The 55,683-nt window shown below is 66.7% G+C and carries 54 protein-coding genes, 1 tRNA gene and 2 riboswitches (2 of these 57 cut by a window edge); of the genes, 23 read left to right on the top strand and 32 right to left on the bottom strand.

Annotated elements, in window-relative coordinates:
- The 9 genes from KHP16_RS23055 to KHP16_RS23015 form a co-directional block, all read right to left on the bottom strand.
- Positions 1-387: the 5' portion of a glycine zipper domain-containing protein gene (locus tag KHP16_RS23055; protein ID WP_109585333.1), read on the bottom strand. 105 nt of this gene lie to the left of the window's left edge; only the first 387 of its 492 coding nucleotides appear in the window; the start codon lies at positions 385-387; the stop codon falls past the left edge of the window.
- Positions 388-525: 138 nt separating this feature from the next.
- Positions 526-990: an OsmC family protein gene (locus KHP16_RS23050; RefSeq protein ID WP_115955604.1), complete on the bottom strand. Its 465-nt coding sequence runs from the start codon at positions 988-990 to the stop codon at positions 526-528.
- A 24-nt stretch (positions 991-1,014) separates the two neighbouring features.
- On the bottom strand, positions 1,015-1,764 hold the full coding sequence (locus KHP16_RS23045; RefSeq protein ID WP_179592603.1) for an MBL fold metallo-hydrolase: 750 nt from the start codon (positions 1,762-1,764) through the stop codon (positions 1,015-1,017).
- A gap of 54 nt (positions 1,765-1,818) precedes the next feature.
- Complete coding sequence (locus KHP16_RS23040) at positions 1,819-3,195, bottom strand: L-serine ammonia-lyase (RefSeq protein WP_109585330.1); 1,377 nt, start codon at positions 3,193-3,195, stop codon at positions 1,819-1,821.
- A 28-nt stretch (positions 3,196-3,223) separates the two neighbouring features.
- Positions 3,224-3,745: a DUF421 domain-containing protein gene (locus KHP16_RS23035; RefSeq protein WP_109585329.1), complete on the bottom strand. Its 522-nt coding sequence runs from the start codon at positions 3,743-3,745 to the stop codon at positions 3,224-3,226.
- 80 nt (positions 3,746-3,825) lie between these two features.
- Positions 3,826-6,747, bottom strand: coding sequence for an aminomethyl-transferring glycine dehydrogenase (gene gcvP, locus KHP16_RS23030; protein WP_211961219.1), 2,922 nt, complete (start codon positions 6,745-6,747; stop codon positions 3,826-3,828).
- Positions 6,748-6,848: 101 nt separating this feature from the next.
- Complete coding sequence (gcvH, locus tag KHP16_RS23025) at positions 6,849-7,229, bottom strand: glycine cleavage system protein GcvH (protein ID WP_109585327.1); 381 nt, start codon at positions 7,227-7,229, stop codon at positions 6,849-6,851.
- Between the two features lie 98 nt (positions 7,230-7,327).
- Positions 7,328-8,452, bottom strand: coding sequence for a glycine cleavage system aminomethyltransferase GcvT (gene gcvT / locus KHP16_RS23020; protein WP_211961218.1), 1,125 nt, complete (start codon positions 8,450-8,452; stop codon positions 7,328-7,330).
- 83 nt (positions 8,453-8,535) lie between these two features.
- Positions 8,536-8,659, bottom strand: a riboswitch (glycine riboswitch).
- Positions 8,660-8,692: 33 nt separating this feature from the next.
- Positions 8,693-8,779, bottom strand: a riboswitch (glycine riboswitch).
- Between the two features lie 99 nt (positions 8,780-8,878).
- Positions 8,879-9,103 (bottom strand): glycine zipper 2TM domain-containing protein, encoded by a 225-nt coding sequence (locus tag KHP16_RS23015; protein ID WP_109585325.1) that lies wholly within the window; start codon positions 9,101-9,103, stop codon positions 8,879-8,881.
- A gap of 299 nt (positions 9,104-9,402) precedes the next feature.
- Between KHP16_RS23015 and KHP16_RS23010 the strand changes: the two genes are divergently transcribed.
- The 3 genes from KHP16_RS23010 to KHP16_RS23000 all read left to right on the top strand — a co-directional run bounded on the left by KHP16_RS23010 (position 9,403) and on the right by KHP16_RS23000 (position 13,900).
- A complete protein-coding gene (locus tag KHP16_RS23010) occupies positions 9,403-11,499 on the top strand; it encodes a UvrD-helicase domain-containing protein (protein ID WP_109585324.1) in 2,097 nt (698 codons plus the stop codon).
- Positions 11,500-11,834: 335 nt separating this feature from the next.
- Positions 11,835-12,563: a response regulator gene (locus KHP16_RS23005; RefSeq protein ID WP_109585323.1), complete on the top strand. Its 729-nt coding sequence runs from the start codon at positions 11,835-11,837 to the stop codon at positions 12,561-12,563.
- Between the two features lie 5 nt (positions 12,564-12,568).
- Positions 12,569-13,900 carry an ATP-binding protein gene (locus KHP16_RS23000; protein ID WP_244835967.1) on the top strand — a complete coding sequence of 444 codons (1,332 nt, stop codon included), beginning with the start codon at positions 12,569-12,571 and terminating at the stop codon, positions 13,898-13,900.
- A gap of 44 nt (positions 13,901-13,944) precedes the next feature.
- Here KHP16_RS23000 and KHP16_RS22995 read toward each other — a convergent pair whose 3' ends face one another.
- Positions 13,945-15,129 (bottom strand): ABC transporter substrate-binding protein, encoded by a 1,185-nt coding sequence (locus tag KHP16_RS22995; protein WP_211961217.1) that lies wholly within the window; start codon positions 15,127-15,129, stop codon positions 13,945-13,947.
- Positions 15,130-15,364: 235 nt separating this feature from the next.
- Here KHP16_RS22995 and hemN point away from each other — a divergent pair, with 235 nt between their 5' ends.
- Positions 15,365-16,777 carry an oxygen-independent coproporphyrinogen III oxidase gene (gene hemN / locus KHP16_RS22990; RefSeq protein WP_211961216.1) on the top strand — a complete coding sequence of 471 codons (1,413 nt, stop codon included), beginning with the start codon at positions 15,365-15,367 and terminating at the stop codon, positions 16,775-16,777.
- 126 nt (positions 16,778-16,903) lie between these two features.
- Here hemN and KHP16_RS22985 read toward each other — a convergent pair whose 3' ends face one another.
- Together KHP16_RS22985 and KHP16_RS22980 are read right to left on the bottom strand one after the other, a co-directional pair.
- A complete protein-coding gene (locus tag KHP16_RS22985) occupies positions 16,904-17,407 on the bottom strand; it encodes a hypothetical protein (protein WP_211961215.1) in 504 nt (167 codons plus the stop codon).
- A 159-nt stretch (positions 17,408-17,566) separates the two neighbouring features.
- On the bottom strand, positions 17,567-18,475 hold the full coding sequence (locus tag KHP16_RS22980; protein WP_109585321.1) for a c-type cytochrome: 909 nt from the start codon (positions 18,473-18,475) through the stop codon (positions 17,567-17,569).
- Between the two features lie 332 nt (positions 18,476-18,807).
- Here KHP16_RS22980 and KHP16_RS22975 point away from each other — a divergent pair.
- The 3 genes from KHP16_RS22975 (at position 18,808) to KHP16_RS22965 (ending at position 19,835) form a co-directional block, all read left to right on the top strand.
- A tRNA-Arg gene (locus KHP16_RS22975) sits at positions 18,808-18,883 on the top strand.
- Between the two features lie 348 nt (positions 18,884-19,231).
- Positions 19,232-19,498 (top strand): BrnT family toxin, encoded by a 267-nt coding sequence (locus KHP16_RS22970; RefSeq protein WP_109585320.1) that lies wholly within the window; start codon positions 19,232-19,234, stop codon positions 19,496-19,498.
- Positions 19,485-19,835, top strand: coding sequence for a BrnA antitoxin family protein (locus KHP16_RS22965; protein ID WP_109585319.1), 351 nt, complete (start codon positions 19,485-19,487; stop codon positions 19,833-19,835). The genes KHP16_RS22970 and KHP16_RS22965 overlap by 14 nt, the downstream gene beginning before the upstream one ends.
- A gap of 30 nt (positions 19,836-19,865) precedes the next feature.
- Here the strand turns inward: KHP16_RS22965 and KHP16_RS22960 are convergent, their stop codons facing one another.
- Entirely contained in the window at positions 19,866-20,777 is a 912-nt protein-coding gene (locus KHP16_RS22960; RefSeq protein WP_121492977.1) for a LysR family transcriptional regulator, read from the bottom strand.
- Between the two features lie 140 nt (positions 20,778-20,917).
- On the opposite strand from KHP16_RS22960, the gene KHP16_RS22955 reads away from it, so the two are divergent.
- Positions 20,918-21,304 (top strand): RidA family protein, encoded by a 387-nt coding sequence (locus tag KHP16_RS22955; RefSeq protein WP_115955618.1) that lies wholly within the window; start codon positions 20,918-20,920, stop codon positions 21,302-21,304.
- A gap of 6 nt (positions 21,305-21,310) precedes the next feature.
- Here KHP16_RS22955 and KHP16_RS22950 read toward each other — a convergent pair whose 3' ends face one another.
- The 3 genes from KHP16_RS22950 to KHP16_RS28595 form a co-directional block, all read right to left on the bottom strand.
- Entirely contained in the window at positions 21,311-22,921 is a 1,611-nt protein-coding gene (locus tag KHP16_RS22950) for an ABC-F family ATP-binding cassette domain-containing protein (RefSeq protein ID WP_211961214.1), read from the bottom strand.
- A gap of 155 nt (positions 22,922-23,076) precedes the next feature.
- On the bottom strand, positions 23,077-23,631 hold the full coding sequence (locus KHP16_RS28600) for a serine O-acetyltransferase (protein ID WP_279636835.1): 555 nt from the start codon (positions 23,629-23,631) through the stop codon (positions 23,077-23,079).
- Between the two features lie 111 nt (positions 23,632-23,742).
- Positions 23,743-23,877 carry a hypothetical protein gene (locus KHP16_RS28595; protein ID WP_258308127.1) on the bottom strand — a complete coding sequence of 45 codons (135 nt, stop codon included), beginning with the start codon at positions 23,875-23,877 and terminating at the stop codon, positions 23,743-23,745.
- A 302-nt stretch (positions 23,878-24,179) separates the two neighbouring features.
- Here KHP16_RS28595 and KHP16_RS22940 point away from each other — a divergent pair, with 302 nt between their 5' ends.
- Positions 24,180-25,565, top strand: coding sequence for an FAD-binding oxidoreductase (locus KHP16_RS22940; protein ID WP_109585315.1), 1,386 nt, complete (start codon positions 24,180-24,182; stop codon positions 25,563-25,565).
- Between the two features lie 42 nt (positions 25,566-25,607).
- Positions 25,608-26,015, top strand: a complete 408-nt coding sequence (arfB, locus tag KHP16_RS22935; protein WP_244835965.1) for an alternative ribosome rescue aminoacyl-tRNA hydrolase ArfB — start codon at positions 25,608-25,610, stop codon at positions 26,013-26,015.
- Positions 26,016-26,021: 6 nt separating this feature from the next.
- On the opposite strand, the gene KHP16_RS22930 is transcribed toward arfB, so the two are convergent.
- Entirely contained in the window at positions 26,022-27,044 is a 1,023-nt protein-coding gene (locus KHP16_RS22930; RefSeq protein ID WP_211961213.1) for an alpha/beta hydrolase, read from the bottom strand.
- 51 nt (positions 27,045-27,095) lie between these two features.
- The gene (locus KHP16_RS22925; RefSeq protein WP_211961212.1) at positions 27,096-27,764 is read right to left on the bottom strand and encodes a TetR family transcriptional regulator; all 669 of its coding nucleotides are present in this window, start codon (positions 27,762-27,764) and stop codon (positions 27,096-27,098) included.
- Positions 27,765-27,868: 104 nt separating this feature from the next.
- Here KHP16_RS22925 and KHP16_RS22920 point away from each other — a divergent pair, with 104 nt between their 5' ends.
- Positions 27,869-31,150, top strand: a complete 3,282-nt coding sequence (locus KHP16_RS22920) for a bifunctional cytochrome P450/NADPH--P450 reductase (RefSeq protein WP_211961211.1) — start codon at positions 27,869-27,871, stop codon at positions 31,148-31,150.
- A 109-nt stretch (positions 31,151-31,259) separates the two neighbouring features.
- Here KHP16_RS22920 and htpX read toward each other — a convergent pair whose 3' ends face one another.
- The gene (gene htpX, locus KHP16_RS22915; RefSeq protein ID WP_109585310.1) at positions 31,260-32,138 is read right to left on the bottom strand and encodes a protease HtpX; all 879 of its coding nucleotides are present in this window, start codon (positions 32,136-32,138) and stop codon (positions 31,260-31,262) included.
- Positions 32,139-32,273: 135 nt separating this feature from the next.
- Positions 32,274-32,681, bottom strand: a complete 408-nt coding sequence (locus tag KHP16_RS22910) for a hypothetical protein (RefSeq protein WP_211961210.1) — start codon at positions 32,679-32,681, stop codon at positions 32,274-32,276.
- Between the two features lie 153 nt (positions 32,682-32,834).
- On the opposite strand from KHP16_RS22910, the gene KHP16_RS22905 reads away from it, so the two are divergent.
- On the top strand, positions 32,835-33,278 hold the full coding sequence (locus KHP16_RS22905; protein WP_115955633.1) for a Cd(II)/Pb(II)-responsive transcriptional regulator: 444 nt from the start codon (positions 32,835-32,837) through the stop codon (positions 33,276-33,278).
- Positions 33,279-33,485: 207 nt separating this feature from the next.
- The gene (locus KHP16_RS22900; RefSeq protein WP_179592591.1) at positions 33,486-33,794 is read left to right on the top strand and encodes a hypothetical protein; all 309 of its coding nucleotides are present in this window, start codon (positions 33,486-33,488) and stop codon (positions 33,792-33,794) included.
- Positions 33,795-33,921: 127 nt separating this feature from the next.
- Here the strand turns inward: KHP16_RS22900 and ypfJ are convergent, their stop codons facing one another.
- From ypfJ to gcl, 6 genes are all read right to left on the bottom strand, one after another.
- Positions 33,922-34,815 carry a KPN_02809 family neutral zinc metallopeptidase gene (gene ypfJ / locus KHP16_RS22895; RefSeq protein ID WP_109585306.1) on the bottom strand — a complete coding sequence of 298 codons (894 nt, stop codon included), beginning with the start codon at positions 34,813-34,815 and terminating at the stop codon, positions 33,922-33,924.
- A 93-nt stretch (positions 34,816-34,908) separates the two neighbouring features.
- Entirely contained in the window at positions 34,909-36,393 is a 1,485-nt protein-coding gene (gene pyk / locus KHP16_RS22890) for a pyruvate kinase (RefSeq protein WP_244835963.1), read from the bottom strand.
- 28 nt (positions 36,394-36,421) lie between these two features.
- On the bottom strand, positions 36,422-37,759 hold the full coding sequence (locus KHP16_RS22885; protein WP_109585305.1) for a glycerate kinase type-2 family protein: 1,338 nt from the start codon (positions 37,757-37,759) through the stop codon (positions 36,422-36,424).
- 98 nt (positions 37,760-37,857) lie between these two features.
- Complete coding sequence (glxR, locus tag KHP16_RS22880; protein ID WP_109585304.1) at positions 37,858-38,784, bottom strand: 2-hydroxy-3-oxopropionate reductase; 927 nt, start codon at positions 38,782-38,784, stop codon at positions 37,858-37,860.
- Between the two features lie 47 nt (positions 38,785-38,831).
- Positions 38,832-39,614, bottom strand: coding sequence for a 2-oxo-tetronate isomerase (gene otnI / locus KHP16_RS22875; RefSeq protein WP_121492984.1), 783 nt, complete (start codon positions 39,612-39,614; stop codon positions 38,832-38,834).
- A gap of 35 nt (positions 39,615-39,649) precedes the next feature.
- Positions 39,650-41,464 (bottom strand): glyoxylate carboligase, encoded by a 1,815-nt coding sequence (gene gcl, locus KHP16_RS22870; protein WP_244214878.1) that lies wholly within the window; start codon positions 41,462-41,464, stop codon positions 39,650-39,652.
- A gap of 321 nt (positions 41,465-41,785) precedes the next feature.
- On the opposite strand from gcl, the gene KHP16_RS22865 reads away from it, so the two are divergent.
- Positions 41,786-42,478 carry a hypothetical protein gene (locus KHP16_RS22865; protein ID WP_109585302.1) on the top strand — a complete coding sequence of 231 codons (693 nt, stop codon included), beginning with the start codon at positions 41,786-41,788 and terminating at the stop codon, positions 42,476-42,478.
- A gap of 94 nt (positions 42,479-42,572) precedes the next feature.
- Positions 42,573-43,484 carry a LysR family transcriptional regulator gene (locus tag KHP16_RS22860; protein ID WP_109585301.1) on the top strand — a complete coding sequence of 304 codons (912 nt, stop codon included), beginning with the start codon at positions 42,573-42,575 and terminating at the stop codon, positions 43,482-43,484.
- Between the two features lie 207 nt (positions 43,485-43,691).
- Here the strand turns inward: KHP16_RS22860 and KHP16_RS22855 are convergent, their stop codons facing one another.
- Both KHP16_RS22855 and KHP16_RS22850 read right to left on the bottom strand, forming a co-directional pair.
- Positions 43,692-44,384, bottom strand: coding sequence for a GntR family transcriptional regulator (locus tag KHP16_RS22855; protein ID WP_109585300.1), 693 nt, complete (start codon positions 44,382-44,384; stop codon positions 43,692-43,694).
- 50 nt (positions 44,385-44,434) lie between these two features.
- Positions 44,435-45,835 (bottom strand): C4-dicarboxylate transporter DctA, encoded by a 1,401-nt coding sequence (locus tag KHP16_RS22850; protein WP_109585299.1) that lies wholly within the window; start codon positions 45,833-45,835, stop codon positions 44,435-44,437.
- 283 nt (positions 45,836-46,118) lie between these two features.
- Here KHP16_RS22850 and KHP16_RS22845 point away from each other — a divergent pair, with 283 nt between their 5' ends.
- The 3 genes from KHP16_RS22845 (at position 46,119) to arsC (ending at position 49,205) form a co-directional block, all read left to right on the top strand.
- Entirely contained in the window at positions 46,119-47,387 is a 1,269-nt protein-coding gene (locus KHP16_RS22845) for an allantoate amidohydrolase (RefSeq protein WP_179592589.1), read from the top strand.
- Positions 47,388-47,435: 48 nt separating this feature from the next.
- Positions 47,436-48,686, top strand: coding sequence for a M20/M25/M40 family metallo-hydrolase (locus KHP16_RS22840; RefSeq protein WP_415831306.1), 1,251 nt, complete (start codon positions 47,436-47,438; stop codon positions 48,684-48,686).
- A gap of 159 nt (positions 48,687-48,845) precedes the next feature.
- Positions 48,846-49,205 (top strand): arsenate reductase (glutaredoxin), encoded by a 360-nt coding sequence (gene arsC / locus KHP16_RS22835; RefSeq protein ID WP_109585296.1) that lies wholly within the window; start codon positions 48,846-48,848, stop codon positions 49,203-49,205.
- Positions 49,206-49,290: 85 nt separating this feature from the next.
- Here the strand turns inward: arsC and KHP16_RS22830 are convergent, their stop codons facing one another.
- From KHP16_RS22830 to KHP16_RS22820, 3 genes are all read right to left on the bottom strand, one after another.
- Positions 49,291-49,527 (bottom strand): hypothetical protein, encoded by a 237-nt coding sequence (locus tag KHP16_RS22830; protein ID WP_109585362.1) that lies wholly within the window; start codon positions 49,525-49,527, stop codon positions 49,291-49,293.
- 109 nt (positions 49,528-49,636) lie between these two features.
- Positions 49,637-50,302 (bottom strand): 3'-5' exonuclease family protein, encoded by a 666-nt coding sequence (locus KHP16_RS22825; RefSeq protein ID WP_109585295.1) that lies wholly within the window; start codon positions 50,300-50,302, stop codon positions 49,637-49,639.
- A 3-nt stretch (positions 50,303-50,305) separates the two neighbouring features.
- On the bottom strand, positions 50,306-50,965 hold the full coding sequence (locus KHP16_RS22820; protein WP_109585294.1) for an MBL fold metallo-hydrolase: 660 nt from the start codon (positions 50,963-50,965) through the stop codon (positions 50,306-50,308).
- 290 nt (positions 50,966-51,255) lie between these two features.
- On the opposite strand from KHP16_RS22820, the gene KHP16_RS22815 reads away from it, so the two are divergent.
- Positions 51,256-52,092, top strand: a complete 837-nt coding sequence (locus tag KHP16_RS22815; RefSeq protein WP_211961208.1) for a septal ring lytic transglycosylase RlpA family protein — start codon at positions 51,256-51,258, stop codon at positions 52,090-52,092.
- Positions 52,093-52,193: 101 nt separating this feature from the next.
- On the opposite strand, the gene rsmI is transcribed toward KHP16_RS22815, so the two are convergent.
- Positions 52,194-53,123, bottom strand: coding sequence for a 16S rRNA (cytidine(1402)-2'-O)-methyltransferase (gene rsmI, locus KHP16_RS22810; RefSeq protein WP_109585293.1), 930 nt, complete (start codon positions 53,121-53,123; stop codon positions 52,194-52,196).
- Between the two features lie 15 nt (positions 53,124-53,138).
- On the opposite strand from rsmI, the gene KHP16_RS22805 reads away from it, so the two are divergent.
- The 4 genes from KHP16_RS22805 to KHP16_RS28650 all read left to right on the top strand — a co-directional run.
- The gene (locus tag KHP16_RS22805; protein ID WP_109585292.1) at positions 53,139-53,516 is read left to right on the top strand and encodes a YraN family protein; all 378 of its coding nucleotides are present in this window, start codon (positions 53,139-53,141) and stop codon (positions 53,514-53,516) included.
- A gap of 58 nt (positions 53,517-53,574) precedes the next feature.
- Positions 53,575-54,162, top strand: coding sequence for a phosphoheptose isomerase (locus KHP16_RS22800; RefSeq protein ID WP_115955647.1), 588 nt, complete (start codon positions 53,575-53,577; stop codon positions 54,160-54,162).
- Positions 54,163-54,364: 202 nt separating this feature from the next.
- The gene (locus KHP16_RS22795; RefSeq protein WP_109585290.1) at positions 54,365-55,258 is read left to right on the top strand and encodes a BON domain-containing protein; all 894 of its coding nucleotides are present in this window, start codon (positions 54,365-54,367) and stop codon (positions 55,256-55,258) included.
- 3 nt (positions 55,259-55,261) lie between these two features.
- Positions 55,262-55,683, top strand: partial view of a c-type cytochrome gene (locus KHP16_RS28650; RefSeq protein ID WP_211961207.1) — the 5' portion only. 208 nt of this gene lie beyond the right edge of the window; the window shows 422 of its 630 coding nt (coding positions 1-422); its start codon is at positions 55,262-55,264; its stop codon lies off the right edge, out of view.

The following is a 55,683-nucleotide window of genomic DNA, read 5'->3' as shown; positions in this document are numbered from 1 at the left end:
GGTCTGGCGGCGCTGCTGGCGATGTTCCATGCCGCCGGCCATCGTTCCCACGGCCGCGCCCGCCGCCGCGCCCTTGCCCGCATCGCCGCCGATCGCTCCCGCGACCGCACCCATCGCTGCGCCGCCCGCCGCCCCGGCGACGCGCTGGCCTGCCGGTGCCTGCTTCGGCGGCGGCGCGGCCGCGACCTGCGCCGGATCGACACCGGTCTGTTGCTTCGACCAGCCCATGCACGCGCCATCGTCGCTGGCCTGTTGCTGGGACGATTGCCCCTTGGCGGGATACGCGACAGGCTGGGTCTGTGCCTGCGCGGCACCGGCAATGCCGACGGTCAGGGCGAGCGACGCCGCGCGGGCCATGCCGGTAGAAAGGAATCCGACGTGTTTCATGACAGCTCCCCGGCGCGGTGTTCATTCGCGCGTCGCCGCCAGTATTTGCAGCGCCCCGGGGGCACGTCAATTGAATAAATTCGCGCGCCTGTCGTCAGATCTAAGCGCGATTTTCTGCGTTGGCATTCTCTTACCGTTTCAATACACGGGCTCGCAGCGCACGTCCGTCTTGACCGAGTTGGCGATGTAGCAGGCATCGTGCGCGGCATGATGCAGATGATCGAGCTGCTCGCGCGTGGGAATGCGGTCCCCGGAGAACGTCACGTTCGGCCGCAGCGTGACCACGGTCACCGCGATGCGGCCTTCCGCATTCTTTTCCATCACGCCAATGGCGTTGTCCACATAGCGATCAACGCGGAAACGTTCCTTCGCGGCAAGCCCGAGAAACCACAGCATGTGGCAGGTCGACAGCGACGCTACGAACGCCTCTTCGGGGTCCACCGCGGCGGCATCGGACATGGGGACGGGCACCACGTGCGGCGACGACGAGCCGGGTACTTCGATGCCGCCGTCGAAGCGGATCACGTGGCGGCGGCTGTAACGCTTGTCCAGAAAGTCCTGGTCGCCGCGTTCCCATACGACTTCGGTCGTGTATTCGGACATGTCGGTTCCTTCGTTCGATGGAAATCAGGCGCCGTGCGGCACGCGCTCGCCGTCGCGCTCGTGCCCCTGGAGGCCGAGCTGCTGGTTCGCCGGCACCGCGATATCGATCAGCTTCGGACGCGGCAGATTGAGCGCCTTCATCATCGCGATGAACTCGTCGCGCGAGCGGCCGGCCACACGGCCGTTATGCGCGCGCTCGTGCGCGATCGAGGACGAGGTGCGTCCCTTGTAGTCGTGCGCGGGAAAGACCTGCGTGTCGTCGGGCAGGCGGAACAGCTTCTGCGTGAGGCTGTCGTAGAGCGTACCCGCATCGCCGGACTGGAAATCGGTGCGGCCGCAGCCGTCGATCAGCAGTGCATCGCCGGTGAAGACCCGGCGCACAACACCATCGGCCGTCGCTTCGTCCCAGAGGTAGCTCATGCTGCCGGCCGTGTGGCCCGGCGTGTGCATCGCGCGCAGGACCTGCCTGCCGAACGTCAGCGTGTCGCCATCGATCAGCTGTTTCTGCGCGGGCTTGATGTCGCAGCCGGAGGGGGCGGCGGTGCGGGCGCCGGTCTGCTGCGCGATATGGCCCGCGGAGGTGATGTGGTCAGCGTGCGCGTGCGTTTCGACGACCCACGCGAGCCGCGCGCCTTGCGCGGCGAGCACGCCCATGTCGCGCTCGAGCAGGCGGTCGACGGGATCGATCAGCAGTGCCTCCCGCGTATCGCGGTCGATGAGCAGGTAGGTGAAGGTGGACGAGACATCGTCGAACAGCTGGTGGAAGGTCTGCATGGCCGTGGCGTTCTTGTTTGGGGGGCACGCACACGGATCATACGCGGTCCGGCGTCAGCATTCGACGATATTCACGGCCAGCCCGCCGCGGGCGGTTTCCTTGTACTTGGTCTTCATGTCCGCGCCCGTCTCGCGCATGGTCTTGATGACCGAATCGAGCGACACATAGTGAGTGCCGTCGCCGCGCAATGCCATGCGGGCGGCATTGACGGCCTTCACCGACGCCATCGCGTTGCGCTCGATGCACGGAATCTGCACGAGGCCGCCCACGGGATCGCAGGTCAGGCCGAGGTTGTGCTCCATACCGATCTCGGCGGCGTTCTCGACCTGCTCCGGCGTGCCCCCGAGTACCGCCGCGAGCGCGCCGGCCGCCATCGAGCACGCGACGCCGACTTCGCCCTGACAACCTACCTCGGCGCCCGAGATCGAGGCGTTGAGCTTGTACAGCAGGCCGATTGCGCCGGCGGTCAGCAGGAAGTCGACCACGCCCGCGCGGTTGGCGCCGGGTACGAAGCGATCGTAATAATGCAGCACCGCGGGGATGATGCCGGCCGCGCCGTTGGTCGGCGCGGTCACGACGCGTCCACCCGCGGCATTTTCCTCGTTGACGGCCATCGCGTACAGGTTCACCCAGTCCATCACCGAGAGCGGATCGGACAGCGTGCGTTCGGCGCGTTCGGTCAGGTTGCGGTGGAGTTCTCGGGCACGCCGGCGCACCTTGAACGGGCCCGGCAGTTCACCTTCCGTGCGGCAGCCGCGCGCGACGCAGGCCTGCATCACGTCCCAGATATGGAGCAGGCCGTCGATGACCTCGGGCTCCGTGCGCCACGTCAGCTCGTTCTCGAGCATCAGCCGCGCGATCGACTTGCCGCTGTCGCGGGCCATGTCGAGCATCGCGCGTCCGGTGGTGAACGGATGCGGCAGTTGCCGCGCGGCCGCGAGCACCTGCGTGTTGGGCGCGCCCGCCGTCACGACGAAGCCGCCGCCGACGGAGAGGTATCGCGCTTCGCGCAGCGGCGTGCCCGCCGCATCGAAGGCGTGGAACTTCATGCCATTGGGATGCTCGGCCATCGCCTCCCGCCGGTAGAACGCAATGTGCTCGCGTTCGACGAACGGGATGGCGTGCGCACCGAGCAGCGCCATGGTCCGCGACTGGCGCACCGCGCCGAGTTTCGCGTCGATGGTATCGGGGTCGATCGTGTCTGGCGCCTCGCCCATGAGGCCGAGCATGACCCCCTTGTCGGTACCGTGCCCTTTGCCGGTTGCGCCGAGCGAACCATAGAGTTCCACGCGCACGCTGCCCACCTGAGGCATCAGGCCATCGCGCTCGAGGCCCTGCGCGAACATCAGCGCGGCGCGCATCGGGCCCACGGTGTGCGAGCTCGATGGGCCGATGCCCACCTTGAAGAGATCGAAAACGCTGACGGCCACGGTAAGCCTCCCTTGCTGCTGCCTATGACTACGGTTCGCCGGGATCGCGCCACAGCGCGCCCAGCTGTTGCTCTTCCGACGGCGGGGCTTCGCGCTTCATCACGCTGACCGTGCCATCGGTTTCCAGGATCGCGAAGCGCACCTGCTCCAGCCGTTCGCAGCCCTGGCGGCGCAGGATCTTCTGCAGCTCGTGCGAGCTGATGCGCTCCCGCCGCATGACCGCCTCGTTGACGTGGCCGTCGTGGATCAGTATCTGCGGCGTGCCGTCCACGATCGACTCGATCCGCCGGCTGCGCCAGGTGAAGTAGCCCAGCGTGGCATCGGCGCCGAACAGCGTCAAGGCCAGTATCAGTCCCGCGGCCACCGAGTTGTCGCCGGCGTTCATGGCGTTCTGCACGGCGTTGGAAATGATCAGCAGCAGGACGAGATCGAATGGCGTGAGCTGGCCGGTCTGGCGCTTGCCACATAACCGCATCAGGAGCAGCAGCGAGCCGTAGACGATCAGGCCACGCAGTACGAATTCCCACCACGGCGCTTCGAGATGCCACATGAGAGAGCTCTCCTCAGGAACGCGCCGCCTGCACATCAGCGGCGCGCTCCGAGCATAACGCGTCCCTCAAACGCCGTCTGTCAGTCCTGCGCGTACTCGCTCATCGGCACGCACGAGCAGAACAGGTTGCGGTCGCCATACACGTTGTCCGCGCGGCCGACCGGCGGCCAGTATTTCTGCGTGCGCAGCGACGCCACCGGGTAGGCGGCTTCCTCGCGCGTGTAGGCGTGCGTCCATTCGTTCGCGGTGATCACGGCGGCGGTGTGCGGCGCGTGACGGAGCGGGTTGTCCTCGCGGTCGAAGGAGCCATCGGCCACGCGGGCGATTTCCGCGCGGATGGCGATCATCGCGTCGATGAAGCGATCCAGCTCGTGCAGGGCCTCGCTTTCGGTCGGCTCGATCATCAGCGTGCCCGGCACCGGGAAGCTCATCGTCGGCGCGTGGAAGCCGTAGTCCATCAGACGCTTGGCAACGTCCTCGTTGGTGATGCCCGTTTCCTTCTGGAGCGGACGCAGGTCCAGGATGCACTCGTGCGCGACCAGGCCGTGCTGGCCGGTGTACAGCACCGGGAAATGCGGCGCGAGGCGGCGCGCAACGTAGTTGGCCGTGAGGATCGCGTTCTCGGTCGCGGCGGTCAGGCCGGCCGAACCCATCATCGCGATGTACATCCACGAGATCGGCAGGATGCTGGCCGAGCCAAACGGCGCGGCGGAAACACCGCCGATGCCGTTGTCGTCGCGGCGATAGCCGACGCTGTCCTGGTTTGGCAGGAAGTCCGCGAGGTGCGCGCCCACGGCAACCGGACCCACGCCCGGGCCGCCACCGCCGTGCGGGATGCAGAAGGTCTTGTGCAGGTTCAGGTGCGAGACGTCGCCGCCGAAATGACCGGGCGCGGCGGTGCCGACCATCGCATTCATGTTGGCGCCGTCCACGTAGACCTGGCCACCGTGGCGATGCACGATGTCGCAGATTTCCTGCACGCCAGCCTCGAACACGCCGTGCGTCGACGGGTACGTGATCATGATCGCGGCGAGGTTCGCGCTGTGCTGCGCGGCCTTTTTCGCGAGATCGGCGAGGTCGACGTTGCCGTTGTCGTCGCAGGCCACGACCACCACCTGCATGCCGGCCATCTGCGCGGAGGCGGGGTTGGTACCGTGCGCCGAAGACGGGATCAGGCAGATGTTGCGGTGGCCTTCGCCACGGCTGGCGTGGTACTTCTGGATGATGAGCAGGCCCGCGTACTCGCCCTGCGAGCCGGCGTTCGGCTGCAGGCTGACTGCGGCGTAGCCCGTGGCCGCGCACAGCATCGCTTCCAGCTGATCGATCATCTCGCGGTAGCCGACCGTCTGGTCGAGCGGCGCGAACGGATGGATGCGGCTGAACTCGGGCCACGTCACCGGAATCATCTCGCTGGTGGCATTCAGCTTCATCGTGCACGAGCCGAGCGGGATCATCGTGCGGTCGAGCGCGAGGTCCTTGTCGGCGAGCATGCGCAGGTAGCGCAGCATCTCGTGCTCGGCATGGTGCGTGTTGAACACCGGATGCGTCAGGTACGCGCTCTGGCGGGCGAGGGCTTCAGGGAAGCCGTCGGACACCGTGGCCTCGATGGCGTCGAAGTCGGGCAGCGGCTTGCCGTGCGCGAAGATCTCCCACAGCGTGACCACGTCAGCGCGTGTGGCGGTCTCGTCGAGCGAAACGCCGATGCGCGTGGCGCCGGCATGCCGGAGGTTGATGCCATGCGAGGTCGCCGCGGCGTGAATCGCTTCCGTGTTGAAGCCGGTCTCGAACGTCAGCGTGTCGAAGAAGGTCTCGTTCAGCGGCGTGTGGCCGAGGGCCTTGAGGCCCGCCGCCAGCGTCGCGGTCAGGCGATGCACGCGTTGCGCGATGCGCTGGAGACCTTGCGGGCCGTGATACACGGCATACATCGACGCCATCACGGCCAGCAGCACCTGCGCGGTACAGATGTTCGAGGTCGCTTTCTCGCGGCGGATATGTTGTTCGCGCGTTTGCAGCGCGAGGCGGTACGCCTTGTTGCCCTGCGCGTCCACGGTCACGCCGACGAGGCGGCCCGGCATCGAGCGCTTGAACGCATCCTTCACCGCCATGTAGCCCGCGTGCGGGCCGCCGAAGCCAAGCGGCACACCGAAGCGCTGCGAGTTGCCGACCGCCACATCCGCGCCCCATTCGCCGGGTGCGGCGATTAGCGTCAGCGCAAGCAGGTCGGCCGCGGCCACCACCAGACCTCCGGCAGCGTGCACGGCATCGGCGATCGCGCGGTAGTCGGCCACGTCGCCGTTCACGCCCGGGTATTGCAGCAGCACGCCGAAAGCATCGGCGCCGGCGGCGGCGGCCGCGGGGCCGACCTTGATGTCGATACCGAGGGGCAGCGCGCGCGTGCGTACCACTTCCAGCGTTTGCGGCAGCACGTCGTCCGCCACGTAGAACGTGTTCGAGGCATGCTTGTTCACGCGCTGCAGCAGCGTCATGGCCTCGGCGGCGGCCGTGCCTTCATCGAGCATCGACGCGTTGGCGATGTCGAGGCCGGTCAGGTCCGTGATCATCTGCTGGAAGTTCAGCATCGCTTCCAGGCGGCCCTGCGAAATCTCGGGCTGGTACGGCGTGTACGCGGTGTACCAGGCGGGATTCTCGAAGATATTGCGCAGCACCACGCCCGGGGTGAGCGTGTTGTAGTAGCCCTGGCCGATGAAGCTCTTGAACACCTTGTTCTTGCCTGCCAGTCCGCGGAGCCTGGCCAGCGCGGCCTCTTCGGTCAGCGGGGCGGTGAATTCACCGAGCGGCATGCCGTCGCGGCGACGGATGGCGGCCGGGATCACGGCGTCGATCAGCGCGGCGCGCGTCTCGTAGCCGAGCACCTTCAGCATGTGGCGCTGTTCGGCGGAGTCGGGACCGATATGGCGGGCGGAGAACGCGTCGCGCGCCTCCAGTTCGGCCAGCGTGGGGCGGGATTGCGCGGCAGCGTTCGTGGGCAGCGGGGCGTTCATGGCAAGGGTCTCGTTGTGGCGGCACCGGTGGTCGGCCGGTGCGTGCCGGGTACTTCGTTCTGGTGCCTCCCGCCGGCTCTGCGGGAGGCGGCCGCGGGCGCTCAGGCGCCGACGCTGGCCTTGTAGGCGTCCACGTTCATCAGGCCGTTCACGTCGTCGCCGTTGGCGGGCTTGATCTTGAACAGCCATGCGTCAAACGCGTTGGCGTTGACGCTTTCCGGCGCGGCCGTGGCGGCATCGTTGATCGCGATGACTTCACCGGCCACCGGCGCGTAGATGTCGGAGGCGGCCTTCACCGATTCCACGACGGCCAGTGCGTCGCCGGCACCGACCGTGCGGCCGACCTCGGGCAGTTCCAGAAAGACGATGTCGCCCAGCGCGTCCTGCGCATGGTCGGTGATGCCGATGGTCAGGGTGCCGTCGGCTTCGACGCGTACCCACTCGTGCGACTCGGTGTACTTGAGGTCGGCGGGGAAGTTCATGAGGTTTCTCCGGATACAGATGTTGGGGTGTGGAGCCGGCGAGGCAGCCATGCCTGCCGGCGATCCATCGTGTTGTTGGGCGACCGTGGTTGCGAGCTTCAGCTCACGAGTGCCTTGCCATTGCGCACAAACGGCAGTTTAACCACAGTTGCGGCGAGTTTGCGGTCGCGGATCTCCACCTGCACCTCGTCACCGGGCGCGATGTCCTTCGGCAACCGTGCGAATGCGACAGACAGCGACAGCGAAGGGCTGAACGTGCCGCTCGTGATCTCGCCTTCGCCGCTAGCGGTGATGACCTTCTGGTGCGCACGCAGCACACCCTTGTCGCGCAGGATCAGGCCGAGGAAGCTCTTCCGCTGGCCGTTGGCGACGAGTGCCGCCTTGCCGGTGAAGTCGCGCTCGCTCTGCAGATCCACCGTCCAGGCCAGGCCCGCGTCGAGCGGCGAGGTTTCGATATCCATGTCCTGGCCGTACAGGTTCATGCCGGCCTCCAGGCGCAGCGTGTCGCGCGCGCCCAGACCGGCCGGGCGCACGCCCGCGGCCTGCAGCTTTTCCCAGATGCCTGCGACGTTTTCAGCCGGCACCACGAGTTCGAAACCATCCTCGCCGGTGTAACCGGTACGCGCGACCATCAGTTCGCCGACGGCGGGGTCCTGCACGACGACGGCGTTGAAGGGCTTGAGCGTATCGGCGGGCTGTGTCGAAGGGAAGGCCGCATACACGCGGCCCCGGGCGTTCGGTCCCTGCACGGCGATGATCGCCAGGGCATCGGTGCCTTCGGGGGCCACATCGGCGCGGCGGGGCGTGATGGCGACACCGCTGCCGGTGGCCTCGTTGCGCGCGCGGATCCATTCGATGTCGCCGAGCGCCGTGCTGGCGTTGACCACGAGGCGGAAGCGGTCCTCGGCAAAGAAGTAGACGATCAAGTCGTCGATGACGCCGCCCTTTTCGTCGAGCATGCAGGAATACAGTGCCTTGCCCGGCGTCTGGAGCTTGTCGACGTTATTGGCGAGCAGGCCGCGCAGGAAGGTACGCGTGTTGGCGCCGACCAGATCGACCACGCACATATGGGAGACGTCGAACATGCCGGCGTCGGTCCGAACGGCATTGTGCTCCTCGATCTGTGAGCCGTAGCTGACCGGCATGTCCCAGCCGCCGAAGTCGACCATGCGGGCGCCGAGGGCGCGGTGGATGGCGTTGAGGGGCGTGGCCTGGAGCGTCATGGGGGCTTTCCTTTGGTCGCGAAAACAAAAAAAGGGTCATCCGTCGCGAGGCGCAATGGCTGTGCCATAGTGCCGTCGCGACGGATGACCCCTCTGTCCTCGATACCTGAGAGATTACGAAACCTTACCGGCCTCGCGCGCCCCTTCGGTGGACACGCTCATCATGCATGCAAGCGATGACGGGTGCCGCTCTCCAGAGTTCGGTAGTCATGCTGTGCATAATGCAGCGACGCATCACCACCGATCCGACCGGTCCTTGGTGCCTGAGAGTTTTCGGGTGATACCCCTTCGGCGGCGCAGTGACGCGCGCTCTCCCGGACGGATGCGCGTGAATGTACGGGAGGGCCGGGAACGTGTCAACGTCTCCCCGGCCCGGTCCCTTGCATGGGTCTCCGTCCTGTCGGCGTAATTCAGGCGGATATGTAATTACTTCCGGTCGTTGGTAATGACGTTACCCACCACACCGCCGACCGCCGCGCCGCCGAGCGTACCCAGCGCGCTGCCGTTTGTCAGCACCGCGCCGCCGGCCGCGCCGACGCCCGCGCCGATCGCGGTATTCCGCTGTTTGGGGGACCAGTCCGCGCAGCCCGCGAACAGGCTCACGGTCAAGCCGATCAGTGCGACGCGGGACAGTTTGTTCAAGGTAGTCATGATGGCTCTCCATTTTGGTGTTGAGTTATCGGTGGCGCCGCCCTCGTACCGCCCTGACTGCCCGACGGCCTCGCGTGCCATGACACTAAGAGGCAACATTCGTGCCGCGAGTTGCGCCGGCTTACGGACCCTTACCAAGTGTTACCGCGATGAAACACCTCGGGCCCGGGTGCGTCGCTCCGGGCAAGCGGTGAAGGTGCGGTGAAGGTGCGCGTGCTACCATCGACCGCTTTCTCGTCGCCGTCCGTCGCGTGTCTTGAACGCCACGTGCAACGCGCCTCGCCTGACTCCCATCCCCCATGACCCACGGACTCAACGCCGCGCAATCCGAAGCCGTCCGCTATCTGGACGGGCCCTGCCTTGTACTGGCGGGGGCGGGCTCCGGCAAGACGCGCGTGATCACGCAGAAGATCGCCCACCTGATCGAGGACAAGGGCTTCGAGCCCCGCCACATCGCGGCCGTGACCTTCACGAACAAGGCGGCCAAGGAGATGCAGGAGCGCATCGCCAAGCTGATGGAGGGCAAGACCACGCGCGAGGGCAAGCGGATTCCGCTCAAGCAGTTGACCGTGTGTACGTTTCACTCGCTCGGCGTGCAGATCCTGCGTATGGAGGCGGAGCATCTGGGGCTCAAGCCGCAGTTTTCGATCATGGATGCCGACGACTGTTTCGGCCTCGTGCAGGAACAGCTCGCCACCACCGACAAGAAGCTGATCCGCAGCGTGCAGGGCACGATCTCGCTGTGGAAGAACGGCATGATCGATCCGGAGACGGCTATCGCCCAGGCGTCCAATGCGGACGAACATCAGGCCGCGCTGGTCTACCGCAACTACGTGGCCACGCTGCATGCCTATCAGGCCGTCGACTTCGACGACCTGATCCGGCTGCCGGCGGAGCTGTTCGCGCGCGACGAGGCGGTCCGCCTCAAATGGCAGAACCGCCTGCGCTACTTCCTCGTGGACGAGTACCAGGACACCAACGCGTGCCAGTACCAGCTGCTCAAGCAGCTGGCGGGCGGCTCTCACCTGCGCGCGCCGGCATTCACGGCCGTGGGCGACGACGATCAGGCGATCTATGGCTGGCGCGGCGCCACGCTCGACAACCTGCGCCTGCTGCAGACCGACTATCCGGACCTGAAGGTCATCAAGCTCGAACAGAACTACCGCTCGACGGTACGCATTCTCGAGGCCGCCAACGCCGTCATCGCGAACAATCCCAAGCTGTTCGACAAGAAGCTCTGGAGCGAGCATGGGATGGGCGACCCGATCGCCGTGCATGGCATGAACGACGAAGAGCATGAGGCCGAGTCTGTGGTGTTCCGGCTCTCCGCGCACAAGTTCGAACGGCGCGCGCAGTTCCGCGACTACGCGATTCTCTATCGCGGCAACCATCAGGCGCGGCTGTTCGAGCAGATCTTGCGACGCGAGCGCATTCCATACGTGCTGTCGGGCGGCCAGAGCTTTTTCGACAAGGCCGAGATCAAGGACATCTGCGCGTACCTGCGGCTGATCGCGAACCCGGACGACGATCCCGCGTTCATCCGCGCGATTACCACGCCGCGCCGGGGCATCGGCACGACCACGCTGGAGGTGCTTGGCACGTTCGCGGGGCAGGCCAAGGTGTCGCTGTTCGAGGCCGCGATGATGGGCGGGATCGAAGGCAAGCTGCAGCCTCGCCAGCTGGAGCCGCTGCGCGTCTTCTGCGAGTCGATGGTCCGGCTGGCCGACCGCGCCGGCAAGGACCCCGCGACGGTCGTGCTCGACGACCTGATGGAGGGCATCCACTACGAGGCCTACCTGTACGACACGTTCGACGAGCGGCAGGCGCAGTCGCGCTGGACCAATACGCTCGAGTTCCTCGACTGGCTCAAGCGCAAGGGCACGCGTCCCGAGCCCGCGGACGGCGCGGAAGCGACCGGCTTCGACAATGCCGACGGCTTCGGCGACGAGGGCAAGAATCTGCTCGAGCTCACGCAGACCGTCGCGCTGATGAGCATGCTCGAAGGCCGGGAAGAGGATCCGGACGCCGTGCGGCTGTCCACGCTGCATGCGTCGAAGGGCCTCGAGTACCCGCACGTGTTCCTCGTCGGCGTGGAGGAGGGCATCCTGCCCCATGCGCGCGAGGACGAAGACATGAGCGACGAGAAGATCGAGGAAGAGCGGCGCCTCATGTACGTGGGCATCACGCGGGCACAGCGCAGCCTCCAGATCAGCTGGTGCAAGAAGCGCAAGCGCGCGCGCGAGACTTACTCGTGCGAGCCGTCGCGCTTCATCGCCGAAATGAAGCTCGAGGAAGCGCCTGCGCCGAAGGACGAGACGCCGGCGATGAGCCCCAAGGACCGACTCGCGGGCCTCAAGGCGCTGCTCGGCAATGCGGGCAAGACGGTCGCCGGCTGATGTCTGCGCCCCTGCAATACATCTGATACAAGCCGGACAAGACCGTCCGCGCGGCCGCCCCTAGCATGGCGGAACGCGAGACGTCTCGGCGTCATGCGTCGCACCGCGCTCGCCCTTCGGTTGCGGTGTGGCCAGGCATGCGCCTGGCTTCTTCCCTGTTGAACGCTCCCGGCGCGGCAGCACCGGGGGCGTTTTTTTCCCGGCTGCCGCCCTGCCTTCCGCAATGCATGGCGCCCGCGTCACGTACCAAAGTGGATACAAATCGTTCTCGGCACGCCAACGGCAAGCTGGTACAGTGATTTTCGCGTGTCAGCGCGCCGTTCTATCGAGTTGCCATGAATCTTTCGCCCTCGCTCCCCATCCGCTTGCTGATCGTCGATGACGATCCCCAGATTCGTTCCATGCTCGCTGAGTACCTCGCGACATTCGGCATGGAGGCGGACGGCGCCGAAGGCGGCGCGGCCATGCGGTCCGCGATGAGTCAGAACAGCTACGACCTCGTCATCCTCGACCTTTCGCTGCATGGAGAGAACGGCCTGACGCTGTGCCGCGAACTTCGCGATCAGGGCAATACGCCCGTGATCATGCTGACGGCGCGCGCCGAACTCGCCGACCGCGTGGTGGGCCTCGAGGTGGGTGCCGACGACTACGTGACCAAGCCGTTCGAAATGCGGGAGCTTGTTGCGCGCATCCATACGGTGCTGCGGCGCAGCCGCGCCGACAACAAGCGCTCCGCCGTGGCCGCCGGTCACGAACTGCGCTTTGCCAACTGGCGGCTCAATACGACGCTGCGGCAGCTCGTGGACGAGGAGGACACGATCGTGCCGCTCTCGAACGCCGAATTTCGCCTGCTGCTGACCTTCATCGAACATCCGAACCGCGTGCTCGACCGGGAGGTGTTGATCAATCAGGCACGTGGGCGCGACCTCGATGTTTTCGACCGCAGTATCGATCTGCTGGTCTCGCGCCTGCGTCAGAAGCTGCGTGACGATCCGCGCGACTCCGCGCTGATCCGCACGGTGCGCGGCGAAGGGTACGTGTTCACCGGCAGCGTGGAACACTGACGCGCATGGCCGAGTCGATGCAGCCGCGCGGGGAATCGAGTACCGAAAGTGTCTGGCGCGAACGGCGCCACGATTCGATGTTCGTGCGGTTGTTCTTCGTCATGGCCGCGATCATGCTGGCCGTCCACGTGCTCGGCGTGACCGTCATCGAAGGGCTGTTTCCGCGGCCCGGCTCGGACCGGCACGCGCAGCAGATGCGGCGCGCCGCGTCGGAGGCGATGGCCGGTGGCGCCACGGGCGGTACGGGTCCGGCGTCCGCGCCCGGTGCCTTGCTGCAACGCGCCGACACGGACGGCGATGGCGACATCGACGACGACGATTACTACGGACCGCCGCTGCGCAGCCTGCACGACGACCGCTTCCGTCCGGGCTTCAGGCCTGATGCCCCGGGCATGCATGGCGGCCCACCGGGAGGGCCCTTCAACGGTCGCTTCGATGGACCGCATCGTGAGCCGCCCGATGGCGGCTTCTTTCTGCTGCACGGCCTGTGGCCGCCGCACCTCGGCATGGTCTTCCAGCTGGCCGCAATCCTCATCGCCTCCTGGGTGGGCGCGCGCCTGCTCGCGCGTCCCGTGCAGCAGCTTGCGCGCGGCGCGGGGCGGCTCGCGCAGGACGTCCATGCGCCGCCGCTCGACGAACATACCGGTCCCGCCGAAGCACGCGCCGCGACGCATGCGCTGAACCTGATGCAGCAGCGCATTCGCACGCAGCTCGCGCAACAGTCGCGTTTTCTGGCCGCCGTGTCGCACGATCTGCGCACGCCGCTCACGCGCATGAGCCTGCGTATCGAACGCATCGAAAGCAACGACGTGCGCTATCGGCTGCGGCAGGATCTCGCCGAGATGAACGGGCTGATCGACGCCACCCTGTATTACCTGCGCGAGCGCGACGGTGCGACGGGGCCGCGCCAGCGTGTCGATGTGCAGGCGCTGCTGCAGGCGATCGTCGACGATGCGCAGGAGATCGGGCAGGATGTCGTGCTGGTCGGCAGCGCGCAGCCGATGCATGCGTATCCCGCCGAATTGCGGCGCGCGGTGGTGAACCTCGTCGAGAACGCGCATCGCTATGGCGGTGCCGCGCAGATCGTGCTGTCGGATAGCGCCGAGCGCGTGTTAATCGATGTGTGCGACAGCGGTCCCGGCATTCCGCCGGCGGAATTGCAACGCGTGCTCGAGCCGTTCTATCGCGTGGAGTCGTCGCGCAGCCGGGCGACGGGCGGTGTGGGCATGGGCCTCGCGATTGCCGCGGACATCGTCGCGCGGCATGGCGGGGAGCTCGAGTTGTCGAACCGACTGGAAGGCGGCCTACGCGTGCGCATCGTGCTGCCGAGAGACTGAGCCCCGCGCGTTTTGCGCGCGAGGCTTGCCCGACGGCGGGGTGCCTAGGCCCGCTGCGGCGCGCCGTCCTTGCCGATTACCGCGAGCTGCACGTATTGCGACCCACGCGCCCCGCGCGTGAAGTCCAGCAGGAAATCCCCGACGTCGACGCGCGACTGCATCGCCCGCCGCAGTTCGACCGCGCCCGCCGCGCGCGTACCCGCCGCTGCGCGCACGAGCCATGCCGCGCCGATATAGCCCGCCATCGTCGCGGGTGAGGGCGGTTCGTCGAGATATTGCTTCATGCGCGCGACGTGCTCCTTCACGACGCGCAATGTCGATTCCTGCGGACCCGGTGCCACCTGCGTCAGCACGATGCCGCCGGCGTAACGGGCGCCGAGAATCTCGCGCGCGGAGGCCGGGCTGACCGAGGACAGCCCCACCAGAAAGCCGAACCATCCCTGCGCCGCGAGCGCGCGGCCGAGGTTGCCGTACGCGAGCGTATCGCCCGCGATCACCACCGCCCCGGGCTTGCGCGCGGCGATCAGGCGCGCGCTCTCCGTGACGTCACCGGTCAACTCGAACGCGCGCGTGGCCATGTCCTGTTCCATGCGCGCCAGCCATGGGGTGCCCTTGCGCAGCGTGCCGTCCGCGAAGTCCGGCGCGACGGCGAGCGCGATACCCGACAAGCCATACTTGCGCAACTGCTTCACCGCGGCGTCGAGCTCCGATTGATAGTCCGACCGCGTGTACCAGACGTTCTCGGCGGGCAGCGACAGCCCTGACAACGGTGCGACGATCTGCACGCCCCGGCGCATGATCTCGGACGATTGCACGAGGGCGGGCAGCAGGCCGTCACCGGGACCGAACAGCACGTCCGCGCGTTCGTTGTCGACGAGGGCGATGGCTTGCCGCAGCGCGTGACGCGGATCCGGATCGGCATCGCGCGCGATGTGCGAGATATGGAGGCCGCCATTCGGGGCATTGGCGGCATTCGAGGCATTGGCGGCGTCGAACATCACCTTGGCGCCAGCGAGATAATCGCGCGCGAGGTCCGCCTGAGCGCCCGCACGGCTCACGAGGTGCACGACCACGAGCTGCCGGCGGCCGCCAGGCGCCGCACTCGCGGTCTGTGCGCGCGAAGGCATCGCCATGCCGGCGCCCGTCGCGGCCAGCACCGCGAGCGCGCGTCGGCGGGCGGCGGACCCGGGAGGGGCATGCTGGGTGGACGGCGTGGGCAGTGGACGCATGGTTCGACGAGGGTGGGCTCACGAAAGGGCGGAGCGTAGCCAGCATTCGTGTCTGGGATGTGACGCGCAGCCTGTGGATAACTTCGTTGCCGTCGACTTGATACCGATCAACGCGCGGCGAAATTCGGCGGAATACGATCTCGACCATCGCCCCACCTCCGTATGCGCCATGTCAGGCCCCGACTTCCCGTTTCTCTTTCCTTTTCAATCGTCGCCTGCCGCCGCGCTTGCCGACATGACGCGCATCGATCGCGATGCGCTCGCCGGCTTCCGGGCGCTGGCCGGACGCATGGATGGCAACGGTCCGCGCTACACGTCGTACCCCACCGCCGACCGTTTTCACGCGGATTTCCCCGAAGCCGCTTACCTCGCCGCGCTGGATGATTGCGCGGCCGCGGCGCCGGCCCCACTGTCGCTGTACCTCCATATCCCGTTCTGCGACAACATCTGCTACTACTGCGGATGCAACAAGATCATCACGCGCGACCATGGCCGCAGCAGCCAGTACGTCGACTATCTTGTTCGGGAAATGGCTTTGGTGGCGCGGCGGCTTGGCACATCCGGCGCCGGGACAAAGCGCGCCGTCATGCAATCTCACTGGGGTGGCGGCACACCGACCTTCCTCGATCCCTCGGAAATGCAACGCGTGATGGCTGCGCTCGACAAGCACTTCAAGCTGCTGCCGGAGGGCGAACACGCGATCGAAATCGACCCGCGCACGGTGGACGATGCGCGCATGGTGTTGCTCCGCAACCTTGGCTTCAACCGCATCAGCCTCGGGGTGCAGGACTTCCATCCCGAGGTCCAGCAGGCCATCCATCGCGTGCAACCGTTTGCCCAGACGCGCGACGCCATCTTCGCGGCGCGGCGACTCGGTTTTCGCTCGGTGAGCATGGACCTGATCTACGGCCTGCCACACCAGACCACGCACCGCTTCCAGGAAACACTCGACCGCGTGTTGATGCTGATGCCCAACCGCATCTCGGTCTACAGCTATGCCCATCTCCCGCATATCTTCAAGCCGCAACGGCGTATCGACACGGCGGCGTTACCGGCCCCCGCCGAGAAGCTCGACATCCTCGTCTCGACGATCGAGCGGCTGACGGCGGAAGGGTACGTCTACATCGGCATGGACCACTTCGCGCTACCCGACGACGACCTGGCGCTCGCCCAGCGCGATGGCCGGCTGCAACGGAACTTCCAGGGCTATGCCACGCATGCGGGCTACGACCAATTGGGCTTTGGCGTCTCGTCGATCGGTTCGGTGGCCGGCCGCTACGTCCAGAACGCCCGCACGCTCGACGATTACTACGCCGCGCTGGACGCCAACCGCCTGCCGGTCTCGCGTGGCTTCGAGATGTCCGCCGACGACCACCTACGCAAGACCGTGATCGGTGAATTGATGTGCAACGGCACACTGAACATCCCGCAGATCGAGGCACGCTTCGACATCGACTTCGCTGACACCTTCCGCACCGAACTCAACGACCTCGACACCCTCGCCACCGACGGCCTCCTCCACCGCCATCCCACCCACATCACCATCACGCCGCTCGGCCGCCTGCTGGTCCGCCGCATCGCCATGGTGTTCGACCGCTACCTGCGGGAGGCAGAGCCCGTACCGCTACGGTACTCGCGCGTGGTGTGACGGAGCCTGTGACCCAAGAATTCGGAGAACGGCGAGTTTGCAAATCGCCTACCCCTCGCATATCATCAAGCCGTTGGATCCGCTGGGGCGCCGGAGAGTATTTCGTTACCCGGGCGAGCGTATCCATCAGATTCCAAGGCCGCTTTCGAGCGGCCTTTCCTTTTGCTGAAGGACTCCCGTGTCCTTCGCCCGCCTTGCGGGGCTGACGTCGCCCTTGGGGATGACCGAATACAGTTCCGCCCTAGGCTTACGCGAGGTCAGCTCCGGGATCGCCATGTCCTGCACGGTGTTGCCGTAGCCGTCCTCGCGTGGAACGACGCTCCGAACGGTCGTCATCTTGCTCGAGGCTTGTACGACCGCGGATGTGTCCAGCGCCGTCCTCATCTGCACGATGACATCCTCGATCGTGTAGCCGTCTCGCACGACGCGGCTTTGATGCATATGTCGGCCAAGCAGGACGATCTCGGGGAGCGCGACACCGGGTAGGCCCTGAGCCACTCTGGCGATGTTGATCGCTTCATGCTGCGCGGCTGTTAGCCGGCCAACAAGTATGGGCTCGACGCGTGCACCTTCCGCAATGCGTCTGAGATGGGCACGGATCTCACCCTCGATATCCTCGAATAGCGGCATGTGCTTGTTCGCCTCGCCAATGAAAAAGGCCCGCTGTTGCGGGCCTTGTTTTGGAAGTCAGCGCTCGACTTAATACAAGCGTCACTGTCTCCCCTGGCGGGAGGACCAACAATGGCGATGATCCGAAATCATCCCCTTGTTTGATACCAAGCAAATCACCTACTTCGCGGCGTTGACCATGTAGTTCGACGCCGCGATCACGTCCGCGTCCGGGCCGCCGTAGCCGCCCTTCGGGGGCATCACGCCCTTGCCCTTCAGCGCGTAGTTATGGATCGCATCCATGCCTTCCGCGATGCGCGGGGCCCAGGCGGCCTTGTCGCCGAACTTCGGCGCGCCGGCGACGCCGGCGGCGTGGCAGGCGGCGCAGACCTGGTCGTAGACCTTCTTGCCAACCTCGGCCGAAGCCGCGGCCGGCGCGGCGGCGGCAGCGGGCGCTGCGGCGGCGGGTGCCGGAGCCGGGGCTGCGGCAGCAGGGGCGGCAGGGGCGGGCGCGGCAGCCGCAGCGGGCGCTGCCGGAGCGGAAGCTTCAGCCTGCGCGGGCGCCGCAGCCGCCGGTGCCGGCGCGGGCGGCTCGGGGAACTTGGCACCGCCGGCGTCGGCCATGTAGACCACGGCACGGCCGAGTTCGTAGTCGGTATAGTCGTCCGGCGTGGTGCCCGCGCGCGGCGGCATCGCGCCCTTGCCGTGCAGCACCGCGTTCAGCAGGCCATTGAACCCCTGTCCGATCCGCGCGGTCCAGTCACCGGCGTTACCGTACTTGGGCGCACCCGCCGCACCGGTCGCATGGCACGCGGCGCAAACTTCCTTGTAGACCTGCTCGCCCGTCTTGAAGACGCGCGGCGCGTTGGGATCCTTGATTTCGAGAGAGGCGACCGGCTTGATCCGGTCGTTGACCGCTTCAACCGTCTGTGTTGACCCGGCCCCTTCCAGGGAACCGTGACCCACAAAGTTGACCAGCAGGATGATGACAATGATCGGGATCAGGAAAGCAGCAATCACGACTGCGATCAACTGCTTGGGCGTCTTGATGGGAGACTCGTGATGGTCGTTATGAACGTCGTCACTCATACAGAACTCTCGATTTTGCAGGAAACCTGGTGCAGCTCGCGCGAGCGGCTTGCTTTATATGGCCCTTTGTCGGGGGTGGATTCTGTCGCCATCTGCGCCATCGGACTGTCCCGGGTCACGCTCGGGGCAAGCGCTCCCTGAAAAGGCAACGCAAGAGCCACGAATCGACGCAAATAGCGAAGGATTATAAGCCCAACCCCGGTGCGTGGGGCCAAAAGCGGCGGCTGCGAGACCTCCGGACTTCCCTCTCCGGCGTCCCCCGCATGGACGCGGGATCGCAAACGCTGTATCCTATGCGACTTTCCGGCGGCGGCATTCGCCTCCGCCTCGATGCGCCCGTAGCTCAATGGATAGAGTACTGCCCTCCGAAGGCAGGGGTTGCTGGTTCGATCCCAGCCGGGCGCGCCAAGTGTTTTTCTCCTCGTCATCGCTCTGGCAGGTACGTTGAAGCGGCTGCAGGCTTCTGCCGTTCGACGGGACCATGTGCCTGAGCTTGCAGACACGTAATCAAAGAATCGTTGATTCCGCCGGGCCGATCCGCACCGCATAGTCGAGGCGTCGCGCCCATGGCATAAGGCCGTTGCACTTCATGCCAAAACGATCGCCCATGGGCTTCATTCGCGTCCACGCCTCGCTGCGTAAGGCTTCCGCTCGTCCGCGCTGACCAGCATGGCACGAGCATGGCAGTGGCCGCCGTCATTTTTTGTGTTGGCAAAGATTGCTTGCCAGCTTAAATTTACGCCCATACAATAAATCGTGCTGATCGACTACGACCCTGCCAAGGACCTCGTCAATCAGGCCAAGCATGGCATTTCGCTGGCCGCGGCTGGACTGCTCGACTGGGAGACCGTGTTGATCTCCGTGGATAAACGCAACGACTATGGTGAGGATCGTTTCCGGGCATTCGGCCTGCTCGATGACCGCCTCTACCTGGTCGTCTTTACCATTCGCGGCCAGGGGCTTCGAGCCATCAGCATGCGGAAGGCGAACCAGCGAGAGGTGCGACGATATGAACAAGCGTAAGACGCCGAAACCCGTGGCCGATGCAGAGGATGCGGCCATTCGCCGTGCGGCGGCTGCGGACCCCGATGCCCGAGAGTTGACCGAGGATGAACTGGCGCGCTTGCGGCCTGCCAGTGAGGTGCTCCCGCAGCTGGTGGGGAAAGGGAACACCGAGGCATTGATGAAACGGCGGGGTCGTCCCGCGTTGCCAGCCGACGCACGCAAGGTCGCGCTCAATATGCGCGTGGATCGCGACGTCGTCGATGCGTTCAAGGCAACCGGCGATGGTTGGCAAACGCGCATCAACGAGATCCTGCGGGCCTATGCGAAGACTCACAAGATGCTGCCGCAATCTTAGCCATATCCCGTGGCCATGGCTGTGGTGCGTTCAATGGTCCAGCGCCTCCATCAGCCCCACCACCCAATCCACAAACACCCTCAGCTTCGCGCTCACATGCCGGTTCGGGCGGTACGCCGCGTACATCGGCATCGTTGGCATCCGCCAGTCCTCGAGCAACGGCACCAACGCCTTGCGGGCCACGGGCTCGGTGGCCATGTAGCGCGGTAGCCAGAGGACGCCCATGCCGGCGATACCCGCCGCGAGGAAGGCGTTGCCGTCGTCGACCGTGAGGGCGTAGCGGCCCTGGATCCGGATCTCGTCCGTGTCCTCGCCCTGTTGCATGGATATCGGAAAGGGCTTGCCGGAGCGGGCCCAGCGGTAGCCGATGAGACTGTACTTTGGGTCGCCGAGGTCTGAGGGGTGGAGGGGGATGCCGGTGCGCGCCAGGTACGAGGGCGCCGCGTACACGCCGAGTTGGAGGTCGCCGATGGGTCGGGCCACCAGCGACTGGTCCCGTAATTCGCCGCCTCGCACCACGCAGTCCACGTTCTCGTCGATCAGATCGATCATGCGATCGCTCACGCCGAGGTCCAGCTGGATATCGGGATAGCGGGCGTAGAAGTCCGGCAGTGCGGGCGCGAGGATGATGCTCGCAAACGGCGCGGGCACATCCACGCGCAGGCGTCCCCGCGGTGCGATCGATGCCTGCGAAAGGCTCGTCTCCGCATCGTCCATATCCGCCAGCAAGCGGACCACGCGTTCGTAGTACGCCGCACCGTCCGCCGTCACGTTCACCTTGCGCGTGGTGCGGTTCAGCAGCTTCACCCGCAGCCGCGCCTCCAGCTGCTGCACGAGCTGCGTGACCGTGGTCTTGCTCATGTGCAGCGTGTCCGCGGCCTTCGTAAAGCTCCCCGTCTCCACGACGCGCGCGAACGCCTGCATGGCGTCGAATCGATCCATTCCCGCTCCCGCTGAACACGTTGAACGCGTTGATTGTTTGGATTCTACAAACAGTGCAGGACAGGCGTGCCCGTTTATCGCCGCGCCGACGCTGCGTACAGTGGTTTTCATCGAACAACCTTCCGATGGAGCCAAACACCATGACCCGCGACGTCGTCTTCCCACCCCACCGCCACGCGCTGTATGAAAAGAACCGCTACTCCCCAGCGGTCAGATCGAACGGCTTCCTGTTCGTCTCCGGCCAGGTCGGCAGCCGCGATGACGGCAGCCCAGAGCCCGACCTCAAGGCGCAGGTGCGCCTCGCCTTCGACAACCTGAACGCCATTCTCGCGGCGGCCGGCGGCTCGTTCGAAGACGTCGTCGACGTGACCGTCTTCATGGTCGACCCGCAAAAGACGTTCGAGACCATCTGGGAAGTCGTGCCCGACTACTGGGGCGAGGCGCCGTACCCCACGATCACGGCGGTCGGCGTCACGTGGCTCTACGGCTTTCAGTTCGAGATCAAGGTGATCGCAAAAGCGCGCTAAAGCGCGCTAAAGCGCGCCATCGACCAGCGTGACCGAGCGCGTGAGGCCAATGGCCTCCAGGAAAGCGTCGTCATGACTCACGACTACCAGCGCGCCCTCGTACGCGCGCAGGGCCGCTTCCAATTGCGCGATCGATTCGAGATCGAGGTTGTTGGTGGGTTCGTCTAGCAGCAGCAACGCCGGCGCGGGGTCGGCGTGGAGGATGCAGGCGAGGATCGCGCGTAAACGCTCCCCGCCCGACAACGCATGCACCGGCAGCGCCATGCGCGCCCCACGGAAAAGATAACGCGCGAGCAGGTTCGCGCGCTCCGCCCGTGGCAAGCCCGGCGTGAACTTCGCAAAATTTTCCGCGATCGTACCTGTTGCATCGAGCAGATCGAGCCGCTGCGACAGATAGGCGACGCGTCCCGGTCCGCGATAGACCGTGCCACTGCTGACGTCGATATCGCCGGAAAGGATGCGCAGCAACGTTGTTTTCCCCGCGCCGTTCCTTCCCCGGATCGCAACGCGCTCGGGACCCTGGAGGTTCAGCGTGATACCGCCTGCGGCAAACACCGCGCGGCCGTCTCGAAGTACCTGCATGGCTTCCCCTGCGAACACTTGCCGGCCCGCAGGCACGCGCGTCGCGGGCAATGACAGGTCGAAGCTCACGGTTTCCCGCAAGGCGTTGACGGCCGCCCCCAGCCGCGTGCTGGCCTCATCCACCCGCGCGCCGTGCGTGTCGTCGGATTTGCCGGCCGAAACCTGCGCCGAGCGCTTGCGTCCCCCCGCCACGATCTTGGGCAGTCCGGCATTGGGCACGTTGCGCGCCGCGTTCCCCGCGCGCCGCTCGCTGCGTTCGCGCGCCTGCTGCATATCGCGCCGTTCGCGACGCACCGCCTGGCGCAGACCGCGCACCGCCTGCTCCGCCGCCTGCTGTTCGCGTTCCATCAACTCGCGATACACGCTGTAGCTCCCGCCATACAGGCGCACCGACTGCCGGCCAAGTTCGGCGATGTGGTCCATGCGTTCGAGCAGCGCCCGGTCATGACTGGCGACGATCATGCAGCCTGTCCAGTCATCGACCACGCTATAAAGCCGCTGCCGCGCATCGCGATCGAGGTTGTTGGTCGGTTCGTCGAGCAGCAGCACGTCCGGCTGCGCAAGCAGTCGCGATGCGAGGCCGAGCGACATGATCTCGCCACCGCTCATGGTCCGCAAAGGACGCGCAACATCGATATCGGGCAGGCCCACGCGCACGAGCGCCACGCGCGTCCGTTCTTCGATATCCCACCCGTCGCCAACGACGTCGAACAACGACGGATCCGAACGGCCCGCGGCGATTGCCGCCATGGCAGCAAGCTGCGGCGCGATGCCGAGCGCCTGGGCAACGGACACGTCATCATCGAGTGGCAGATGCTGCGGCAGCCAGGCCAGACTGCCGATGACCTCGACGTGACCGCCCTGCGGCGCGATGTCCCCCGCGATCAACCGCAACAGGGTCGATTTACCGCAACCGTTGGGCGCGATCAGGCCGGTACGTACAGCGCCGAACGTCGCGGACAGATCTTCGAAGACGGGCGTGCCGTCAGGCCAGGAGAAGGAGAGATGAGAAATGCGGACGCGCGCGTCAGACATAGGAAGACCGAAACCATCGTGTGAACGGGAATCCCAGCGGCACCAGAACGCGCGCGACGGCGCGAGTACGGTAGCGATGGGGCAGGAGAGGGCGGTGCCTCAGTTCACATGACGGGAAACGGTCTCCAGAGGGGATGGGCGCATTCTACGCCCGGTCAGCCGCGCGCGTCCCAGCGATTGACGATGTAACGCCCGGCGCGATCTCGGGCGAGGTCGTCGGCCAGCACGCGCGCCGGGTTGCCCGCGACCGTGACATTGGCCGGCACGTCCCGCGTGACGACGCTGCCCGCGCCCACCGTTACGTTGTCGCCGATGGTCACGTCCTCGACGATGCAGACGTTGGGGCCGATGTACACGTTGTCGCCAATGGTCGCCGCCTGCCCATGGTTCGCGCCGATCGACACGCCCTGCGAGATATTGCAGTTGGCGCCGATGACCACCGACTCGTTGAGCACGATGCCGCCGAAATGGCCAATGTAAAACCCCGGCCCGATCCGCGTGCCTCGCGGAATCACGATGCCGAACCGCCGCTGCTTGCGGCGAAGCATCAGCTTCAGGAACGCGCCGCGCACCCCGGTCGTGCAGGCCGATGCGAGCCGAAACCACACGAGGTACTGGAAGCCTTCGGTGACAAGGTAATGCCTCAGGAACGCCTTGAACGTGGTCTCGCCCGCGACGCGATGGAGGTCGCTGCGGATCAGGGTCGTCACCGTGCTGTGGATAACCTTGCGATCAGCACGCGGGGACGAGGCGGCAACAGGAGAGGAACGCGTCTGCGACGCGGGCGACATCATGATGCGGGAATCCGGCGCGGGGAGGGATCAGGGACGCAGCAGATCGAAGCCGCCGAAGGCGACCACGCCGCTCAGCACCACATAGGCAGGCGAATCGCCTCCCAGCAGAAGGATGGCGGCGGCGAGCCAGGTCGTCAGCGTAAAGGCGATGGTGCGTTTCATGATGCGGCGGCAGAGGCGTCCGGCGCATACGAAATGGGGGGGCGAGCCGGGCGGGAGTTCGGTAAGTATAAACCCGCATCGCCGATCTTTGTTGCAGTGCATCAAACGCCGCACGGCGCGCCGGGGGAGATTGCGAATGTCTCGCCGCAGGCGCCTCATCCCTGTAACCATTCGGCCAGATTCAGACCCGCCCGAGTCCGTACTCAACCCTGCGTCCCAAGCCTGGATTAGGCTCGCCGCCGATGGCGCGTGCCTTGCATCGATGCTCCGCTCGGTACAGCAAAATCAAACAGGAGGGTGCCATGGCAACGATAGCTTCGGGTCATCTGGACGCGCTGCGACAGGCCGTGCACGGCCGCGTCCTGCTCCCCGGCGATGACGGCTACGATACGGCCCGTACGGTCTGGAACGCGACGGTCGACCGGCGGCCCGCGCTCATCGTGCAGTGTTCGGGCACGACCGACGTCCAGCACGCGGTCAATTTCGCGCGCGACCGCGGCCTCGCGCTCGCCGTGCGCGGCGGCGGCCACAATATCGCCGGCAGCGCGATCTGCAACGATGGCCTCGTCATCGACATGTCGATGCTCCGGGTGGCAAGCATCGAAGCGCGAGAACGCGTCGCATGGGTGTGTCCCGGCGCGACGCTCGCCGACTTCGACCATGAAGCGCAGGGCTGCGGCATGGCCACGCCGCTCGGCATCAACTCGACGACGGGCGTGGCGGGCCTCACCCTCGGCGGCGGCTTCGGCTGGCTGACGCGCAAGTACGGCATGACGGTGGACAACCTGCTCGGCGCGATGGTCGTCACGGCTGACGGGCAACGGCGCTGGGCGAGCGCGACCGAGGAGTCCGATCTGTTCTGGGCAATCCGCGGGGGCGGCGGCAACTTCGGCGTGGTGACGCTCTTCCAGTTCAAGCTGCACGAAGTGGGACCGCAGGTGCATGCCGGCCTGATCGTGTTTCCCGCGGCGCAGGCGCGCGAAGTGTTGCAGCAGTACAGCAGATTCACGGAGACCATGCCCGAAGACCTCAACGTCTGGGCGGTCCTGCGCAAGGCGCCGCCCCTGCCGTTCCTTCCCGAGTCCGCGCATGGCACCGACGTCGTGGTCCTTGCGGCATTCCACCTGGGCACGCCGGAGCAGGTGCAGGCCGACATCGCGCCGATGCGCGCCTTCGGACAGGCCATCGGCGAGCATATCGGGCCCGTGCCGTACACCGCCTGGCAACAGGCATTCGACCCATTGCTGGGGCCGGGTGCACGGAACTACTGGAAGTCCCACAATTTCTCGCGGCTCGACAACGCGGCCATCGACGCGATGATCGACTATGCGGCGCGCCTGCCGTCGCCGCTTGCGGACATCTTCCTGGGCCACGTTGGCGGCGTGGCCAACCGCGTGGCGCCCGACGCCACGGCGTATCACCACCGGGACGCGCGCTTCGTGATGAACGTCCATTCCCGCTGGGAGCGTCCGGACGAGGATGCCAACTGCATCGCATGGGCGCGCGACTTCTTCCGCGCGACGCAGCCGTACGCAAGCGGTGGCGTCTACGTGAACTTCCTGACCGAGGACGAAGCGGGACGGACCAGCGATGCCTATGGCTCCAACTATCCACGCCTTGCGGCGTTGAAGAAGCGCTACGATCCGCAGAACCTGTTCTGCACCAACCAGAACATCACGCCCGCCTGACATCGCCCCCACGCCGGCCCGTGCGTTGATATGATCACGCGCATGGCCGGCGAATTCCACATCCCTCACCACGAGTACGAGATCACCGCGATCCGCGCGCAAGGCGCGGGTGGGCAGAATGTCAACAAGGTGTCCAACGCGGTGCACCTGCGCTATGACGTGCGCGCGTCGTCGCTGGCGGACGACCATAAGGAACGCCTGCTAGCGCTCAGCGATCATCGCATTACGCGCGATGGCGTCATCGTGATCAAGGCGCAGCAGCATCGCAGCCTCGAACTCAATCGTGAAGATGCGATCCGCCGGCTGCACGAGCTCGTGCAAAGCGTGGCCGTGGCGCCGCGCACGCGGCGCGCCACGCGCCCGACCTTCGCCTCGCGCGTGCGGCGGCTCGAAGGCAAGACGCAGCGCAGTCAGGTCAAGGCGCTACGCGGCAAGGTGACGGATCACTGAGTGGGATCACTGAGTGACCGCCGCCGAGAAGCGGCTGCGTACGAATCGCGCGGCTTCATCGAGCGCGCGCCGTGCCTCGGGCAGAAACGGATGGTAGATCTGCCAGACATGCGGCACGCGCCTCCAGATGCGTAGTTCCGCCTCCCCGCCGGCCGCGCGCACCCGATCGACAAGGCGACGCGAATCGTCGAGCAAGACTTCCCGATCGCTCGCCTGCACGAACAGCGGTGGCAGCGCGGCCATCTCGCCCTCGCTCGCATACAGCGGTGACACCAGCGGATTGGTGGCCGGGATGTCGCCCAGGTAGAACCGCGCGGCTCGCGCCACCGACTCGCCGTGGAACATCACGTCGCTGCGATCGTTCGTGCGTAACGTTTCACCGGTCGCGGCGAGGTCGGTCCATGGCGAGAACAGCAGGGCGCCGGCGGGCATCGGCGATCCCTCGCGCTGCAGCGCGATGAGCGTGGCCAGCGCGAGGCCTCCACCGGCCGAGTCGCCCGCAATGACGATGTTCGCGGCCGACGTGCCGCGCGCGAGCAGCGCGCGATAGGCGGTAAGCGCATCGTCGAGCGCGGCGGGGTGTGGATGCTCGGGAGCGAGCCGATAGTCGAGCGAGAACAGCTGCACGCCGGATTTCTCCGCCAGCGCGAGGGTCAGCGGCCGGTGGGTTTGCGGGGAGCAGAAGTAGTAGCCGCCGCCGTGCAGATAGAAGATCGTCGGCATATCGATGTGCACCGCGACGTCGTGCGCCGCGATGTCGTCGTCACCTGTTGCGATGCATCTGGCCGCGCTGGTGCCGTCGATGGCGACACTGTCATTCCCATGCACGTCGAGCAGAGGCCGCGTCCACTCGCCGGGCAGGTCGGGCGCGGTAGACGCGCCGATGCGCCAGCCACTGGGCACGCGCGCCTGATGCCCGAACTGGCTCATCGCGCGCCGCGTCGCGGGGATGTCGATATGCTCGGGCGGCGGCCCGCGCTTCAGCTTCTTCCGTAATCCATACGATAGCAGCAGGTTCTGCAGACTCATCGGCAATCGCTCCGGAAAGGTACGCACGAAGATACGCACGAAGGTGCGTGGCTAGGAAAGCTTCGCGGCGGGCGCGGTGGCCAAAGCGCCGAGGTGCGACGCGCTTGCGTGGGCGCCAGCAGTGCCCCCGGCATTCGCGCCAACCAGCAGCCAGCGGATCAACTGCGTCGCCTGCTGCGCCAGCCGCTTGCGTTCCGAGGCGCCAGCCTCGAGATAGTCGGCCGACGCATGGAACAGATGCGACACCACATAGCGGCTGAAGTCGTCGAGCGCCACGCGCGGCAGCGCGGGACAAAGTTCAAGCCGCTCGATGTCCTCCGCCATCTCCGCCGCGATGGCATCGAGCAAGGCGCGAATCGCGTCGCGCAACGCCGGCTGCGGTCCCGTGATGCCACACAGGCCGACGATGAACGCATCGGCATGCGCGCGCGCATAGGCAAAGAACGCCTCGCATGCGCGCGTGGCGACTTCCTGCGGATTGTCGCGCGCCGCGGCCCAACGCACGGCCCGCAGCATCGGCCGCAGTTCATCGCTGACTTCGGCGAGCGCGGTCACCGCGAGGTCTTCCATGTCGCGGAAATGTCGGTAGAACGTATTCGGGTTGAGTCCCGCCTCGCGCGCGAGTTCCCGCAGGCCCAGCGCCGCAAAGCTGCGGCGTTCCGCGGCCAGCCGCAACGCCGCGTCGATGAGCCGGCGCTTGCCGTCGGCAATATCTTCCATGGTCGTGTTGTTCCGATTCGAACGATCACTCGAGTGACATGCATTGACTTTGCCTGCGAAGTAGACGATTGTCTACGGAAGATTTCTTCAAACGCGTCCCCGCCATGGCCTCCCAATCGTCCGGCACCGCCGGTCCGTCGTTCGCATCGCCGTCGCTGCAACCCATTCCGCGCGACCCGGGCCTGCCGATTCTCGGCAACCTGCTGCAGATCACGCCTGGCGCCGTGGGACAGCACCTGCTCGCACGCAGCCGTCATTTCGACGGCATCTTCGAGCTCAACTTCGCGGGGCGGCGGGTGCCGTTCATCAGTTCCGTCGAGCTCGCTACCGAAGTCTGCGATGTGTCGCGTTTCCGCAAGGTCATCGGGCCGCCGCTGTCTTATCTGCGCGACGTGGCCGGCGATGGCCTGTTCACCGCGCATAGCGACGAGGCCAACTGGGGCTGCGCGCATCGCATCCTGATGCCCGCGTTCAGTCAGCGCGCGATGAAAGGCTACTTCGACGTGATGCTGCGCGTCGCGAACCGCCTCGTGGGCAAATGGGACCGGCAGGGGCCCGATGCCGATATCGCGGTCGCGGACGACATGACGCGGCTCACACTGGATACGATCGCGCTGTCCGGCTTCGGCTATGACTTCGACTCGTTCTCGCGCGCGCAGCTCGATCCGTTCATCGTCGCGATGGCCGGCGCGCTCGGCGAGGCGATGGACAAGCTCACGCGCATGCGGCTGCAGGATCGCTGGCTCAAGGGCGCGGAACACCGGCAGTTTGCGGAAGACATCGCCTATATGCGTAACGTCGTGGACGATGTCATTCGCCAGCGACGCGCGGCGCCGGCAGCATCCTCGACTGGCGCGGACCTGCTCAGCCTGATGCTGGAGGCGCGCGATCCGGAGACGAACGTACAGCTCGACGATGCGAACATCCGCAATCAGGTCATTACGTTCCTGATCGCGGGCCACGAGACCACGAGCGGGCTGCTGACGTTCGCGTTGTATGAACTGCTTCGCAATCCGGGCGTGCTCGCACAGGCCTACGCCGAGGTGGATACCGTGCTGCCGGGCGATGGGCCGCCGGTCTATGCGGACCTCGCGCGCCTGCAGGTGCTCGAGCGCGTGCTCAAGGAAACGCTTCGACTGTGGCCAACGGCGCCGGCGTTCGCGGTGGCCCCGTTCGAGGACACCGTGATCGGCGGGCGCTATCGCATTCCGAAGGACCGCCGCGTATCGGTGGTGCTCACCGCGCTGCATCGCGACCCGAAGGTCTGGGCGGACCCCGAGCGGTTCGACATCGACCGCTTCCTGCCCGAAAACGAGGCCGCGTTGCCGGCGCATGCGTATCTGCCGTTCGGTTCGGGCGAGCGCGCATGCATCGGACGGCAGTTCGCGCTGACCGAGGCCAAGCTTGCGCTGGCGCTGATGCTGCGCAACTTCGCGCTCAGCGATCCGCACGATTACCAGTTCCGGCTAAAGGAAACGCTGACCATCAAGCCCGACAACTTCGTGCTGCGCGCGCGGCGACGTCGGCCGCACGAGCGTCTCGTCGTCGTGGGGACGACGCCCGCGCAGGCGGCTGCCGTCGCGCCCACGCAGGTGCGCGGCAATGGACAACGGCTATCGGTACTGTGCGCATCGAGCCTCGGCACGGCGCGCGAACTCGCCGAGCAGATTCATGCCGGTGCTGTCGCTTCGGGGTTCGAGGCGACGTTGCGCAACCTCGACGATGCGGTCGGCGACTTGCCGACGGAGGGCATCGCGGTGGTCGTCGCGGCGACCTACAACGGCCGCGCGCCCGATTCCGGCCGCCGCTTCGAGGCGATGCTGGATGCGGACGATACAGCGGACGATGCTCCGCGTTATCTGGCGGAGGGCGGTGCGAGGGGCTTGCGGCTGGCGTTGCTCGGCTGCGGCAATTCGCAGTGGGCCACGTATCAGGCGTTTCCTCGCCGCGTGTTCGACTTCTTCGTCGCGGCGGGGGCCACGCCGCTGTTGCCGCGCGGAGAGGCCGATGGCAATGGCGACTTCGATGGCGCCGCCGACCAGTGGCTCGCGCAGTTGTGGCAGGCGCTCGAAGCGGACAGCGATGCAATGACGGGGGGGCTCGGTGTCGACGTTGCGGTCCGCAGCATGGATGCGATTCGCGCGGATACACTGCCGGCCGGTACGCATGCGTTCACGGTGCTGTCCAACACCGAGCTCGTGCAGGATCCCTCGGGTCTCTGGGACTTCGCGGTCGAAGCGCCGCGCACGTCGACGCGCGACATCCGCCTGCAACTGCCAGCGGGCACGACCTATGCCGCGGGCGACCACGTCGCGGTGTGGCCGCAGAACGCGCACGACCTTGTGCAGGCCTTGTGCGAACGGCTCGACCTCGATCCGATGGCGATGGTGACGTTGTCCGCGACGCATGGTGTGGCACGCGGGTTGCCGATCGGCGAGGCATTGCCGGTGGCGCAACTGTTGACGCATTTCGTCGAGCTGCAGGACGTGGTCTCGCGCCAGACGCTGCGTGCGCTGACGCATGCGACACGGTGCCCGTTCACGCGGGGGCAACTGGAGACGCTCGCTTCGGACGATCCCGCGGAGGGCTATGCGGCGCGTGTCGCCGCGCGTCGATTGGGGCTGCTCGACGTGCTGACCGCACATCCGGCGATTTCACTGTCGCTCGCGCAACTGCTCGACTGCACGGTCCCAATGCGGCCGCGCTTCTACTCGATTGCTTCGTCGCCGCTGGTATCGCCTGATGTCGCGACGCTGCTGGTCGGCACGGTGTGGGCACCGGCGTTATCGGGCCGTGGGCAATTCCGTGGCGTGGCATCGACGTGGTTGCAGGGCCTCGCGCCCGGCGCGCGGGTGTCGGCGTCGATCCGCACGCCGAATCCGCCGTTCGCGCCCGAGGCCGATGTCACCGTGCCGATGATCCTGATCGGTCCGGGCACGGGTCTCGCACCGTTCCGCGGGTTCCTCGAGGAGCGCGCGGCGCAACGGGCGGCGGGCGTTGCCGTGGCCACCGCGCAGCTGTACTACGGGTGCCGCCATCCGGCGCACGACTGGCTCTATCGGGACGACATCGCGCGGTGGGCATCAGACGGCGTGGCCGAAGTGCATGTCGCGTACTCGGTGGTGGAAGGCGCGCCGCGGTATGTGCAGGACCTGCTATGGGCCAATCGCGCCGAGATATGGAGACAGCTCGGGACCCAGCCGGCACAGCCCGCGGCCGGCGCGACGGTTTATGTGTGCGGCGACGGCCGAAGGATGGCGCCCGCGGTGCGGCAGACGCTGCTCGATATTGCGATGTCCGAAGGCGGCATGGACGCCAACGCCGCCTCGGAGTGGCTCGCCGCGATGGTTGCGAACGGGCGCTATCGGCAGGACGTGTTCAATTAGGTAACCAAGGCAACGAGGGCAACGCGGCAACGAGGCAACCGAAGCCGTCGTCCGGCGATGGTGTTCTCCCCTCTCCTATGGGAGAGGGGTTGGGGGAGGAGGCCCCTTTTTATCGTTGCGCCTGCAACGCCGCAATCCGCGCTTCAATCGGCGGGTGGCTCGAGAACAGTCCGAGCCACGACTTGCCGCCCGAGATGCCCATTGCCTGCATGTTCTGCGGCAGGCCATCCGCATCGAGGCCGCCCAGGCGGCGCAGCGCCGAGACCATCGGCGTGGGCGTACCCATCAGCCCCGCCGCGCCCGCATCCGCCCGGTACTCGCGATGCCGCGAGAACGCCGCCACGATGATGCTCGCCAGAATGCCGAACACGATCTCGCAGATCACCACCGTGATCATGTAGCCAATGCCGGGACCGCTCGACTCCTCGTCATTGCGGCGCAGCCACGAATCGACGAAGTAGCCGACCACGCGCGCCATGAAGATGACGAACGTGTTGACCACGCCCTGGATCAGCGTCAGCGTGACCATGTCGCCATTGGCAATGTGGGCCACCTCATGGGCGAGAACGGCCTCGACTTCCTCCTGCGACATCGAGTTCAGCAGGCCCGTGGACACCGCCACGAGCGAGCTGTTCTTCGAAGCGCCGGTGGCAAAGGCGTTCGGCTCGCCGTCATAGATGGCCACTTCAGGCATCGGCAGCCCCGCGCGCGTGGCGAGCTTCTCGACGGTCTGGACCAGCCAGAACTCCGTGGTGGTGCTCGGGTGCGTGATGACCTGCGCCCCCGTGGACCACTTGGCGATGGTCTTGGACATCAGCAGCGAGATGAACGAACCACCGAAGCCCATCAGCGCCGCGAAGACGAGCAGCATGCCAAGGTTGAGGCCATTGGCGGTAAGGAAACGGTTCACGCCCAGCAGGCTGGCCGTGAGGCTGAGGACGAGCATGACGGCGATGTTGGTCGCCAGGAACAGGAAAATGCGTTTCATGGTTGTGGGGTGGGGCAAGTAAAGTCGCGGCGGAGGCCGCGGAAGCGTGACGGACCGATGCAATGGACAACGGCACACCGCGCGGAAAAACTGAATGACGAAAGGCGCGGGCGGCAAACGCCACGCGCGGGCGGATCAGCCCCGCGGCGGGCGCGGCAGGCGAGGAAGGTCAGGATCCGGCAGGGTCATGCCGGCGTATCGGGGCAGCGCGCCCCGCATGTCGTGCACTGCCACGCGCAGCGGCGGGGGCGGCAGCAGTTGTTCCGCAAAGTCGGCACCCGGCGGCGACGGCTCGCTGGTATCCGCGGGATAGTGCGAGTCGGCGGGCGGCCCGCTATTGCCAAGATCCGCGAGACCGGCAGCGTCTGACGCACTCGCGAGGGCAACGTCCTCGACGGTCGGCGCGGGTGCCACATACGCACCCGCTTCCCACACCGCGGCATTCCCGGCCACGGGCGCGCCAATGCCTGCCCACGCCTGCAGGGGCAGGAAGGCAAGCAGCACGATCGTCAGCAGAAGCCGGAAGAATTGCACGAATGTCATCAACGCGATGGGTTCGGCAACGACGCCGAATCCGATGCGAAGGATTCTACAGGAATGCCGCCTAATCCCCTGACACCGGCAAGGCCTTCCGCAATGTTCTACACTGCCAAAACCCTGTAACGACTACAGGGATGCAGGGACAAGGAGCCTGTCATGCGCATCGGCGAACTGTCGCGCCACAGCGGCTGCGATATCGAGACCATCCGGTATTACGAGCGGGAGGGGCTGCTCGACGCACCGCAGCGCGAGGACAATGGTTATCGCCGTTATGGCGACGGCCATCTGGTGCAGCTGAACTTCGTACGGCACTGCCGCTCGCTCGGCATGAGTCTCTCCGACGTGCGCCGGCTGCGCGATTTCCAGCGCAACCCGTCGCTGGCCTGCGACGACATCAATCATCTGCTGGACCGCCAGATCGACCAGATCCACGCGCAGCGCGTGGCACTGGAAGCGCTGGAGGGACAATTGCGGGCGCTGCGCGAGACCTGCGCCACGCCCCATCCGGCGAGCGAGTGCGGCATTCTCCAGAACCTCCAGCAGGCCGCCGAAGGGGCGCCCTGCGAATGCCACGCGCCTTCGCACACCCACACGCACTGATTTATCCGGAACGCCCGGCGCCGCCGTTCGTCAGCGCGTCTGGCGTTTCACGGCGTGCAACGCACCATTCGTCGCAGCGGTATTTCTCCTTGCGGACGAACCTTCTACTCTTCAGCCTGTGCCCGCGTCGCCACGAAGATGGCCGATCGCCGCAGCAAAAGCGCTGCGGCACCCAAAGCAGGCCACACACAGTTGAAGGAGTCCCAAATGATCGCCAAACGCATGCTTGGCGGCGCCCTTGTCGTGGCGGCATTCGCCGCCTCGGCCACCGCGTTCGCCGCTCCCGCCACGAAGAAGGTGGGCAAGATGGATGTCTACGCCGACGCGTCCCGCGTGGCCAAGGCCGACGTATATACCGACGGCGCCAAGCGCGACAAGTTCGACCCGTTCACGGACGGGCTGCGCCAGGGCAAGTTCGATACGTTCACCGACGGCACGCACACGTTCCGTCGCGATATCTCGGCGTCCACGCTCGACAATTCGCGCAACGGCGATCTGTACGGCTACCGCGTCTGATCCCTCGTCCTCACGACATGCGTGAGGACATCCGTGGCGTCTCCCGCCACGCTGATTTCTCTCCCACCTGCCCGGCCGACCTCCTCCTTCTCTCTCCGCCGGGCAGGTGATTTTTCTTCCGCACGTTCTACAACTGCCGCGCCGAGAACGTGTCGCATTTGCGGATATCGCCCGTCGTCAGCCCCTGGCGCAGCCACCGCACGCGTTGCTCGCTCGTGCCGTGCGTGAACGCTTCCGGCACCACATACCCCTGCGCCTGCCGTTGCAACCGATCGTCGCCGATCGCGGCCGCGGTCTTCAGGCCTTCTTCCACGTCGCCCGGTTCCAGCAATTGCTGGTTGGCTTTCTGCGCGGTCGCGGCCCAGACGCCGGCCAGGCAATCGGCCTGCAGTTCCAGGCGCACCGATAGCTGATTGGCCTGCGCCTCGCTCATGCGGCGGCGCGCGGCATCGACTTTCGACGACACGCCGAGCAGGTTCTGCACATGGTGGCCGATCTCGTGCGCGATCACATAGGCCTGCGCGAAGTCCCCGCCCGCGCCGAAGCGCTGGCGCAGTTCGTCATAGAAGGCGAGGTCGATATAGACCTTCTGATCGCCGGGGCAGTAGAACGGGCCCATCGCCGACTGGCCAGTGCCGCACGCCGTGGGCGTCGCGCCGCTGAACAGCACGAGTGTGGGCGGTGCGTAGCGCCGGTTCAGGTCCGTTTCGAAGATGTGCTCCCATGTGCGCTCGGTATTGCCGAGCACCTTGCGCGTGAACACCGTCAGCTGGTCCGTCGCGGGCGGCCGTTGCTGCTGCGGCACGTGCTGCTGCTGGGGCTGCTGGCCCTGGATGACCGACGCGCCCTGGAAGATCACCGAGGGATCGATCCCGAAGAAGTACGACGCAGCGAGCGCGACGATCACCGTCCCAATGCCGATGGTGCGGCCGCCGACTGGAAGCCCGAAGCCGCCGCCGCCCCCATAGCCGCCGCGGCGGTCTTCTACGTTCTGGCTTTCGGCTTCGTCATCGAGACGCATGGAGACTCCGTGAGATCGAAATACGGCAGCGTGGCCGCCGTGATGCCGTGGAGTATAGCAACGGCATTCGGTCCTCCGGAGTCCTCCGCTGTCTCACACGCCGGCCGTCACTTTCGGCTCCTGCGCGAAGGCCGCGCCGCTCAGCGCCAGGTCCTGCGCCGTGCCGCCGACTTCCGCGACGCGCAGCAGATTGGTCGTGCCGCCCTGCCCGAAAGGCATGCCCGCGGCGATCGTGATCTGGTCGCCCGGCTCGGCATAGCCTTCCACCAGCGCCGCGCGCGTCGCGGCCGCCACCATCTCGTCCACGCTCTGCACGTCCGGGCTCACGGTCGAGTGCACGCCCCACGTGATGGCCAGCCGGCGCGCGATGTCCAGGTTCGGCGTGATGCTGACGATCGGCGCGCACGGCCGTTCGCGCGCGGCGCGCAGCGCGGTGGCGCCGGAAGAGGTGTACGTCACCGTAGCCCGCGCGCCGATGATCTGCGTGACTTCGCGCAGCGCCGCGCAGATGGCATCCTGCCGCGTGGAAAGCGGCGCCTCGTGCTGGGCGTCGATCATGTTGCGGTAGAGCGGATCGCGCTCGACCTCGATCGCGATGCGGTCCATCATCGCGATGGCCTGCACGGGGTAGCGGCCATTGGCGGACTCGGCCGACAGCATCACGGCGTCGGCGCCGTCGTAGATGGCGCTCGCCACGTCGGAAGCCTCCGCGCGCGTCGGCACCGGTGAATCGATCATCGATTCCAGCATCTGCGTGGCAATCACGACCGGCTTGCCGAGCTGGCGGCACACGCGCAGGATGCGCTTCTGCACGCCGGGGACGCGTTCGGGCGGCAACTCCACGCCAAGGTCGCCGCGCGCGACCATCACCGCATCCGACACGCGCACGATTTCGTCAAGTTGCAGCAGCGCGGCAGGCTTCTCGATCTTCGACAGCACACCGGCGCGCGTGCCGATGATCTCGCGCGCCTCGACGATATCGGACGGGCGCTGAACGAACGACAGCGCAATCCAATCCGCGCCGAGCGAGAGCGCGAAGTCCAGGTCCTTGCGGTCCTTGTCCGTGAGCGCCGGAATCGGAATCACGGCATCGGGCACGTTCACACCCTTGCGATCGGACAGCGTGCCGTTGTTGACGACGCGCGTCACGATGCTGCCGCTCGATACCGATTCGATCGCCAGACGCACCTTGCCGTCGTCGATCAGCAGCGACTGGCCGGCGCTGGCCGCGCGGAACAACTCGGGGTGCGGCAGATGGACGCGCGTGCCATCGCCGGGCGTCGGGTCGCTGTCCAGCACGAAGCGATCGCCCGCCCGCACCGCCACCTTGCCGACGGCGAATGTGCCGATTCGCAGCTTCGGTCCCTGCAGATCCGCAAGAATCGCGATCGGGCGGCCGGTTTCGGCCTCCACGCGCCGCACCGAGTCGTACCGCTCGCGATGATCGTCGTGCGTGCCATGGCTGAAGTTGAGCCGGAATACATCGGCGCCCGCCTCGAACAACTCGCGGATCACCGCGATATCGGTGCTGGCCGGGCCGAGGGTGGCCACGATCTTCGCCTTGCGCTGGCGTCTCATGTTGTCTCCTGTCTTGTGTAGGCGCGCGTCAGACCACGAGGATCGCGCGGAAGTCGTTGACGTTGGTCCGGGTGGGGCCCGTGAGGATGAGGTCGTCGAGACCCGAGAAGAAGCCGTAGCCGTCGTTGTTGGCCAGATACGCGCGCGCCGAAAGGCCACGCGCGGCAGCCCGCACGAGCGTGTCGGGCGACAGCATCGCGCCCGCGTTGTCCTCGGAGCCGTCGATGCCATCCGTATCGCCGGCAATCGCATGCACGCCGGGCAGCCCATCGAGGGCGACGGCCAGCGCAAGCAGGAATTCGGCATTGCGGCCGCCGCGGCCATTGCCGCGAACGGTCACCGTGGTCTCGCCGCCGGAGAGCAGCACGCAGGGTTTGGGGAACGGCTGCCCGCGCGCGGCGACCTGCCGCGCGATGGCGGCATGCACCTGCGCCACGTCGCGTGCCTCGCCCTCGATGCAGTCGGAAAGAATATGCGCTTCGAGCCCGAGCTCGCGCGCTCGCGCGGCCGCGGCTTCGAGCGATTGCTGCGCGGTGGCAAGCGTCACGCTGCGATGGCCTTCGAAGCGTATATCGCCGGGCTTCGGCGTTTCGCCCGCACCGCTCTCGAGATGCGCGCGCACATGCGCTGGCACTTCGATGCCGTACTTGGCGATGACCGCGAGCGCATCGGCGCATGTGGTGGCGTCGGTCAGCGTGGGACCGCTCGCGATGAGCGTGGGATCGTCGCCGGGAATGTCCGAGATCAGCAGCGTTTCCACGCGTGCCGGCGCGCAGGCCAATGCGAGCCGTCCGCCCTTGAGCGCGGACAGATGCTTGCGCACGCAATTCATCTCGCCGATGTTCGCGCCGCTGCGCAGCAGCGCCTTGTTGATGGCCTGCTTGTCCGCCAGCGTGAGGCCCGGCGCGGGCGCGGCGAGCAGGGCGGAACCGCCGCCAGAGATGAGGCAGAGCACGAGGTCGTCGGCGGTCAGCCCCCGCACGAGTTCGACCATGCGCTGCGCGGCGCGTTGCCCCGCTGCATCGGGCACGGGGTGCGCGGCTTCGACGACCTCGATGCGATGGCAATCGGCACCGTGATCGTAGCGCGTGACCACGAGGCCAGAGAGCGGCCCCTGCCAGTGCGCATCGACGGCCTGCGCCATCGCGGCGGCGGCCTTGCCCGCGCCGATCACGACAGTGCGGCCTTTCGGCGGGGCGGGCAGGTGAGGGGGCAGGCAGTGGCTCGCGCTGACGGCGGCCACGGCGGTATCGAAGAGGTCGCGCAGCAGAGAGCGGGCCTGATGAGGGTCGCGATAATCGGCGATGGACCGGCGGGCAGGCGTCAGTCGCGCGACATCGGCGGCATTGGCGTCCGAGGCGTACATGGGGAGTCCTGGTGCGGCAGAGGAGATGCGGAGGCCGCGCGCGCCATCGCGGCGCGCGGCCTCCACGTTGCGGCGAGGCGCGGGTGCGAGTTGTCGCTCTACTTGTCGGCCTTCTTTGCGATCTCGTGGTTCGACATGATCTCGATGGCACGGCACAGCGCCGAATGATCGAGCTTGCCGAAGCCATTCGCGGCGCACGCGTTGAACAACTCCTGCGCGGCCGCCGTATTGGGCAGCGACACGCCGAGCGCCTTCGCGCCCTGCAGCGCGAGGTTCAGGTCCTTCTGGTGCAGTTCGATGCGGAAGCCCGGATCGAACGTGCGCTTGACCATGCGCTCGCCATGCACTTCAAGAATGCGCGACGACGCAAAGCCGCCCATCAGCGCCTGCCGTACACGCGCCGGATCGGCACCGGCCTTCGACGCGAACAGCAGCGCTTCCGACACGGCCTGAATGTTGAGCGCCACGATGATCTGATTGGCCACCTTCGTCGTCTGGCCGTCGCCATTGCCGCCGACCAGCGTGATGTTCTTGCCCATCAGCTCGAACAGCGGCTTGACCTCGTCGAACGCTTCGGCGGGTCCGCCCACCATGATCGTCAGCGACGCCGCCTTGGCACCGACTTCCCCGCCGGACACCGGCGCGTCAAGGTACGACGCACCGAGCTTGTTGATGCGCGCGGCAAAATCTTTCGTGGCGATCGGCGAGATCGAGCTCATGTCCACGACGATCTTGCCGTACGTCGCATCCTTGCCCGCGGCCTTGTAGGCGGCCGCGACGCCGCGCTCGCCGAACAGCACGGCCTCCACGTGCGGGGTGTCCGGCACCATGACGATCACGATATCGGCACGCTTCGCCACTTCTTCCGCGCTTGTGCAGACCGTCACGCCCGCATCGACGAGTGCCTGCGGAGCGGGGTTCACGTCATGCACGAACAGCGTGTGCCCGGCCGTGCGCAGATGACCCGCCATGGGCGCGCCCATGATGCCGAGGCCGATGAAGCCGATGTTGCGTTGATTAGCCATGAATGTCTCCTCCTATCCAGATTCGGAAATGTGTGTTGTCGGGTCGGTCAGCCGACGCGGTGCGCGGCGCGCCAGCCGAGGCCGGCTTCCGTCGAGGCGCGTGGCTTGTACTCGCAGCCGATCCAGCCCTTGTAGCCGATCTCGTCGAGATAGCCGAACAGGAACTGGTAGTTGATCTCGCCGGTGCCGGGCTCGTTGCGGCCGGGGTTGTCGGCCAGCTGCACGTGACGGATCTTCGGCAGGTTGGCCTTGATCGTTGCCGCGATCTCGCCTTCCATGCGCTGCATGTGATAGATGTCGTATTGCACGTAGAGATTGGGCGCGTTGACCTGCTCGATCAGGTCGATCGCCTGCTGCGTGCGCGACAGGATGAAGCCGGGAATGTCGAACGTGTTGATCGGCTCGATCAGCAGGTCGATGTTCTCCGCCGCCAGCGCGTTGGCGGCAAAGCGCAGGTTCTCCACCAGCGTTTCGGTGGCTGCTTCGCGGCGCACGCTTTGCGGCAGGATGCCCGCCAGGCAGTTCAGCTGACGCACACCGAGCACCTTCGCGTACTTGATCGCCTCGCCCACGCCGTCACGGAACTCGCTCACGCGGTCCGGATGGCAGGCGATACCCCGCTCGCCGGCTTCCCACTTGCCGGCCGGCAGGTTGTGCAGCACGAGGTCGAGCTGGAAGCGGTTGAGGCGGTCCGCGATCTGGTCAGCGTGGAAGGCGTACGGGAACAGGAACTCCACGCCGCGGAATCCCGCGCGCGCGGCGGCTTCGAAGCGGTCCAGAAAGGCCACTTCGTTGAACAGCATGGTCAGGTTGGCGGCTAGCTTTGGCATCGTCGGCTCTTGTGTGGTGATGGCGGTGATAGCGGTCAGGCGGTCGCGCCTTCGGTGGCAACTTCTTCTTTGAGGATGGCCTCGCCGGCAACCTCGGTATCGCTGGTATCGGCGCGATCCTCGATCGGCTCGAACTCGTTGATGTTGTCGATCTCGGTGCCCATCGCGATGTTCGTCACGCGTTCAAGGATCACTTCCACGACTACCGGCACCGAGTATTCGGCCATCAGGTCGCGCGCCTCCGCGAAAGCGGGCGCGATATCCTCGGGCTTGAACACGCGCAGCGCCTTGCAGCCGAGGCCTTCCACGACCTTCACGTGATCCACGCCGTAGCCCTCGAGCTCAGGCGCGTTCACGTTGTCGAACGCGAGCTGCACGCAGTAGTCCATCTCGAAGTTGCGTTGCGCCTGGCGGATGAGGCCCAGGTACGAATTGTTCACCACCAGATGGATGTACGGCACCTTGAACTGCGCCGCCACGGCCAGCTCTTCGATCATGAACTGGAAGTCGTAGTCGCCGGAGATCGCCACGACATCGGACTCGGGGGATGCGGTCTTCACGCCGATCGCCGCCGGAATGGTCCAGCCGAGGGGGCCGGCCTGGCCGCAGTTGATCCAGTGGCGCGGCTGGTTCACCGAGAGGAACTGCGCGGCGGCGATCTGCGACAGGCCGATCGTCGTCACGTAACGGACGTCGCGCGGGAAGTACTGGTTCATCTCGCGATACACGCGCTGCGGCTTGACGGGCACGTTGTCGAAATCGCTCTTGCGATGCATCGTGCGGCGGCGCTTCTGCACATCGGCGACCCATGCCTTGCGATCGGGCAGTCGGCCGGCCATCTTCATCTCGCGCGCCACTTCGACGAACAGCTCGAGCGCGGCCTTCGCGTCGGAAACGATGCCGAGATCGGGGCCGAATACGCGGCCGATCTGCGTCGGTTCGATGTCGACGTGCACGAACTTCCGGCCCTTCGTGTAGACGTCGATGCTGCCCGTGTGGCGGTTGGCCCAGCGGTTGCCGATGCCCATCACGAAGTCCGAAGCCAGCAGCGTCGCGTTGCCATAGCGATGCGAGGTCTGCAGACCGACCATACCCGCCTGCAGGGGATGGTCGTCGGCGAGCACGCCCCAGCCCATCAGCGTCGGCACGACCGGCACATTGACGAGTTCGGCGAACTCGACGAGGAGTTCCGAGGCATTCGCGTTGATCACGCCGCCACCGCACACGATCAGCGGACGCTCGGCAGCGTTGAGCATGGCGATGGCTTTCTCGATCTGCGCGCGCGAGGCGGCCGGCTTGTACGGCTGCAGCGGCTGGTACGTTTCGGGATCGAATTCAATCTCGGCCACCTGCACGTCGAACGGCAGGTCGATCAGCACCGGACCGGGACGGCCCGAGCGCATCAGGTGAAAGGCCTGCTGAAATACCTGCGGCACGAGGGCGGGCTCCCGCACGGTGACGGCCCACTTGGTCACGGGCTTGGCGATCGATTCGATATCGACCGCCTGGAAATCTTCCTTGTACAGGCGCGCGCGGGGCGCCTGGCCGGTAATGCAGAGAATGGGGATCGAATCGGCCCATGCCGAATACAGGCCGGTGATCATGTCCGTGCCCGCGGGACCGGACGTGCCCACGCACAGGCCGATGTTGCCGGGCTCGGCGCGCGTATACCCTTCAGCCATGTGGGAGGCGCCTTCGACGTGCCGCGCGAGCAGATGCTTGATCGTGCCGGCCTTGCGCATCGCCGAGTAGAACGGGTTGATGGCGGCGCCGGGCACGCCGAACGCGGTGGTGATGCCTTCCTTCTCCAGCACCGCGATCGCGGCGTCGACGGCTCTCATCTTCGGCATGTTTTGTCTCCAATAACGGGTGGGCCTGTGATTGGAGTCGATCCTATGCCCGCACCGGGCTGGGATAAACGGAACGACGATCATTTGATTCGATACCTCCAGTTTCGAATCTGTGCGTGCATCGCAGCAAATGTGACCTTTGAGATATGCAATGGGGCGTTGTCAATCCGGGGCCGCCGCAGCGTTGTACGGAGGCCGTCGAACGCCCCCGAAACGTGGGGATATCCACGCAACGGCCACTTTGGTGCTGTTCGCCGCGGGTCAGGATCGCCACAATGTCGGGTTGCAGCAGCTATCGATGTTTCCGTTCACATTTCCGCCATGTACGCCCGGTTGCCCTCCACCTACGAACTGATCGAAGCGCTTCGCACGACCGACGTCGCCACGCCGGCGGCGGTGGGTGGTCCGGCGGTGACGGTGGCGCGCGTGCTGTGGGCTGCGTTCATCGCCGCCGTGGTGCCGGCGGTCATGACCGGCAGCGCGCTGGCGTACTGGAACCTGCTGCTGCGCCAGACGCCGCCGACCTGGCTGCCGGAAGCTTTCCATGTCGCGCTGGCCGCCAGCGCGGCGTGCTACCTCGGCGCCTGGCTCGCGCGTGCGGCGCAGGGCCGCGAAGCGCTGTGGCACCCGCTGCGCTGGATGTCACGGCGCCTGGATTCGCAGTGCACGGCCGAGAACGCGCTGCTGCTGCAACTGGGGCGCATCCCGCCGCTCCAGCTGCGCGCCCGGCAGCGCCGCGTCGCCCTGCAGGTCCGTATGTGGGACGGTGCCGCGCGCACCGTGGCGGTCCTGCTCGCGCTCGGTCCGGCCGCCTTCGTGCTGTTCGACGGCGCCACCGCCACCCCCACGGCCGCAAGCATCCAGCAGGTAGTGGCCGTCTACGGCGCGGTGCTCGTCGCGGGCGCGGCCTTCGCGCTGTTCGCCCAGCTGCAGTGTTCGGGTCCTCTGCGCCGGCTCGCCCACGTCCTCGGCGAAGCAGCCGAGATCAACGAAGCGCTGGGCCGCGCGCGCTGAGGTCGCGCATACCCAGTATCCCCGCCGGGGGATGCGCAAGGCACCGCGCATGCGTCACAATGGCCGACAGGAGACAACCTGCTAGCTGGCCCACATGGACAAGTTCAAACAGATCGAGGCATTTATCGCCGTGGTGGAGCAGGGCAGCATGGCCGCCGCCGCGCTGACCCAGAACGTGACGCCCGTCATGATCGGCCGCCGCATCAACGCGCTCGAGGCGCGCATCGGCGTCAAGCTGCTGCATCGCTCCACGCGCCGCATTGTCGTGACCGAGCAGGGCGCGGCGTTCATGGAGCAGTGCAAGAAGGCGCTGTCGGACCTGGATCGCGCGGAGATGCTCATCGCCGAGGGCCGGCACAAGGCCACGGGCCATCTCATCGTCTCGGCGCCCGCCGCGTTCGGCCGCAAGCACGTGGCCCCGCATGCGCCAGCCTTCCTCGCCGCCAACCCGGACGTCCAGATCTCGTTCAACCTCACCGACCGCGTCGTCGATCTCGTGCGAGAGGGGTATGACGTCGGTATTCGCATCGGCGGTGCGATCGACCCGAATTTCGTCGCGATCAAGCTGTCGTCCAACAAGCGCGTGGTGTGCGGCACCCCGGCCTACTTCGCGAAGCACGGCGTGCCGCGCACGCTCGAGGATCTCGAGCACCACAACTGCCTCGCGTTCAATTTGCAGGGCGGCCAGCAGCGCGGATGGTATTTCAACGATAACGGCAAGACGGTGACCGTGCGCGTGAATGGCAACCTCGATTGCAACGACGGGGAACTGCTGCATCGCTGGGCGGGCGAGGGGCTCGGCCTCGGCTGGCGTTCGACGTGGGAGATCCTCCCGCAGCTGGAGAGCGGGGAACTGATTACGGTACTCGACGAGTTTGCGTTACCGGACTACGACATCCTGGCGGTGTACCCGCAGCAGCGGCCCGTGCCCGCGAAGATCCGCTTCTTCATCGAGCACCTCAAGGCACAGTACGCGCGGCCGGGGTACTGGAGCGAGCGCGTTTGACGCGTCAACGAACGCCAAGAACGAAGCCAAAAACGAACGCCAAAAAGAAAAAGCCCGCAGAGCCATTGCGGTCTGCGGGCAGCCCTTCTTGCGAAGGACGGGGAGAGCCGATGAAGTGCGCCCCCGCAACTTCATGGCCAGACCGATGATGCGCTTGCCTCCGGTCCCCCGCCTTGATCGATATCAAATGTCACGAGATTGCGCGGACTAAGCGAGCAACGCCGCTACAAGGTCCTTGCCGCGCGCGGCATCGGGAACCTCGTCGAAATGCAGCGCCGCTTCGACGTGATCGAGGTGTTCCACCATCAGCGCCACCGCGCGTTCCGCATCGCCCGCGCGCGCGGCCTCGATAAACTCGCGGTGCTCATCCGACGAGCACGTGGCATCGCGCCGCGACTGGTACAGCATCGTGATCACCGCGCTGCGCATCGACAGCTCGCGCATGATCTCCGTCAGCACGCTGTTGCCGACCACCTCCGCCATCACGATGTGGAAATCCCCGAGCAGGCGCGTGCGCGTCTGCGCGTCGTTGCCATGGAGCGATTTGCGCTCGGCAGCCAGATGCTTGTCGATGCGTTTGTAGTCGGCGGCAGTGGCCTTGGCCACGAACTCCCGCGCGAGCGCGGCTTCCAGGATGCGGCGTACCGCAAAGACCTCGCGCGCCTCCTCGGCGCTGGGCTTGGCGACGAACGCACCCTTGTCGGGCACGATCTGAATGACCTTGTCCTTGGACAGCATCAGCAGGGCCGCGCGCACCTTCGTGCGGCTGACGCGGTAGACGCTCGCGAGCGCCTCCTCCCGCAGCTTGGTGCCGGGCGGGAGGCGGTGCGAGACGATCGCGGCGACGATATCGTCGGCAATCGCCTCGGCGGTCATGTCTGGATCGATATGCTCGGGCATGATGGCGCGCGTGGGACGTGGCTCCGCGCGGAGACGGGAATGCCGAGATTCTAGCGCCCCGCGACGCTCCCGGGCAGCGGCGCGCTCGCGGGCGTCTCCAGACCGCCCGCCACGGGAGGCGGGAGGCCCTCGTCGAGCTCGCCCGCGGAGATCGTGCCGTTGAGCACCGCATGCGCGCGGTCGCGGTCGATATCTTTCTCCCACGATGCCACCACCACCGTGGCCACGCAGTTGCCGATCAGGTTGCCGAGCGCCCGCGCGATGCCGATGAACCAGTCCACGGACAGCACGAGCACAAGGCCGATGGCCGGAATCGCCGGGTGCGCGGACAGCGTGGCCGCGAGAATCACGATGGCGGAGCCCGGGATCCCGTGCGCGCCCTTCGACGTCACGAGCGCCACGGCGAGAATGCCGAGAAGGTCCCCGATCGCCAGCGGCGTGTTGGTGGCCTGTGCGATGAACACGGCCGCCAGCGTCAGGTAGATCGAAAACGCATCCAGATTGAAGGAATACCCGGTGGGGATGACAAGGCCCACCACTGACTTGCGGATGCCCATGAACTCGAGCTTGCGCATGACCTGCGGCAGCACGCTGTCCGACGACGCGGTGCCGAGCACGACCAGCAGTTCCGCGCGCAGGTACCGGATCAGCTTGAACACAGAGAACCCGCAGGCGCGCAGGATGCCGCCGAGGACGGCGAGTACGAACACGATCACCGCGCCATAGAAAAGCACGACGAGGAAGCCGAGCTGCTTGAGCGAGCCGATGCCGTACTTGCCCACCGTAAAGGCTACCGCGCCCAGTACCCCGAGCGGCGCGAGCTTGATGATGAAGCCCATCATGCGGAACAGCGTCTGCGAGAACGTGTCGATCAGGCCGACGAGCGGCTTCCCGGGCTCGCCGACCAGCGACAGCGCGCAACCGAACAGCACGGAGATCAGCAGCACCTGCAACACGTCGCCGCTCGCGAAAGCGCCCATGACGGTATTGGGAATCAGCTTGAGCAGAAACTCGACCGTGCCCGCGCTTTTCACCTTCTCCGCGCCTTCGACGTAGGCGGCCATGGCCGAGGCATCGAGCGATTGCGGATTCACGTTCATGCCCGCGCCGGGCTGGAACACGTAGGCAAGCACCACGCCGAGGGCGAGCGCGATGGTCGTCACGATCTCGAAGTAGATCACCGCCTTCACGCCGACGCGGCCGACCTTCTTGAGTTCGCCCGCGCCGCAGATGCCGGCAACGACCACGCAGAACACGATCGGTCCGATGAGCATCTTGATGAGCTTGATGAACGCGTCGCCGAGCGGTTTGAGCTTGGCCGCGAACTCGGGCGCAAGCAGCCCGAGTACCGTGCCGATCACGAGCGCGATCAGCACCTGACCGAACAACGAACGCGTAAAGCGGGTATGCAGACGCGCGGGTGCACGCTGCGAGGGAACGGCATGCTGCATGGCTGTCTCCGTGCGGACCGATCTTTACGCGCCGGGCGGCGCGTTTGCTGCCGGTCCTGTCTGGTTCAGGGGTCGCCGGTCAGGGTTGTCGAACGCGATTGTTCGCAGCCGATTGTCCGTGCGTGGAGGCCAATATAGTGCATATAATTTTTGTATGCAATTTTTGAATGCGCTGTGCTAACATGAATCGCAGAGAATAAGACGCATGGCGCGTTTCTTGTTAGGTGTCCCGCGGGACGCCACGCAATCCGCGCAGCGTCATTGGCTTGAGCAGGAGACACGCATGGCAGCAAATCCAACGCCGGCCGCCGCGCCCATGGCAGATGTGGGCGCGCGCATCATGGAGTGGGCCGACGCCCTCGCCGTACACACCGAGCAGCCCGGCATGCTCACCCGTACCTACCTGACCGACGCGCACCACGGCGCGGCCGCGCAACTGACCGCGTGGATGGAAGCGGCCGGCATGACCGTGCGCCGCGATGCGGCCGGCAATGTCATTGGCCGCTACGAGGGCGCCACGCCCGATGCGCCCGCGCTGCTGACCGGTTCGCACTTCGACACGGTGCGCGACGCGGGCCGCTACGACGGCAACCTCGGCGTGATCCTGCCGATCGCCTGCATCGATGCGTGGCATCGCGCGGGCCGCCGTTTCCCGTTTGCGATCGAGGTCGTGGGGTTCGCCGAGGAAGAGGGCGTGCGCTTCAAGGCGACGCTGCTCGGCAGCCGCGCGATCGCGGGTACGTTCGATACGCGCGTGCTGGACAACCTCGACGACAGTGGCACGTCCATGCGGGACGTGATGCGCGGCGCGGGCTTCGAGCCCGACCAGCTGCCCGCGGCGGCGCACGAGCGCCGCAAGGTGCTGGGCTTTGTCGAAGTGCATATCGAACAGGGTCCCGTCCTGCTGAACGAGGGCCTGCCGGTGGGGGTCGTCACGGCAATCTCCGGCGCCTCCCGCTTTCTCGTCGAGCTCGAAGGCCTGGCCGGCCACGCCGGCACGGTGCCGATGGACATGCGCCGCGACGCCGCGATGGCCGCCGCCGAGATCGGCCTTTATATCGAGCGCCGCTGCGGCGGCAAGCCGGGGCTCGTCGGCACCGTCGGCCAGTTCAACGTGCCGAATGGCGCCACGAACGTCGTGCCGGGCCGCGCGGTATTTTCGATCGATATCCGGGCTGGCGACGATGCCGAGCGTGAAGCCGCCGTGAACGACGTGCTTGCGGAGATCGAACGCATCTGCGCGCGCCGCAATGTGCGCGCCGCCCAGGTGCGAAAGACTCATGAGGCGGCAAGCGTGCCGTGCGCGCCGTGGCTGCAGGCACAGTGGGCCGCCGCCATCGAGCGCGCCGGTGTGCCCGTGCGGCATTTGCCTTCTGGCGCTGGCCACGATGCGATGGCCATCGCCGCGCTGACCGACGTGGCGATGCTGTTCGTGCGCTGCGGCAATGGCGGCATCAGCCATCACCCCACCGAAACCATGACCGCCGGGGATGCCCAGCTCGCCGCGAACGTGTTCAGCGCGTTCGTCGAGCACTTCCAGCCCCGGCCCTGAATGTCCCGACATCTACCGAAGAGCCAAGACATGACCGCACGCGACAACATGAATCCCATCGAGACCACGCTCATTCAATACATCGATACGCAGCGTCCCGCGCAGGAAGCCTTCCTCGCCGAGCTCGTGAAGGTGCCGTCGGACAACCCGGCCGGCGATTGCGATGCGCATGGCCAGCGTGCGCGCGCGCTGCTCGAACAGCTCGGCTTCACGGTCGAGGCGCACAAGGTGCCCGAGGACAAGGTGCGCGCGGCGGGCATGATCAGCGCGACCAATCTCATCGTACGCAAGCAGTTCGGCACGGGCGGTCCCGTCATCGCGATGAACGCGCACGGCGACGTGGTGCCGCCCGGACTGGGCTGGACGCGGGATCCGTATGGCGCGGAAATTGGCGACAGCGAGCATGGCCCGGTCATGTACGGCCGTGGGGTTGCCGTGTCCAAATCCGACTTCGCGACGTACACCTATGCCACGCTGGCACTGATGGAAGCCGAGAAGCAGGGCGCGCGGCTCAACGGCACGGTCGAGCTCCAGTTCACGTATGACGAGGAGACGGGCGGCGATATCGGTCCGAAGCTGTTGCTCGACGAGGGGCTGACCAAGCCGGACTATGCGATTTCGGCGGGCTTCTCGTATGGCATCACGTCGGCGCACAACGGCTGCCTGCATGTGGAAGTCACGGTCAAGGGCAAGCAGGGGCACGCGGCCATGCCGCACACGGGCGTCGATGCGATCGAGGCCGCGACGCATATCCTGCAGGCAATCTACGGGCTGCGGGCGGAGCTGGCCACGCGCAAGTCGAAGGTGCCGGGGATCGACCATGCGACGCTGAACGTCGGTCTGATCAAGGGCGGCATCAACACGAACGTCGTGCCCGACCTGGTCACGTTCCGCGTCGACCGCCGCATGATTCCCGAGGAAATCGGCTTCGACGCGGAGGGCGAACTGCGCGCTGTGGTGGAAAAGGCCGCCGCCGAGCGCCCGGGCATCGAGGTCAAGGTCGAGCGCATCATTCTGGCGGAGCCGCTGTCGGAGCTGCCGGGCGTGGAAAAACTGATCGGCACCCTGAAGTCGCGCGCGGAAGCCGTCTTCGGCGTGGATATTCCGGTGCACGGCGTGCCGCTGTACACGGACGCCCGCCACTACACGAGCCGCGGGATTCCCACGGTGCTGTACGGCGCCGGTCCCCGCACCCTGATGGAGGCGCGCGGGCACAACTCGGACGAGAACCTCCGGCTGAACGACCTGAATCGCGCCACGAAGGTCGTGGCGCTGGCGCTGGCGGACTTGATGGGCTGACTAGCGGCGGAGGCGAGGCCCGGCGGCGGTGTCAGGCGGGAGCGCGGGGACGCAGCCCCCGCATCATTCCTCCCCGCTCCCCCGGGGAGACGGGCCGGGGGAGGGCCAAAGCCCTCCCAGGCGCTATAGTCCCCTCTATCCCAATCCCCGAGCCCACCCATGATCACCATCTACCACAACCCGCGTTGCTCCAAATCGCGCGAGACGCTCGCTCTGGTCGAGGCCGCCGCGCAGCGGCTGGGCGAGCCCGTGGAGGTCGTCGAGTACCTCAAGACGCCGCCCTCGGTGTCCACCCTCCGTCAGCTCCATACGATGCTCGGTCTCCCCGTCCGCGACATGCTCCGCGACGGCGAGGCCGTGTACAAGGAGCTCGGCCTCGCCGACGAAGGCCTGACCGATGCCGAGTTGCTGGCCGCCGTCGCCGACAACCCGATCCTGCTGCAACGTCCCGTGGTCGTCCGCAATCGCCGCGCCGTCATCGGCCGACCGCCGGAAAACGTCAGCCCGTTGTTCGACTGAAGGCGCCAAAAACAAACCGGCCCCCGACGCAATGTCGGGGGCCGGCCGGTCAGGCGAGGGGGATCGCTTCAGGCGGGGTCGTCGTTTATTGAACACCCAGCCAGTGCATGGCCTCCTGACCGAAAGCGATCCCCGCCATGACGACGAGCAGCACCACCAGCGTCACGGTGCTCACATACAGCGTCGCCTTGGCGATCTCCGCGTCTTCCTCGGCCCAATGGGACATCGAGGCATGACGCGACGACGATCGATCGTGGTTCCAGTGTGGCCAGTGGATCCTGGCCGTCCAGTCCTTGAAGTGGTGTTCGGGATGGAATCGCATGATCAACACCTCCTTGGGCATCGTGGCCCAGGTCGCCATCGGCACACTTCCACTATAGGCCGCGGCACGCAAAATGTGGCCCCGGCCCACCGTGACGAACGTGGGCCCGCTAACCCAGCGACGACGGAGGTGACTGCTCGCTCTCGTCAGAAACGTTTTCCGGCGACGTTTCAGCAAGCGCCGCGAGGCGCGCCTCGCGCTCCCTGAGCGCCCCAAGCATGTTGCAGAAAAGCGCACCCTGCTCGAGCGCATCGTCGATTGCAACGTGCGTATGAGGCAACGGATCCTTCCACTCGGCCGGCAACGCGGGTTTGACGGTCTTGCGATACGGCAATCCCGTCAGCGCGAATCCCAGGGTCTTGATGTCCAGGGCCGCCCACCCGAACGGCGACCGCCCGGCAAAGCGCATCATGTACCAGAACATCCACGTGAAATCGAATCCCGCCGGGAAGGCGACGAACACGGGCTTGCCCGGCAGCGCCTCGACCCATTCGACGTAACGGACGATGGCCTCTTCCGGTCGCTGGAGGTCGCGCCGGCACGCGGCCCACGCCTCGGGCTGCGTCTCCCACCACTTCATCTGGACGGGATGCCCGCTCGCGCCCTGCAGCAACTCAAGGTTGGCCGAGAACGTGCCGACGACGGTCTTGTCGGCGAGCATCGCCGCCGACGCGAACGACAGCATCGAATGCGGTCCCGGAATCGGTCCGTCAGCCTCGATGTCCGTGCTGACGTAGATCTCGGGACGCGTATCCGGTGCCTGTCGCTTCGCCATGGATCAATCCGCTGCGCTGTTCGCCACGACATGGTCCGCGACGAACGGATTGCTGCGCCGCTCCTCGCCGAACGTGGACACCGGCCCATGGCCGGGCACGAAAGTCACGTCCTCGCCAAGCGGCCACAGGCGCGTTCGGATCGAGCGGATCAGGTCAGCATGATTGCCGCGCGGGAAATCCGTACGCCCGATCGACCCCGCGAACAGCACGTCCCCGACGATCGCCAGCCGGTTGTCTCGCGAGAAGAACACCACATGGCCGGGCGTATGGCCGGGCGTGTGATAGACCTCGAGCGTTTCCCCGCCGAATGTCACCGTGTCTCCATCCTCGAGCCAGCGATCGGGCTCGAAGGCCTCGGCCTGCCCGAACCCGAACCGGCGGGTCTGGTCGGGCAACTGGTCGATCCAGAAACGTTCCTCCTGCTGCGGTCCCTCGATGGGAATGCCGAGCTCGCGCGACAGCGCCGCGGCACCCGCGCAATGATCCACGTGCCCGTGCGTCAGGAAAATCTTCTCGAGCGTGACGCCATGCTCGGCCACGGCCGCGTGAATGCGGTCGAGGTCACCCCCGGGATCGCAGACCGCGGCACGACCGGTCGCCTCGTCGATGAGCAGCGAGCAGTTTTGCTGGAACGGCGTGACGGGAATCAGGAGGACTTTCATGCGGGGAGGGTGGGCGTCGGCGGGGTCGGCCGAAGGAGCCTCATTGTAGCCCGCCATGTCGATTCTGACCGGCGGGGGCGGGGGCGGGGAGCCCGAAGCGCGTCTGACAGCGTAGCACGGGCGACGAAAGCGTCTTTTGCATTACATGGCGAGCATCAAGTGTAAATTTCCGCAATCCCTTGTCGGGCCAAGGATTGCGGGGATTTGCGACGACGTTTCAGACGGTTGTCTTAAATTTCGTAACAAAATCAAGGCCATAGCATCGGGGGTGCGATGTTAGACTGCGGGCCATGACCAGTCTAGCCGCCATGCGCCCCGCTTTTTCCGTGGGGGCACACCGTTTGCTCAACCGTTGCGCCGTCCTCGCGTGCGCGCTGGTAATGGCCGCCTGCGCGACGCCGCCGGGCGGGAGCGACGGGGCGGACGTCGCCGGTTCCCCCGGCTCCATCGCCACGCCCACGCGCGGGGCTGGCGGCGCCACCAATGGGGGCATCAAGTCCGGGGGCATCAAGTCCGCCCAGCAGGGCAAGACCGATAAATCCGCGAAGACCGAAGGGGCCAAGCCCGACGATCGCGGTAACTGGGACCTGTTTGGCTGGGGCAAGCTGGACCGTGACGCGCCCGACACCAATGCATCGTCGCTCGAAGGCCTGCGCGCCGATATGGGTACGTTCGAGCAGCGCGGCATGGCATCGTGGTACGGCAAGGGCTTTCATGGACGAAAGACCGCGAACGGCGAGCGCTTCGACATGCGCGCGATGACCGCGGCCCACCCGTCGCTGCCGCTCGACAGCTGGGTGCTCGTCCGCAATCTGCGCAACGACAAGGTCGCCGTGGTCCGCATCAACGACCGTGGCCCGTATCACGGCAACCGCGTGCTCGACCTGTCGTACGCGGCCGCCAAGCGCCTGAACTTCGTCGATCACGGCGCCACGCAGGTGGAAATTCGCCGCCTCTCGCGCACGGAAGTCGCCGCGCTCGGCCCGCAGATCGATGCGGGCAACAATGAAGCCGGCGATGGCACCGGCGCGGACGACGTGAGCCCGCCGGACACCGCGAACACGCTGGTGCCCGCGAAGAAGTCGAAGACGGCCGCCAAGGCGCGGACCGTCAAGCGCAAGCGCTGATCCGGCTCAATCGCGTGGGTTCCACCACATAGGTTCACGCGATCGGACAGCCGGTGACGAGCCTCCGCGACCTCCGCGACCTCCACGTCCTTCACGCCGCCTCAGTCGTCCCCGTCGTTCCCACCCCCTCGCTTCTTCGACAGCGCAACCTGATAAAGCGCGTCGGTCTTCGCGCCGGTAATCGCTGCAGCCAGCTTGGCCGCGCGCTTGGCCGGCAATTCCGGCAGCAGCAACTCCAGCACGCGCACGGCCCGCGCGTCAGGCACATCGCCAGCTTCGCCGGCCTCTCCGCCCGCATGGCGCCGCGCTCCCTCCACCACGATCACGAACTCGCCCTTGCCGCGCGTCGCCTCGGCGGCGAGCCACGCCGGAGCGTCGGCCGCCAGCAGCACGGGTGTTTCCTCGAACAGCTTGGTCAACTCGCGGCCGATCATGAGCCGCCGTGCGGGCAACGCGGCCGCCAGCGCGGCCAGCGTGTCGCCGATGCGATGCGGCGCCTCGTAGATGACCCATGGGTGGGCCAGGCCCGCCAGCTCCGCGACGGCCTCGTCGCGCGCCTTGGGCTTGCCGGGCAGAAAGCCGACGAACGTGAAGCGCCCTTCGCCATGCTCGAGCATGTCGCCCGCCACGGACAGTGCCGCGACGGCCGCGCTGGGACCGGGCAGCGGCACCACGCCACGGCCCGCCGCGCGCACCGCCTCCACGAGCCGCGCCCCGGGGTCGGAGATGCCGGGCGTGCCCGCATCGGAGACATAGGCGATACGCTCGCCCGCCGCGAGCCGCGCGACAATACGCTCCGCAGCCTCGCGTTCGTTGTGCTCGTGCACCGCGAGCAGCGGCCGCTGCAAGCCCACGCGGGTCAGCAACTGACCGGTATTGCGCGTGTCCTCGCAGGCGACGGCGTCGACCAGGCCGAGCACATGGAGCGCGCGCAGGGACAGGTCCGCGACATTGCCGATCGGGGTGGCCACCACGTACAGGGTGCCGGGTGGATAGGTCTGGCCAGCGGCCAGCGAGTTCCAGTCAGCCATGCTTGAGAACTTCCCTTGAATCATCCATTCAAAACCACCACGACGCAGGCGGGCGCCCGGGCGGAAGACCGCGCGCTGGCCTGGCTCGAGGCGCATGCCATGACGCTGGTCGTCCGGAATTATCGCTGCAAAGGCGGCGAGATCGACCTGATCATGCGCGCCAATGACGAAACGCTGGTCTTTATCGAGGTCCGCGAGCGGCGCGGCCGCGCGTTCGGCGGCGCCGCGGCCAGCGTCACGACGGCCAAGCAGCGGCGATTGCTGGTGGCCGCGGCGCAGTACCTGCTGACGCTCGATCGCACGCCGCCATGCCGGTTCGACGTGGTCGCGATGGATGGCGGGCGCCTCGAATGGCTGCAGAACGCATTCGATCTCGACGCGGCTGCGTCATAATGCGGCGGCAACAGGTGTCACCCGCAGCAAGCAAGAAGGAAGAAGGCCCAACAGAGCCATGAGCATCGACAGTATCCAGCAGTATTTCCTGGACAGCGCCGACGTCGTGCGGCAGGCCGCGGCGACGATGGCGCCGCAGATCGACGCGGCGGTGGAACGCGCCGTGGCGGCGCTGACGAGCGGCAACAAGATTCTCGCGTGCGGCAACGGCGGTTCGGCCGCCGACGCACAGCAGTTCGCGGCGGAGCTGATCGGCCGGTTCGAGCGCGAGCGGCCCGGTCTCGCGGCCATCGCGCTGACCACGGACGGCTCCATCCTGACAGCGATCGGCAACGATTACGATTTTTCGGTCGTGTTCTCGAAACAGGTCGAGGCGCTCGGCCAGCCTGGAGACGTGCTGCTGGCCCTCTCGTCCTCGGGCAACTCCGCGAACGTGATTGCCGCGATCGAGGCGGCGCGCCATCGCGAAATGACCATCATCGCGCTCACCGGGCGCGGCGGCGGCCAGATCGGTACCATGCTGGAGGAATTCGATATCCATCTGTGCGTGCCAAGCGACCGCACCGCGCGCGTGCAAGAGGTGCACCGCGTGACGCTGCACTGCCTGTGCGATGGCATCGACGACGCGCTGCTGGGCGAGGCCTGAGGCCGCGTCCGGCAAAGTTATCCCGGGTTGTGCACAACGCTATCCACAGCCCGACGCTCTTTATTCACCCCTTATCCACCGGATATCTACCGGCTATCGATCCGGTTATCAACCGGGTTATCGACAGGGAAGGGGCGGTTATCCACCGGATACCCACAATGCAGCATCAACTTCACCGTTATTGCACCGAGCCAAGGACCGCATGAAGAACGTGCTTCTCCCGAACCCATCCCCCTCCGCCACCTCTACCGCCACGTCCGCCCCGGCCACGCGCGCGGCGCGCGGTGCCCGCACTGTCCGCACCGCCATTACCGTCGCCGCGCTGCTCGTTTCCGCGACGCAGCTCGCCGGCTGCTTCCCGGTGCTCGCCGGCGCAATGGCGGGCGGCGTGCTGCTGGCCGCCGACCGCCGTCCCACGGGCACGCAGGCGATCGACCGCGGTCTGCAGCTCGAGATCGAGAATACGCTGAGCTCCCGCTACAGCGGCGGGCAGGCCAGCGTGAGCGTGACGGTCTTCAACCGCAAGGTGCTGCTGACCGGCGAGGCCGCCAACGATCAGATCAAGCAGCAGATCGACCAGTACGTCCGCGGCCTGCCGAACGCGCGTGAGGTCATCAACGAACTGCAGATCACCTCGTCGCCGGGCTTCATGACCACGAGCAACGATGCGTACCTGACCAGCAAGGTCAAGACGCTGCTGGCCACGACCGATGGCGTGCCGGCCAACTCCATCAAGGTCACCACCGACAAGAGCGTCGTGTACCTGATGGGCGTGGTCACGCAGGCCGAGGGCGACAAGGCGACCGACATCGCGCGCAATGCAAGCGGCGTGGCCAAGGTCGTGAAGGCGTTCGACTATGTGAGCGACGCGGAGCGGGCACGTCTCGATCAGGCGGCGGCGGGCGGCAACGGCAATCTCGGCGACACGCCGGTGGGCACGCCCGCGCCGGTGCAGTCCGTGCCCGGCACCGCGCCAAACGCGCCGGTGACGTCGGGCGCGCCCGCGAACACCCCCGTCCCGACCGCGGGCGATGGCACGGTCAGCACCCCGGTGGGTTCGCCCGTCACGGTGCCGGCAGGCCGCAACCTGCCCTGACCGATGCGCGCGCCGCCGGCCGGAATCGTCTGCTCCCTCCGTCGCGCACCGCCCGGCGCAACGGCCCGCGCTCCGAGCGATAGGTCTGTTTGCGCGCTGACGGCGGGGCTCACGGCGGGGCTCACTGCGAGGCTCACTGCGGGGCTCACGGCGGGTCTGACTGCGGATCTGACTGCGGGGCTCACCGCCGGGCTGGCCGTCGCGTGGCCCGCCGCGCTGGCACGCGCGCGGCTGCGTGCGGCCGTCGTAGCGCTGCTCTGCACCGCGCCATGGCTGGCGCAGGCGCAGCCCGCCGCGCCCGACAGCCGGACGACGGTCGGTGTGCAGGCCGAGCGCACGCTGCAGGCGCGCCAGCAAGCCGCCAGTTGCGCGGCATGCCACGGCCCGGACGGCCACGCCCCGGCCGGCAGCCCCATCCCCGGGCT

Source organism: Cupriavidus plantarum (genome assembly GCF_905397285.1).
Lineage (GTDB): Bacteria > Pseudomonadota > Gammaproteobacteria > Burkholderiales > Burkholderiaceae > Cupriavidus > Cupriavidus plantarum.
The sequence above is the reverse complement of the archived record's forward strand: the minus strand, read 5'-3'. Positions and strand labels throughout refer to the sequence as shown.

What these genes read in the sequence shown, in the direction of transcription:
- KHP16_RS22845 (WP_179592589.1), top strand. Translation starts at nt 46,119, where the DNA reads ATGGCAGCAAATCCAACGCCGGCCGCCGCGCCCATGGCAGATGTGGGC.
- KHP16_RS23000 (WP_244835967.1), top strand. Translation starts at nt 12,569, where the DNA reads ATGGCCGAGTCGATGCAGCCGCGCGGGGAATCGAGTACCGAAAGTGTC.
- arfB (WP_244835965.1), top strand. Translation starts at nt 25,608, where the DNA reads ATGGCCGGCGAATTCCACATCCCTCACCACGAGTACGAGATCACCGCG.
- gcvH (WP_109585327.1), bottom strand. Translation starts at nt 7,229, where the DNA reads ATGAACTTCCCCGCCGACCTCAAGTACACCGAGTCGCACGAGTGGGTA.
- hemN (WP_211961216.1), top strand. Translation starts at nt 15,365, where the DNA reads ATGACGCGCATCGATCGCGATGCGCTCGCCGGCTTCCGGGCGCTGGCC.
- KHP16_RS22840 (WP_415831306.1), top strand. Translation starts at nt 47,436, where the DNA reads ATGAATCCCATCGAGACCACGCTCATTCAATACATCGATACGCAGCGT.
- KHP16_RS22910 (WP_211961210.1), bottom strand. Translation starts at nt 32,681, where the DNA reads ATGACATTCGTGCAATTCTTCCGGCTTCTGCTGACGATCGTGCTGCTT.
- arsC (WP_109585296.1), top strand. Translation starts at nt 48,846, where the DNA reads ATGATCACCATCTACCACAACCCGCGTTGCTCCAAATCGCGCGAGACG.
- htpX (WP_109585310.1), bottom strand. Translation starts at nt 32,138, where the DNA reads ATGAAACGCATTTTCCTGTTCCTGGCGACCAACATCGCCGTCATGCTC.
- KHP16_RS22995 (WP_211961217.1), bottom strand. Translation starts at nt 15,129, where the DNA reads ATGCGTCCACTGCCCACGCCGTCCACCCAGCATGCCCCTCCCGGGTCC.
- glxR (WP_109585304.1), bottom strand. Translation starts at nt 38,784, where the DNA reads ATGGCTAATCAACGCAACATCGGCTTCATCGGCCTCGGCATCATGGGC.
- KHP16_RS22960 (WP_121492977.1), bottom strand. Translation starts at nt 20,777, where the DNA reads ATGGATCGATTCGACGCCATGCAGGCGTTCGCGCGCGTCGTGGAGACG.
- gcvT (WP_211961218.1), bottom strand. Translation starts at nt 8,452, where the DNA reads ATGACGCTCCAGGCCACGCCCCTCAACGCCATCCACCGCGCCCTCGGC.
- KHP16_RS23015 (WP_109585325.1), bottom strand. Translation starts at nt 9,103, where the DNA reads ATGACTACCTTGAACAAACTGTCCCGCGTCGCACTGATCGGCTTGACC.
- KHP16_RS22965 (WP_109585319.1), top strand. Translation starts at nt 19,485, where the DNA reads ATGAACAAGCGTAAGACGCCGAAACCCGTGGCCGATGCAGAGGATGCG.
- ypfJ (WP_109585306.1), bottom strand. Translation starts at nt 34,815, where the DNA reads ATGCGTCTCGATGACGAAGCCGAAAGCCAGAACGTAGAAGACCGCCGC.
- KHP16_RS22860 (WP_109585301.1), top strand. Translation starts at nt 42,573, where the DNA reads ATGGACAAGTTCAAACAGATCGAGGCATTTATCGCCGTGGTGGAGCAG.
- otnI (WP_121492984.1), bottom strand. Translation starts at nt 39,614, where the DNA reads ATGCCAAAGCTAGCCGCCAACCTGACCATGCTGTTCAACGAAGTGGCC.
- KHP16_RS22940 (WP_109585315.1), top strand. Translation starts at nt 24,180, where the DNA reads ATGGCAACGATAGCTTCGGGTCATCTGGACGCGCTGCGACAGGCCGTG.
- KHP16_RS22980 (WP_109585321.1), bottom strand. Translation starts at nt 18,475, where the DNA reads ATGAGTGACGACGTTCATAACGACCATCACGAGTCTCCCATCAAGACG.
- KHP16_RS22855 (WP_109585300.1), bottom strand. Translation starts at nt 44,384, where the DNA reads ATGCCCGAGCATATCGATCCAGACATGACCGCCGAGGCGATTGCCGAC.
- KHP16_RS22815 (WP_211961208.1), top strand. Translation starts at nt 51,256, where the DNA reads ATGACCAGTCTAGCCGCCATGCGCCCCGCTTTTTCCGTGGGGGCACAC.
- gcvP (WP_211961219.1), bottom strand. Translation starts at nt 6,747, where the DNA reads ATGAACGCCCCGCTGCCCACGAACGCTGCCGCGCAATCCCGCCCCACG.
- KHP16_RS22830 (WP_109585362.1), bottom strand. Translation starts at nt 49,527, where the DNA reads ATGCGATTCCATCCCGAACACCACTTCAAGGACTGGACGGCCAGGATC.
- KHP16_RS22985 (WP_211961215.1), bottom strand. Translation starts at nt 17,407, where the DNA reads ATGCCGCTATTCGAGGATATCGAGGGTGAGATCCGTGCCCATCTCAGA.
- KHP16_RS23045 (WP_179592603.1), bottom strand. Translation starts at nt 1,764, where the DNA reads ATGCAGACCTTCCACCAGCTGTTCGACGATGTCTCGTCCACCTTCACC.
- gcl (WP_244214878.1), bottom strand. Translation starts at nt 41,464, where the DNA reads ATGCCGAAGATGAGAGCCGTCGACGCCGCGATCGCGGTGCTGGAGAAG.
- KHP16_RS22825 (WP_109585295.1), bottom strand. Translation starts at nt 50,302, where the DNA reads ATGGCGAAGCGACAGGCACCGGATACGCGTCCCGAGATCTACGTCAGC.
- KHP16_RS23050 (WP_115955604.1), bottom strand. Translation starts at nt 990, where the DNA reads ATGTCCGAATACACGACCGAAGTCGTATGGGAACGCGGCGACCAGGAC.
- KHP16_RS22820 (WP_109585294.1), bottom strand. Translation starts at nt 50,965, where the DNA reads ATGAAAGTCCTCCTGATTCCCGTCACGCCGTTCCAGCAAAACTGCTCG.
- rsmI (WP_109585293.1), bottom strand. Translation starts at nt 53,123, where the DNA reads ATGGCTGACTGGAACTCGCTGGCCGCTGGCCAGACCTATCCACCCGGC.
- KHP16_RS22925 (WP_211961212.1), bottom strand. Translation starts at nt 27,764, where the DNA reads ATGGAAGATATTGCCGACGGCAAGCGCCGGCTCATCGACGCGGCGTTG.
- KHP16_RS22885 (WP_109585305.1), bottom strand. Translation starts at nt 37,759, where the DNA reads ATGTACGCCTCGGACGCCAATGCCGCCGATGTCGCGCGACTGACGCCT.
- pyk (WP_244835963.1), bottom strand. Translation starts at nt 36,393, where the DNA reads ATGAGACGCCAGCGCAAGGCGAAGATCGTGGCCACCCTCGGCCCGGCC.
- KHP16_RS28595 (WP_258308127.1), bottom strand. Translation starts at nt 23,877, where the DNA reads ATGAAACGCACCATCGCCTTTACGCTGACGACCTGGCTCGCCGCCGCC.
- KHP16_RS22900 (WP_179592591.1), top strand. Translation starts at nt 33,486, where the DNA reads ATGATCGCCAAACGCATGCTTGGCGGCGCCCTTGTCGTGGCGGCATTC.
- KHP16_RS22850 (WP_109585299.1), bottom strand. Translation starts at nt 45,835, where the DNA reads ATGCAGCATGCCGTTCCCTCGCAGCGTGCACCCGCGCGTCTGCATACC.
- KHP16_RS22950 (WP_211961214.1), bottom strand. Translation starts at nt 22,921, where the DNA reads ATGTCTGACGCGCGCGTCCGCATTTCTCATCTCTCCTTCTCCTGGCCT.
- KHP16_RS22905 (WP_115955633.1), top strand. Translation starts at nt 32,835, where the DNA reads ATGCGCATCGGCGAACTGTCGCGCCACAGCGGCTGCGATATCGAGACC.
- KHP16_RS23010 (WP_109585324.1), top strand. Translation starts at nt 9,403, where the DNA reads ATGACCCACGGACTCAACGCCGCGCAATCCGAAGCCGTCCGCTATCTG.
- KHP16_RS22800 (WP_115955647.1), top strand. Translation starts at nt 53,575, where the DNA reads ATGAGCATCGACAGTATCCAGCAGTATTTCCTGGACAGCGCCGACGTC.
- KHP16_RS22865 (WP_109585302.1), top strand. Translation starts at nt 41,786, where the DNA reads ATGTACGCCCGGTTGCCCTCCACCTACGAACTGATCGAAGCGCTTCGC.
- KHP16_RS22930 (WP_211961213.1), bottom strand. Translation starts at nt 27,044, where the DNA reads ATGAGTCTGCAGAACCTGCTGCTATCGTATGGATTACGGAAGAAGCTG.
- KHP16_RS22795 (WP_109585290.1), top strand. Translation starts at nt 54,365, where the DNA reads ATGAAGAACGTGCTTCTCCCGAACCCATCCCCCTCCGCCACCTCTACC.
- KHP16_RS23005 (WP_109585323.1), top strand. Translation starts at nt 11,835, where the DNA reads ATGAATCTTTCGCCCTCGCTCCCCATCCGCTTGCTGATCGTCGATGAC.
- KHP16_RS23035 (WP_109585329.1), bottom strand. Translation starts at nt 3,745, where the DNA reads ATGTGGCATCTCGAAGCGCCGTGGTGGGAATTCGTACTGCGTGGCCTG.
- KHP16_RS22920 (WP_211961211.1), top strand. Translation starts at nt 27,869, where the DNA reads ATGGCCTCCCAATCGTCCGGCACCGCCGGTCCGTCGTTCGCATCGCCG.
- KHP16_RS22955 (WP_115955618.1), top strand. Translation starts at nt 20,918, where the DNA reads ATGACCCGCGACGTCGTCTTCCCACCCCACCGCCACGCGCTGTATGAA.